A 56026-nucleotide genomic window follows, 5' to 3' on the forward strand; every position below is an offset into this window, starting at 1 on the left:
GCGAAAATGCCCTATGCACGCTTCTTCGGTTTCAGCGTGCTGGGCACCATCCTCTGGGTCGGCGGCCTGGTGACCCTGGGCTACTTCTTCGGCAACGTGCCATTTATCAAGAAAAACCTCTCGCTGCTGGTGGTGTTCATCATCCTGCTGTCGCTGGTGCCGATGATCATTGGCGTGTTCCGCAGCCGCTTTGGTCGCACGTCTTCAGAAGCCAAGTCGCAGTAACCCGCCATGTGGTCCCTCAGTGCCTGGCGGCGCCGGCGCCTGCTGGCCAAGCACCCGATTGCCGATGACACCTGGCAGCGGGTGCGCGACCACCTGACCTTCCTCGACGGCATCAGTGCCGAGCAGGACCAGTGGCTGCGCGAAGCCTGCGTGGTGTTCCTCGCCGAAAAACACCTCACCGCACTGCCCGGCGTCGAGCTGCACCAGGAACAACGCCTGCTGCTCGCCGCCCAGGCGCAATTGCCGTTGATGAACCTGGGCGACCTCGACTGGTACCAGGGTTTCCATGAAATCGTGCTGTACCCCGACGACTTCCTCAGCCCCCAGCGCCATCGCGACAGCAGCGGCATCGAACACGAGTGGGACGGCGAACACAGCGGCGAAGCCTGGCAGCAAGGCCCGGTGATCCTTGCCTGGCCCGGCGTACTGGCCAGCGGTCAGTGGGAAGGCTACAACCTGGTGATCCACGAACTGGCCCACAAGCTCGACATGCTCAACGGCGACGCCAACGGCCTGCCGCCGCTGCACCACGACATGCGCGTGCGGGAGTGGGCCAGCGTGATGCAGGGTGCTTATGACGACCTCAATCGCCAGCTGGACGCCAACCCCGATGCAGAGACGGAGATAGACCCCTACGCGGCGGAAAACCCGGCGGAGTTCTTTGCGGTCACCAGCGAATATTTTTTCAGCGCCCCGGATTTACTCGTCAACAGTTATCCACAGGTGTACGCCCAACTCAGCCGCTTTTACCGCCAGGATCCCTTGGCCCGCCTGACCCGACTGCAAGCGCACGACCCGCGTTATCAGCCACAAGGCGAATGACCGTACGACGTCTGGCGCATGGCATCGCCGTCAGAATATGCCTATAATCGCCGCCACTTTTAGGCCAATCCGGCCATGTCATATGGCCAACTACGGGGGCAACGCCCAATGAGCTACAGCAAGATTCCGGCTGGCAAAGACCTGCCGAACGACATCTACGTCGCCATCGAGATTCCGGCCAACCACGCGCCGATCAAATACGAAATCGACAAAGACAGCGACTGCCTGTTCGTTGACCGTTTCATGGCCACCCCGATGTTCTACCCGGCCAACTACGGTTTTATCCCGAACACCCTGGCCGACGACGGCGACCCCCTCGACGTGCTGGTCGTAACCCCTTACCCGGTTACCCCAGGCTCGGTCATCCGCGCTCGCCCGGTCGGCATCCTGAACATGACCGACGACGGTGGTGGCGATGCCAAAGTGATCGCCGTGCCACACGACAAGCTGTCCCAGCTGTACGTGGACGTGAAGGAATACACCGACCTGCCGCCACTGCTGCTGGAACAGATCAAGCACTTCTTCGAGAACTACAAAGACCTCGAAAAAGGCAAATGGGTGAAGATCGACGGTTGGGGCAACGCAGACGCCGCCCGCGCCGAAATCATGAAGTCGGTCGCTGCCTACAAAGGCTGATACCTGCTACTCATTGCCTCGGCAATTGAAAAAGCCCCGATTATTCGGGGCTTTTTTTGTGGGAAAAATTAAACGACCAGTTCAATTTTTTATAAACTTAGTTTAACCACAGTTCAAATCCGAACTAACAAGCTACAACTAAGCAAAAACCTACAGGCCTAACTCAACGCATGGTTTATTTGATGTGTTTTCTCGGCCAGTAAACTCTGCGTTTATGAATACATCAGGTGATCGCTTAAAAGCGCTATTACGGGAAGTTCATCTTTCCGCCTCCGACTTCGCCAAGAACCGTGGTGTCACGCCTCAACACGTGAACAACTGGTTCAAACGCGGTGTACCCATGGGCCGACTCAACGAGATCGCAGAACTGCTGTGCATCTCCAGCCGTTGGCTACGCACCGGCGAAGGCCCCAAACACCCACCGGCCAACTTCCTGCTGGAAGGCCCCGGCACCAGGAAAGGACTCCCCGCCCGCGAAGAAACTGGCAAATACCTCACAGGCCCCGCCTGCCGCCCGGAAAAAATCGACGTGGAGATCCCCCTCCACCCCACCTTCACCTCAACCGAACGCATCCGCGTTTCCCTGCACACCCTCGAAACCCTCAACGTCAACCCCGACCGCGCGCTGGGCGCCTACATGGTCGACAACAGCATGATCGACATCATCCAACAAGGCGCCACCCTCGCCATCGACAAAGGCCGCACCCAAATCATCGACGGCGAAATCTACGCGGTCGAACACGACGGAATGCTCCGCATCAAATACCTCTACAACCGCCCTGGAGGTGGCTTGCGCATGCGCAGCCACAATGCCGGTGAACATCCGGACGAATACCTGACCCACGAACAACGGTTTGAGCAGAACTTCCAGATCGTGGGGTGGGTGTTCTGGTGGTCTACCCTCAATAACCGCCGCCCACCCGTGCCGCTGGATGAGCATCTTTTGGGCTGGGAAGGCTCTAAATCGGATCCGGAGGTGGGCAACTGAGGTGAATGTGGGTATCATGCGCCGCACATTTGGCAGGGGGTGGCTTTGCGCTATCCACCCTGCTCGGCGATGCGGAGGATTTCCCGCAGATGCCCCTACTATTCAGCCCGACGCAATGTGGGCTGAGCGATTTGAAGGCTGCTGAGGTTTGTCAAAAACAAGCTGAGGCGGTCACAGAGAAGCCGGCCACAAGCCGGCTTTTTAATGCTCACAAAAACCACAAACCAAATTTATCCAACAGCTGTTGGATCATTGAATAGCCAAAGCGGGCAAGACTATCGCCTCGCCTGTCTCTCAGCGGCACTATCTATGCTGCATGCCTCTGGAGCACGATCCGCCACCAACTGCGTCATGTCTACAATAAAGGCAATACGGCCACCCAAGGCGCACCATCGATTCAATGTGCACTGAGAGATCAGCCCTTCTGGCCCTTTAAGCTCCAGCCTCAATCCAATATCAAATGCGGCAAAAACCGGCTCGAATCCTTGGTAATCAAACTATTATCCTCCCGCACCCCAATTCCCGCCGCCTGGTCCCCAATCACCCAAGACCCAATCAACGTGTAGCTGTCCCCAAACCGCGGCAGCGGTGCGAACTCCTGAAGAATAAACGGCGCATCCGTATAAGGACCGTCCTCTTTCACGATCAGCCCATCAGCCGTCTGCAGCTCGATATTCGCCCCTTCCCGCGAGAAGAATGGCTTGCGCACCCATCCCTTCGGCACAGCTTTACCCGGTTCGGTATCCAGGTGGGCCGCGAGCAGATTCGGGTGGCCTTTGTTGAATTCCCACAGCAGCGGCAGGATGCCTTTATTGGAAATGATGGATTTCCACGCTGGCTCGAAAAACTGGGTGTCGCTCTCGGCAATCGCGGCGCCGAAGGGTTCGTGGAAGATGAATTCCCAGGCGTGCAGTTTGAACAGGTGGGGAATCCAGCGGTCCTGGAGATCGACGAAGCGGCCTTCGCGGGTCAGGCCGATGTCTTCGATGTCGATGTGGCGTGATTCGATGCCGACTTTTTCCGCGACGAGGCGCAGGTAGTCGGTGGTGCCTTTGTCTTCGACCGAGTCTTTCATCGAGGCGAAGTAGAACGGCTGGTTGATCTGCAGTTGGGCGAAGGCCTGGTGCAGCTTGGTGTCGATGCTGTTGAACTGGTCGGCATGCTTGGGCAGCAGGCCGCGTTCGATGCATTGCTCGAGCCAGCCCCACTGGAACGCCGCGGCCTCGTAGAGGCTGGTCGGTGTGTCGTAGTTGAGTTCCAGCAGCTTGGCGGGGCCGGTGCCGTTGTAGGAGAAGTCCATGCGCCCGTACAGGTGCGGGTGGCCTTCGAGCCATGAGGTTTTGATCATGTCGAAGAAGGGCGCGGGGATGCTCAGGCGTTCGAACAGTTCTTCGCTCTGGACCACGCGGGCGACGAGGTCCATGCACATGTCATGGATCTCGGTGGTCGGGTCTTCGAGGTCGTGCTCGATTTGCTTGAGCGTGAACTGGTAATAAGCGCGCTCGTCCCAGTAGGGTTCGTTGTCGATGGTATGGAACAGAAAGCCGAGGTTTTCAGCCGTCTGTTTCCAGTCATGACGCTCTGCGCAATGGATTTTCTTCATGGCCCGGTTTCCTTAACTGCTCGACCCGCCGCCGCCCCAGCCGCTGCGTGCGCTGGCCTTGCTGCCGAAGCCGCCACGGGAGGTGGCCGACGCTACGGAGCTCGACTGGCTGGAGGTGCGCAGCGTGTTGGTGTAATTGCTGCTGCCGTACCGGGCTTGATTCGAGCGGCCAAACGTCGCGCCACTGGAGACGCGCTGGTTGAGCGTGGAGTTGCCGTAGTTACCGCGATCATCGCGATAGCGATACACCGGCTCGGAGCGGTAGCTGTTGCGATTACTGCTCAGCATGTTGCCGATCAGCAGACCGGTCAGCAGGCTGCTGGTGGAGAAGCCGGAGCCGCCGCTTGCCTGAGCGTTGCCCGCCTGGGCGTTGGCCGCGTCGACCTGGGATTGTGTCACCTGGCCTTCGGCGGTCAGTTCGAAACCGCCCAGCTTGGGAATGAACTGGCCATTGGAGTCCAGTTGGCACCAGCCGGCGACAAAGTCGGCATCGCAATCGGCCTGGCTGGCGTATACCGGGGCGATGCGGCGATGCTCGGCCATGGCCGTCATGTAGGCATCCGAACAGACGTCCACCGGAAGCTTTTCATCGGCACATTGCTGCACCGACTGGAAGTTGTACTTCTTCTGCAAATCGTAGGTTTTTTCCGTCGGCCCGCAACCGGATATCGCCATGGCGACCGACGCTGCCAGCGAAAGCTGGACGTACTTGCTTCGTTTCATCGGGAGCTCCGTGCGCAATCAGTTCTGGGTAGGTGTCATGCAGGCGGCATTCAACATGCCGACGCTGATGGCCACCGCCGCCACGTAGATGCCCGCTGCAAGCTCGCCTCTCTTGATGCGCTCGGAAGTGCCCTTGAGCACGAGACTGGTGAGCAGAAACGCCAGGAGTTGGACGACGGCTGCGATCACCGCCCAGACGACGAAGTCGAGGATGCTGATCGAGTAGGCAATCACGTTGCTGGCCGGAATGGCGAAACCGACGATGGCGCCGCCCAGGGCGACCGCTGCGGAAACGTTGCCCGCCCGGATCAGCTCGAACTCCTTGTGCGGGGTGACGCGGGTGTAGATGAACTGGAACAGCGCAAACAGTACGGCAGCCCCCAGGATGTAGGTGACAAACCCGAGCACGGCGGCTTTGTTCAGGGAGATGGAGAGAGCTTCTAGCATGGACTTCTTCCTTTTTTAGAGCGCATTCAAGTCGGTTGTGTACAGCGAAATGCCCAGGGAGGTGCTCAGGCTGACAGTGCCTTCGGCGTCTTCTTCGACAGAGAACAGCAGAAACTCGCGGCGATCGGTCAGGCCGGTGTCACGGGCATATAGCATCGAGCGGTGTTCGACGCTGTAGGAGTCCTCGGGGTTTATCACCTGCTCGCTCATGGCCACCAATTCTGTCTGGCCAGCCTCGCTGCCCCACACGCGCGTGTATTCGACGCCGTTGTGGGTGTAGGTCGGCAACCCGATCGGGCTCTGCGGCCCCGCCAGCCGGCGCAATTCAGCTTCGCTGCTGATAGTGACGTAGCTCAGGTAGTTGAACAGGATCACAGACTCGACCTGCCCGGCGATGTCGCCCGTGGTGTGCACCTGCAGCCAGTAATCCTCGTCGTTCATGTAGTAGCGCGACAGCCAGGTCGACTGCCCGAGGTCAACGGTGCCGTTACTCCAGATTTCCTGGGAGCCGGGGATAACCACCGTGGTCTTCCCGTCGAGCAACAACTTCAGGGTCGTGTCGAATATCACGCCTTTGCCCGGCGCCAGGCCAAGCGGCCCGGTGGTCGGCAGCGGTTCGGCAGCGCCTTTCGAGTGTGTATTCGCTTGCGGGGCCTCAAGCCCCATCAACTGTTTAAACCATCCCATTGGAGATTTCCTTGAGGCGGGTGGAGGCAATGTAGAAGAGCTCGCCGCCTTCAACGCGCGTGGCGCTGGGCGGGTTGATCGACGGTTGCGGGGCACCTTTGGCGCGATAGCCGATGAGGGTGGCGTTGTGGCGCTCTTTCATCTGGGTGTACAGATCGCCAAACGTGGCTTCAAACGCCTCGGGCAATCTCATCAGGTATTGGGTGGCGCCCTGCCCCACGCACAGCAGCTCATTAATGACCACCGACGAGCCCGGGTCCTGAGAGGCGCGCACCAGCATTTCGATAGCCATGCTTGAGGTGCATTCCAGGCTGGGGGCGTAGGAACTGGCCAGTGCGGCGATCTCACTTGCATTGAAGTGGGCGACCACGTGCCCGACCGGATTCAATTGATTCACCGCCAGCACGGTGGCCAGCGTCAGATCGTCAGACGGGGTTCGCACCAGCACACGCTCGGCACCGGGCACACCGGCACGCAGCAACAGCGCTGTGGAGGACAAGCTCTCACCACGGATAAAGGCCGCCTTGCCTGGCATCGGGTTTTCTTCGAGGGTGCAATCGCAGATGACGATCAGGTTGTCGTTCGAGGTTTCGTCTTGCAGCAACAACTCGATGACCCGTTCACTGGACGCGCCCTCCCAGCCAATGAGCACGGTATGGCCGATTTTGCCGGTGAAATCGCCTTTGCCCTTCATGCCTTTTCTCCATGCATCGATGACAGTGCTGGTGGTTTTGCCGATCGCCGCCGTCAGCAGCGCAATGCCCCCGAGCATGACCCAGGTCGCCACGAACAAGCGTCCCAAAGAGGTCTGCGGCGATAGATCGCCATAGCCGACGGTCAGCGTGGTGGTGAGATAGAAGTAAACGAACGTGGCGGGCGCGGTGAGGTGTTGTTCGCCCAGAACCACCAGGCCCAGATAAGCCGTGCTCAAGTGTACCGCCAAGGCGATGACCAGGCCTGCCCAGCCGAAGCGGTGAAAGAGGGACGCGGCGTACCTGCGCAACAAAAGAAAAATCGGCATTGCGTCCCTGACTCCCTGGGTGCTCAAGTGCGTTCAGCCGGCATTAAACCTGCTGCGTGGTTGAGAGAGAAGTACCTTGGCGGCAATAAATCCGGCGAAGGCACCAAACAGATGCCCTTCGAAGGAAACGCCTTGGCGAGGCAGGAAGCCAAGGACCAGTCCGCCATACAGTACCGCCACCACACCGGCCGTGATCAGGTTGCTCCAGCTCCTGTGGAACCAGGCGCGAGACAACAGGTAGGCCCACAACCCGAACACCCAGCCGCTGGCCCCGACGTGCACACCCGCAAAACCGAACAGCCAGACCAGCGAACCGCCCAGCAGGATGATGATCGCGCTGACGGTCACAAACCGATTGAGCCCTTCGATCATCACCAGGCTGCCCAGGATCACAAAGGCAATCAGGTTGGCGCTCAGGTGGGCAAACGACCCGTGCAAAAACGGTGAGGTGAGGATGCCGGGCAGGCCCTGCAGCGTTCTCGGGATCAGGCCGAACGTCATCAGGCTGTAACCAGTCGCGGCATTGAGCAGTTGCAGCGCGACCATGAACAGCGCCAGGCCTGCGATTGTCTTGAAACCCTTCAGGGCATCCATCCTGACCTCGAGGTAAAAAAGAAGGGCAGACACTGCCCTTCCTGCGGCGACGTTGCTTACTCGGCCGATTTTTGCTTCAGACGCTCCAGAATCGCATTGGCGCTGCCTTCGTTCGGCGTGATGCCGGCGTCGCGCAGCTTGCGCTCCAGGTCGGTCCCGGTCGATGCATCTGCCAGTTCATCCTGGGCTTGCAGTTCAGCGGCGCGTTGCTGCTGCTTGGCCTGCAAGCGATTCAGCGTACCGACGGCGGTTTCCAGCTTGCCGTTGGCACCGCCGCTGGCGATGGAAGCGCTGACCTGGGCCTTCTGTACGCTGTCGCGCGCCTTGGCCATGTCCACTTGCTGGCGCAGGCTTTTGATCCGGCTTTCGGCCTTGGTGATGTCCTTGCGCATGCCTTCCGCATAGCCACCGAACTCGGTGGCTTGCTTATGCTCGACATCCCGCTCGTTGGTCAGGGTCGAGATGGCTTCGGCGACTTCCAGGGCGAGGTCTTCACGATTGGCCTGCAGGGCAGCCACGGCCTTGGACTCCAGGTCCTTGATCTTGGCGTCGTACTCGTTGACGCGATCAGTCGCCAGTTTGTGCTTGGCCATGATGCTCACCAGCTCACGCTTGGCGTTGGCCAGCGCGGTGTCGGCATCGCGGATTTCCTGATCGAGGATGCGCAGGGCCTGTTGGTCGACGATCGATTCGCCGACTTCGTTGGCACCGCCACGCAGCGCGGTGAACAATTTGCTCCAGATGGACTGAGTCATTGGATACTCCCGAATACTTAATTGAAGAAACGTTCGAAGGCTTCGCTGGCGCGCTGCACGTTGTCGACCAGGGTTTTCACCTCGGTGACGATATTGGTCAGGCTGGAATCGGAGCTCAATGCACCGAACATGTTGTAGACCACTTGCCCGTTAGGCATGGACTCGATGCCGATTGAGGACAGCGGGAACATTTCCCGGCTGCGCAACACCGCGTCATTGAATTTTGCGACATCGTTGATGGACTCGACATCGACCAGCACGGTGTCGACGATGATCTGCTCGCCCACCACCGCGATGTAAATCGGCAGGCCACCGAAGTCGTTCATTTCCAGCTTGATGCTGGACTCGGAGCCTTGAACCAGAGAAAGCGTAATGTCCTTGGACACCACGTCGTCCAGGGCCTGAAGAGCGGTGAAGAGGCGATCGATATTCCAGTTGGTACCTGCGCTCATGAAATTCTCCGACATGAATGAGCCAGCCAGAATCGGCTGGCGAAGCTGTTTCTCCATCTGCTTGAGCAGGCTTCGGTTTTCGGGAAGCACCCAAGTCTCGTGTTTCACATAGCCGGCGGCCGCCAGGCCTGCACGCATCTGCTTCATGTAAAAGCTCGATGGCTTTTTGGCGGACGGCTTCAAGCGCTCTCCCTTGAGGCTTGCTGAATCGGTATCGGGCCCTCTAGGCGGACTCGATGGAGAGCTGCTTTCCATGGTACTGACCTCGCTGTGAAAAACTCACGCGTGAGAAAATCTACAGGCATTTTTTGCCACACTCAATAGCTCACGCGTGAGATTTTTTGACTTATTTTTTCGATCATCAAAAGGACAAATCCTGCTGACAACCCATGAATTGTCTCCTTTTAGTTGACGGTATTACCCATTCCAACCGATTTATCCCCCAGCATCCACCCATTAATCTGTGCCCATGTTGAACGCAACGCCCAACCAACCTGAACAAAAAAGGATTCAACCATGAGCACTCCAACCTACAACCGCTTGAACAAAGACGACGCCGTAGTCCTGCTGGTCGACCACCAGACCGGCCTGATTTCCCTGGTGCAGGACTTCTCGCCCAACGAGTTCAAGAACAACGTGCTGGCCCTGGCCGACCTGGCCAAGTTCTTCAACCTGCCGACCATCCTCACCACCAGCTTCGAACAAGGCCCCAACGGCCCGCTGGTACCGGAGTTGAAAGAGATGTTCCCGGACGCGCCGTACATCGCCCGCCCCGGCCAGATCAATGCCTGGGACAACGAAGACTTCGTCAAGGCAATCAAGGCCACCGGCCGCAAGCAGATCATCATCGCCGGCGTGGTCACGGATGTATGCGTAGCGTTCCCGACCTTGTCGGCGCTGGCGGAAGGGTTTGAGGTGTTTGTGGTGACCGATGCCTCCGGCACGTTCAACACCACGGTGCAGCAGGCGGCGTGGAGCCGGATGACACAGGCCGGTGCACAGTTGATGAATTGGTTTTCGGTAGCCTGTGAGCTGCACCGCGACTGGCGCAACGATATCGAAGGCCTGGGGAATTTGTTGTCCCAGCGCATTCCTAACTATCGCAACTTGATGAATGGGTATGCGGCGCTGACGGCTCACCAGAAGTAAGCCAGCCGAGATTCGCGATAAGCCTGCCCTGAAAAGCAGGCTTTCGTTATTCAACCGAGCGTCCAACTCGAGTGGTTCCTTAAAACCCTGTTACGCAGCGTGGAGCAGGTATCCAAGGCGACAGCGACGCGACACCTGGCGGACCTGATGGAAAAAAACTGCCTGGTCCGTCTCCCCGGAGGCGGCCGCAGCACGCGTTATCAGGTCAATACAGGGGGCGAGTGACACTCCACTCTTTTGCCCGCTCATTTGCCCAGAATCCCCATGTCTGCTAGTGTCGCGCCGGTTTACCGTCTACCGGAATAGCCGCCATGGCCCGCAAAAAAGTTGCACTCGATTTCGAACAATCCCTCGCCGACCTGCAAACATTGGTCGAGCGTCTGGAGAACGGCGAGTTGTCGCTGGAGGACTCGCTGACGGCGTTTGAGCAAGGCATCGGCCTGACCCGTGACTGCCAGAGCGCGTTGGCGCAGGCGGAGCAGAAGGTCCAGGTATTGCTGGAGCGTGACGGAGAGTTGGCCGAAGAACCTTTCGACGCGGAACAGCCGGAATGATCGACGCGTATCAGGCCAGTAGCCAAGCCCGGGTGAATGCGGCGCTGGAGCCCTTGTTTGTTGCGCCAAGCCCGGAAATGAAGCGTCTGTATGAAGCCATGCGCTACAGCGTGATGAATGGCGGCAAGCGCGTGCGCCCGTTGCTGGCGTATGCGGCCTGTGAAGCGCTGGGCGCGCCGGCCGAGCAGGCCAACGGTGCCGCCTGTGCGGTCGAGTTGATTCACGCGTATTCCCTGGTACACGACGATTTGCCGGCGATGGACGATGACGATCTGCGTCGTGGCCAGCCCACCACCCATAAAGCCTTTGATGAAGCCTATGCGATCCTCGCCGGCGATGGCTTGCAGAGCCTGGCGTTCAGCGCGTTGCTGGACCCACGCTTGAGCAGCGTCAACGCCGAGATCCGCCTGCGCATGGTCACCGCACTGGCCCTGGCTGCCGGCCCTGCGGGCATGGTGGGCGGGCAAGCGATCGACATGGGTTCGGTCAGCGTCAAGCTGGATCAAAAAGCCCTTGAGCACATGCACCGCCACAAGACCGGCGCACTGATCGAAGCCGCCGTGCACTTGGGCGCCCTGGCCAGCGGGCGTGCCGAAACCGCGCAATTGGCGGCCCTGCAGACCTATTCCCGGGCCATTGGCCTGGCGTTCCAGGTGCAGGACGACATTCTCGACGTGGAAAGCGATACCGCCACCCTGGGCAAACGCCAGGGCGCCGATATCGCACGGGACAAGCCGACTTATCCTGCGCTGCTCGGGCTGCAAGCCGCCAAGGCCTACGCCGTGGAACTACGCGACCAGGCGCTGGACGCCCTGCGACCTTTCGACGCGGCGGCCGAGCCGCTGCGTGACCTGGCGCGGTATATCGTCGAACGCCGCCACTGATTATGGCGGCCATTGCGGCCGCATATCGGCCAAGTTCGGCGCTCTGCGTGGGCAGTTTGCGATGCTTGAGGTAAACTGCCGCCTCTTCTATACCTATAACGATTCGCCTGATGCCCACGACGTTTCAAGAGATTCCCCGCAAGCGCCCGTCCACGCCCCTGCTCGACCGTGCTGCCACGCCGGACGGCCTGCGTCGTCTGGGTGAAGCCGAGCTGGAAACCCTGGCCGATGAGTTGCGCCTGGAATTGCTCTACACGGTCGGCCAGACCGGTGGGCATTTCGGTGCCGGCCTGGGTGTCATCGAGCTGACCATCGCGTTGCACTACGTGTTCGACACCCCGGATGACCGGCTGGTGTGGGACGTGGGCCATCAGGCGTATCCGCACAAGATCCTCACGGGCCGCCGCGAGCGCATGGGCACGCTGCGCCAGAAGGACGGCGTTGCCGCCTTCCCACGCCGCGCCGAAAGCGAGTACGACACCTTTGGCGTCGGCCACTCCAGCACCTCGATCAGCGCAGCGCTGGGCATGGCGATTGCCGCCCGCCTGCAAGGCAGCGACCGCAAGGCAATCGCCGTGATCGGTGATGGCGCGCTGACTGCCGGCATGGCCTTCGAAGCGCTGAACCATGCGCCGGAAGTGAACGCCAACATGTTGGTGATCCTCAACGACAACGACATGTCGATCTCGCGCAATGTCGGTGGCCTGTCCAATTACCTGGCCAAGATTCTCTCCAGCCGCACCTACGCCAGCATGCGTGAAGGCAGCAAGAAGGTGCTCTCGCGTCTGCCCGGCGCGTGGGAAATTGCCCGGCGCACCGAAGAATATGCCAAGGGCATGCTGGTCCCCGGCACGCTGTTCGAAGAGCTGGGCTGGAACTACATCGGCCCCATCGACGGCCATGACCTGCCCACGCTGATCGCCACGCTGCGCAATATGCGCGACCTCAAGGGCCCGCAGTTCCTGCACATCGTCACCAAGAAAGGCAAAGGCTTCGCCCCGGCGGAAGTCGATCCGATCGGCTACCACGCGATCACCAAGCTCGAGCCGGTGGACGCCCCCGCCGCTGCGCCGAAAAAAGCCAGCGGGCCGAAGTACTCCGGTGTATTCGGCGAATGGCTGTGTGACATGGCCGCCGTCGACCCGCGCCTGGTGGGCATTACCCCGGCGATGAAGGAAGGCTCCGACCTGGTGGCGTTCAGCGAGCGTTTCCCGCTGCGCTATTTCGACGTGGCCATTGCCGAGCAGCACGCGGTGACCTTCGCCGCCGGCATGGCCTGTGAAGGCGCCAAGCCTGTCGTGGCGATCTACTCCACCTTCCTGCAGCGCGGTTATGACCAGTTGGTGCATGACGTCGCGGTGCAGAACCTCGACGTGCTGTTTGCCATCGACCGCGCCGGTCTAGTCGGTGAAGACGGCCCGACTCACGCGGGCAGCTTCGACCTGTCCTACTTGCGTTGCATCCCCGGCATGCTGGTGATGACGCCGAGCGACGAAAACGAACTGCGCAAGATGCTCAGCACCGGCCACCTGTATAACGGCCCGGCCGCCGTACGTTACCCACGGGGCAACGGCCCCAACGCGCTGATCGAGAAGGATCTGGAGCCTATCGAAATCGGCAAGGGCATTGTGCGTCGCCAGGGCAGCAGGACCGCGTTCCTGGTGTTTGGCGTGCAACTGGCCGAAGCCCTCAAGGTGGCTGAGAAGATCGACGCCACCGTGGTCGACATGCGCTTCGTCAAGCCGCTGGATGAAGCCCTGGTGCGCGACATCGCCGACAGTCATGAGCTGCTGGTGACCGTCGAGGAAAACGCCATCATGGGCGGTGCCGGTGCGGCGGTCAGTGAGTTCCTGGCGCGGGAAAACATCCTCAGGTCGGTGCTGCACTTGGGCTTGCCGGATACCTACGTCGAACACGCCAAGCCGGCGCAGATGCTGGCTGAATGCGGGCTGGATGAAGCAGGGATCGAGGCTTCGGTGCGCGAGCGCCTGGCGCTGCTGGCCCTGTAGAAACCGGAACCAAAATGTGGGAGGGGGCTTGCCCCCGATAGCGGTGGATCAGTTACAGCTACTGAGACTGACACACTGCAATCGGGGGCAAGCCCCCTCCCACATTTGATTGTGCCATCTTCAAACGCTATGGACAGCCCATGAAACACCTGTACCTTGCCCTGCCGCTTCTTTTGCCCTCCCCTGAATTGCTCGCCGACACCCGCGACAACGCCCTGAAACTCCCCGACGTCGTCATCAGCGCCAACCGCCAGGTCCAGGCACGCAACGACAGCAGCGCCGCCAACATCGTGTTCACCCGCGACGACATCGACCGCCTGCAACCCACCAGCCTCACCGACCTGCTCAGCCGTGTGCCCGGCGTACAAGTCGCCCCCCTCCGGTGGCCGTGGCAGTTTGCCGGGCATCTACCTGCGGGGCACCAAGTCCGCCCAAAGCCTGGTGTTGGTCGACGGCCAGCGCATCGCCAACACCACCTCCGGCGACAGCGGCCTGCAATACCTCAACGTCGACCAGATTGAGCGGGTGGAAGTGCTGCGCGGCTCGCGCTCGGTGATCTACGGCAGCGACGCGATCGGCGGCGTGATCCAGGTATTCACCCGGCGCAATGCCGCGCAAGGCGTGCAACCGCGGGTGAAACTCGGGTTCGGCAGCCACAACACCTGGGAGCGCAGCCTTGGCCTTTCGGGCGGTGACACACAGACGCGCTTCAATCTGGGCGCGAGCCTGGATGACACGGCCGGCATCAACTCAACCCGCCAGTCGTTCCCCAGCGACGGCGACCATGATGCTTATCGCAACCAGTCCGTGAGCCTGAACCTCAGCCACTCCTTCAGCGATGAACTGGAGGTGGGCTTCAATCTGTTGGATAACCGTGGCAAGTCGGAGTACGACAACAGCTTCGGCCGCTACGCCGCCACCACCGGGCAAACCGTCGGCCAGAAACCCTACACCGACTACGCCGTGAGCAGCGCCAGCGGCTATGTCGACGCCACGCTCAATGAGCACTGGCAATCGCGCCTGGAGCTGGGCCACAGCGAGAATCGCGACACCAAGCGCGACACCCTCAGCGATGATTTCAGCGTATTCAACACCTACCGCGACTCGGTCAACTGGCAGAACGACCTGACCCTGGACGATCAAAACAACCTGATCCTCGGCGGCGACTGGTACGAAGACCGCTTCCACGGCTCCACCACCTTTACCGAAAACAGCCGCTGGAACCGCGCCGCCTTTGTGCAGCATCGCTTTCACAGCGCGTGGTTTTCCACCGAACTGGGCCTGCGTCACGACCAGAACCAGCAGTTCGGCGGGCAGAACAGCTGGAGCGGCACCCTGACCTTGCCGGTCAACCCCGACAATGACCTGCTGCTGAGCTACAGCGAAAGCTTCCGCGCGCCGACCTTCAACGACCTCTATTATCCGGACACGAAGTACAGCAACCCCCACCTGCAGCCCGAAACATCAAAGAGCTACGAACTGCAGTGGCGCAGCCAGTTGAGTGACAGCACGCGCCTGGAAGCTTCGCTGTACCGCACCGATTTGAGCGATGCGATCATTCTCGACCAAACCGGCAAGCCGCAGAATGTGGCGTCGGCACGCATCAACGGTGTTGAGGCGGCGCTCAAGCAGGACCTGTTCGGCTGGCAAGGCAACCTCGGGCTGTCGATCATCGACCCCCGCGACCGCGACAGTGGCCACACCCTGGCCCGCCGGGCGCGGCGGACGTTGAGCCTGGACCTCGACCGGCAATTCGACCAGGTGGGCGTGGGCGCCAGTTGGCAGGCGATCAGCCACAGCTATGACGATGAAGCCAACACCCAGCGCCTGGGCGGCTATGGGTTACTCGGGCTGCGCGGCAGTTGGGCGGTGACACGGGAAGTGGGGCTGTCGCTGAAGGTCGACAACCTGCTGGACAAGTCTTATGCGCGGGCGCGCTACAGCTACAACGATCCGGCATTCGTCAACAATCACGATTACCGTGAAGAAGGCCGGATGTGGATGTTTGGCGTGACCTGGACACCTGAAATCTGATTGTGGCCTGGACCGGCCTCAGCGGCTCGGAGCAATCACCTGACACAGCCGCGCCAGCGCTTCCAGCATCTGCCCGCTGGGCCGTTCCAGGCCTTTATCCGGAACCAGCCGTACCCGCACCGCCATGGTTGGCCAGACCGTCCAGGCTTCCTTCTGAGCCTGATCGCCCACCAGGATCATCTCGGGATTGCGCTGCAATACCGACTCGATGCTGACCTGCGGCGCGGGCAGCTTCAGGTCGTCAAACACATTGCGCGCACCGCACACGCTCAGCGCGTCGCTGATGATCTGGCCGCCGCCCACGGTGTACAGCGGCTGGTTCCACACCTGGTAGAACACCCGCAACGGTTCGGCCCGCTGATAACGCTGACGCAACTGCGCCAGGCGCTGGAGCAGGTGCGCGGCCAATTGCCGGCCGGCGTCGGCACGACCCAATTGCTCCGCGATGGCCTGGACCTGGGTGGTGAGTTGTTCGAGGCTATGGGGTTCGGCGACGTACACCGGGATATTCAGGCGCTGCAGCTGCTCGCGCTGGGCGGGGCCGACGCTGCCGGGCCAGAGCAGGATCAGGTCGGGCTTGAGGCTCAGCAGGCGCTCCATGTCCAACTGCCCATAACGCCCAACCGACGGCACGTCCGCCAGTGCCACCGGCCGGTCGCCGCCATCGAGCACGCCCACCAGCAGGTCGGCAGCACCCAGCTCAGCCACGATTTCAGAAAGTGAAGGCGCCAGACTGACGACACGTTCGACCGCCAGGCCCTGGGCACTGAATGCCAGCAGCAGCATCGCCAGCCAGCGGCGCATCATCCCAACTGACGCGGGATGCGGTAGAGGTAAAACAACACCGTCGTCGACAGCGCCAACAGGAAAAGCGGCACCGCTTCCAGCCCGACGAACACCGCCAGTGCGCCCACCCAGGCCGGCACGGCCGCCACCATCAAGGCCGTGCGCCGACGCGCCGCCAGGGTGATCCAGGCAGCCGGTTCTTCAGCGGTATCGAGGGCTTTGGAGGTGGCGATCAGGGCGTGTTTATAGCCGTTGAAGTAGCGCAGGCTGAGGAACATCGACGCCACGCCGGCGATAAAGAACGGCATGGCCAGCACTGGCAGCAAGGGCTCGGCCTGGCCAAACACCAGGTTGATCACGAACAGCGGGAGCAGCGCCAGGGCCAGATACTGCCACCAGCTGAAGGACAGTCGCCGTTTCACCTGGCCACGGGTCACGCGCGGTCGACCTCGCCTTGATGCTCATTGCCCATCATGTGGTCGAGCTTGCTGGCCTTGGTCGCCAGGTAGAGTTTGTTATGCGGGTTATGCCCGGTGTGCAGCGGTACGCGCTCAGCCACGGCGATGCCCATCTCGGTCAAGGCCTTGACCTTGCGCGGGTTGTTGGTCATCAGGCGCAGGGACTTCACGCCCAGGTGTTCCAGCATCGGCAGGCAGATCGCGTAGTCACGCTGGTCGGCGGCGAAGCCCAGGCGCTCATTGGCCTCGACGGTATCGGCGCCGCCGTCTTGCAGCTCGTAGGCGCGAATCTTGTTCAGCAGGCCAATGCCACGGCCTTCCTGACGCAAGTACAACAGCACACCACGGCCTTCACGGGCGATGGCGCGCATCGCGGCTTCCAATTGCGAGCCGCAGTCACAGCGCTGGCTGAACAGCGCATCGCCGGTCAGGCACTCGGAGTGCACGCGACCGAGAACCGGTGCGCCATCGGCGATATCGCCGAGGCTGAGCACAACGTGCTCGCGCCCGGTGGCTTCTTCGAGAAAGCCGCTCATGGTGAACGTGGCAAAAGGGGTAGGCAGCTTGGAAGCAGCGACGAAAACGACGGGCACCGTGTGCTCCTGATTTCAGATTTCACAGAGGCGGGCATTGTAACAGCAGGTTCCTACAGACGCTTAAGCTGAATTATCGCTGATAAAGATCAATCAGTTTGATTGGCCTTCGTCCCGGTTCTATGCAGGTCAGAACGGATACGGCAGTTTCCAGCGCAGGAAAATCGGCTTCAGTTCGCCGCTTTTCACCAGGACCGCCATGCGCTGGTCAAACACGGTGCGTAATGCCCGCCCACGCTCGGTATCGGCAAACCCCACGTAGAGCGGCAGGTCGATGATGTGGGTGAGCCGGAACTGAGACGGGGCGTCCGCCTGACTGAGAACGTATCGGGCTTCGGTGAGCGCATCAATGTAGAAGTCGGCACGACCATGTTGCAGCATCGGCAAGATGCCATCGCGCCGCTGGATCTGATTGAAACGGCGTACATGGGGCAAATACGCCTCGTACTTGTAGCCCCGTACCCAGGCCAGGCGATAATCCCCCAGCGTCGCGGCGCTCGGTATCGGCGAGGTCGCCAGCCCAAGGGCGTAGATGGGGTCGGAATCGAAGTTCCAGTGCGGGTAGAGCACACCCTTGACTTCATCGCGGTAGGAACCGACCCAGCCATCCACTTCACCGCGCTGGGCCAGGCCGACCGAGCGGGTATAGGGCTCAATGCGGGTTTGCAGGGTGATCCCGACCGGTTCGAAGACGTGCCGCAACACATCCCAGGCCAGGCCGCTGCCGTCGGCATTGGTGTAGTCGTCCCAGGCCTCGCTGGCCAGCATGACCTTGCCGGGCACCACCGGCACCTCCTGCGCCTGGGACCATGCCGGAAGGGCACACAGCAGCATCAGCAGCCAGCGGCGTACATCCATGGCGATGATCTCCTGCAAATCCAGCATCCGGAACGACGTAATAGAGCGTAGTGCAGCACGCGATTCAGGGTGCCGGGCAAAAATGTTGATAGCCACGGATGGCCGGGGTGATGTCTTGCCCGAGAGCGTCAAGCAGCGTTACGCCCTGCCCCGCCTGGACCTGGCCGATAACATGCACCGGCCAACCGTCAGCCAGCAACGGCGCCAACTCGACGGGCGGCAGGGTGAACACCAGCACGTAGTCATCGCCGCCGCTCAATGCGGCGACCCGCGCCTCGTCATCACCGACAAACGCCAGCAACGCGTTGGACAGCGGCAGCTTCTGGCGCTCGATCAACAGGCTGACAGCCGAGGCCTTGGCGATATGCCCGCAATCGGCCAGAAGACCGTCAGAAATATCCATCGCCGATGTGGCCTTGCCCCGTAGAGCCAGGCCCAGGGCCAACTGCGGTTGTGGCGACCAGTAATGGGCCAGCAGCGGGTCGGCAATCGCAGCATCGGCGCTGCGCTGCCCCAATACCAGCGGCAAGGCACCGGCGGCATTACCCAACTCGCCGCCGACACACAAGAGATCGCCCGGCTGTGCGCCGCTGCGGGTCAACGCTTGACCGGCCGGGACACGTCCAAACACGGTCAGGGTCAGGCTCAGCGGACCGCGCGTGGTGTCGCCGCCCACCAGGCCCACACCGCAGTTTTGCGCCATGGCGTTCAACCCCTGGGCATAGCGTTGCAGCCAATCGGCATCGACGGTCGGCGTAGTGAGTGCGAGGGTAAACGCGAGGGGGTGGGCGCCCATGGCGGCCAGGTCGCTGACCGCCACGGCCAGCGAGCGCTGGCCGAGCAGGAACGGGTCACAGGGGTCGGCAAAGTGCACGCCGGCCACCAAGGTATCGGTGGAAATTGCCAGCTGCTCCCCGGCGGGGAGCGCCAGCAGGGCACAGTCGTCGCCGATCCCCAGGGCAATGCCCTCGCCGCCCTGTGCGCACGGCGCGGCGGCGAAGTACTGGTGGATCAGCTCGAACTCGCCCATTCAGGACTCAAGCGCAGGTTAGCGCTTGTACGCCTTCACTTCGGCTTCACGCAGGCGCGGGGCCAGCTTGTCGAGCACGCCGTTGACGAACTTGTGACCGTCGGTCGAACCGTAGACTTTCGCCAGTTCGATGCCTTCGTTGATCACCACGCGGTACGGCACGTCGACGCGCTTGAGCAGCTCCCAGGTGGACAGGCGCAGTACGGCCAGTTCAACCGGATCCAGCTCTTCGAGGGTCAGGTCCAGGCACGGCGTCAATGCCGCATCGATCTCGGCCAGGTTGGCCGGAACGCCGTGCAGGATGTCGTGGAAGTAGCTCTGGTCGGCAAACGTGAAGTCGTTATCGACGCGAAACTGCGCTTCGATCTCGTTCAGCGAGGTGCCAGCCATGTGACGCTGGTACAGCGCCTGGGTGGCAAGCTGGCGGGCAGCACGGCGCTTTTCGCTTTTCGAAGGCTTGCCGGCGTCCGCTGGACGCTCGTCGCGTGGGTTGAAGCAATCGCTCTCGTCGGAAATCACTTGGCCTCCAACTGCGACAGCAGGCTGACCATTTCCAGGGCGGACAGGGCAGCTTCAGCGCCTTTGTTGCCGGCCTTGGTGCCGGAGCGCTCGATGGCTTGCTCGATGGAATCCACGGTCAGTACGCCGAAAGCGACTGGCACGCCGAACTCCATGGACACCTGGGCCAGGCCCTTGGTGCATTCGCCGGCCACGTATTCGAAGTGCGGAGTACCGCCACGAATGACCGCGCCCAGGGCGATGATCGCCGCGTATTCACCCTGCTGAGCAACTTTTTGCGCAACCAGTGGAATTTCGAAGGCGCCAGGGGCGCGGATGATAGTGATGTCGCTCTCGCTCACACCGTGGCGAACCAGGGCATCCACGGCACCGCTTACCAGGCTTTCAACCACGAAGCTGTTGAAGCGGCCAACCACCAGGGCATAGCGGCCTTTGGGGGCGATGAAGGTACCTTCGATGGTCTTCAGGGTCATTCGACAAATCTCTTAAAGAGCCGGGACGCGAAAAGTGCGTCCCTCAGTGATGATTTAACCGCGAACAAGGGGCAAAAAGCGCCGGCCTTTATTCGGAGGGCACGTATTCTACAACTTCCAGATCGAATCCGGATATCGCATTAAATTTCATCGGTGCGCTCATCAGGCGCATTTTGCGCACACCGAGGTCACGCAGGATCTGCGAACCGGCACCGACGATGCTGTAGGTGGTCGGCGTTTTCACCTGGGTCTGCTCGGCGGTTTCGCGAATATGCGCGAGCAGCACGTCGCCATCCACCGGGTTACCCAGCAGCAGCACCACACCGCTGCCGGCCTCGGACACCGCAGCCATCGCGGCGCGCAGGCTCCAGCGGCCCGGTTGCTTGACCATCAGCAGGTCGCGCAGCGGGTCCATGTTGTGCACGCGCACCAGGGTCGGCTCGTCGGCGCAGATGGTGCCCAGGGTCAGGGCCATGTGCACGTCGCCTTCCACCGAATCACGGTAGGTCACCAAATTGAATTGGCCCAGTTCGCTGTCCAGTGGCTGCTCGGCAATCCGCTGAACGGTACGTTCGTGGATCATCCGGTAGTGAATCAGGTCGGCAATGGTGCCGACCTTGATGTTGTGTTCGGCGGCAAAGGCTTCGAGTTCGGCGCGGCGGGCCATGGTGCCGTCGTCGTTCATCACTTCGCAGATCACGCCACAGGGCTCGAAACCGGCCATGCGCGCCAGGTCGCAGGCGGCTTCGGTGTGGCCGGCGCGAGCGAGGGTGCCGCCCGGTTGAGCCATCAACGGGAAGATGTGGCCGGGGCTGACGATGTCTTCGGCCTTGGCGTCCTTGGCGGCAGCGGCTTGCACGGTGCGGGCACGGTCGGCGGCGGAAATGCCGGTGGTGACGCCGGTGGTCGCTTCAATCGATACGGTGAACTTGGTACCAAACCCTGAACCATTGCGCGGCGCCATCAACGGCAGCTTGAGCAGCTCGCAGCGCTCGCGGCTCATGGGCATGCAGATCAAGCCACGGGCGTGCTTGGCCATGAAGTTGATGTGCTCAGGCTTGCAGGCCTCGGCGGCCATGATGATATCGCCTTCGTTTTCGCGGTCTTCGTCATCCATCAGGATGACCATCTTGCCTTGGCGGATGTCTTCAACCAGTTCTTCGATGCTATTGAGCGCCACAGGGCACCCCCTTGGTCAGGATTTCAGGTAGCCGTTAGCGGCCAGAAAACTTTCGGTGATGTTACCGGCGGCAGGCTCTGCGGCCTTATCGCCCATAAGCAGGCGCTCCAGGTAACGGGCAAGCAAGTCGACCTCCAGGTTCACCCGGCGACCAGGCTGGTACGACGCCATGATGGTCTCGCTCAGGGTGTGGGGAATGATGGTCAGTTCGAATTCGGCGCCATTCACGGCGTTCACGGTCAGGCTGGTGCCGTCGACGGTGATCGAGCCTTTGTGGGCAATGTACTTGGCCAGCTCCTTGGGCGCGCGGATGCGGAATTCCACGGCGCGCGCATTTTCGCTGCGGGCCACCACTTCGCCGACGCCGTCGACGTGGCCACTGACCAGGTGGCCGCCCAGGCGAGTGGTCGGGGTCAGGGCTTTTTCCAGGTTGACCGGGCTGCCGGCCTTGAGGTCGTTCATCGCGGTGCAGTCCAGGGTTTCCCGGCTGACGTCGGCGGCAAAGCCGTTGCCCGGCAGTTCGACGACGGTCAGGCACACGCCGCTGACGGCGATGCTGTCCCCCAGCTTGACGTCGCCGAGGTCGAGCTTGCCGGTTTCAACCAGCAGGCGCACGTCGCCGCCCTTGGGGGTCATGGCGCGGATGCTGCCGATGGATTCGATAATGCCGGTGAACATGGCCTTCTCCTGGAAAACGGTGCGGGCACTTGAGCGCCCGGTCAGAATTATACGCTCGCTGCTGGCACAGGGATGGCAGTGACTCGCCAGTCGTCGCCTACAGCGCGCATTTCAGTGATCTTGAGTTGGGGCGCGTCGGCCAGCTTCTCAAGTGGCCAGTCCAGCAAAGGCCGGGCAGCGGAGCCGAGGAACTTGCCGGCGACGAAAATCACGTATTCGTCCACCAGGCCCTGCTGGGCAAACGCGCCCGCCAGGCTTGGGCCGGCTTCCACCAAGACGTCGTTGACACCACGGGCGGCCAGCGCCACCAGCGCCGAGCGCAGGTCGACCTGGCCGTCCACGCCCGGCACCACCAGGCATTCGGGGCCACGGGGGAACTGGTTCTCCGCGGTGACGCAGGTGATGACCAACGCCGGGCCGGCCTTGAAGAACGGTGCGTTGAGCGGCACGCGCAAACGGCCGTCGATCAGCACACGCAGCGGCGGGCGCGACATGGCCAGGGCCGTGGTGGCGTCGTCCAGGCCGAGTTCGGCGGCGCGTACGGTCAGGCGTGCGCCGTCGGCCAATACGGTGTCGGCACCGGTCAGCACCACGCTGGCTTCGGCGCGCAGGCGCTGCACGGCGGCGCGGGCGGCGGGGCCGGTGATCCATTGGCTTTCGCCGCTGGCCATGGCAGTGCGGCCGTCCAAACTCATCGCCAGCTTGACCCGCACAAACGGCAGGCCATGCTCCATACGCTTGAGGAAGCCCTTATTCAGGGCCCTGGCTTCACCTTCCAGCACGCCGCTGCGCACCTCGATTCCGGCCTGGGCCAGGCGCTGCATGCCGCGCCCGGCGACTTCCGGGTTGGGGTCCTGCATCGCTGCGACCACCCGCGCCAGCCCGGCACTCACCAGCGCATCGGCGCACGGCGGGGTGTGGCCGTAGTGGCTGCAGGGCTCGAGGGTTACGTACGCCGTGGCGCCGCGCGCCTTGTCACCGGCAGCCCGCAAGGCATGCACTTCCGCATGGGGCTCGCCGGTGCGCACATGCCAGCCTTCGCCGACAATCTGCCCAGCGCGGACAATCACGCAGCCCACACGCGGGTTGGGGTGGGTGGTGTACAGGCCGTTGCGCGCCAGTTCGAGGGCGCGGGCCATGTAATGAGCGTCCAGCACAGCCTGTTCAGCAGAAAGTGGGTTCATTCTTTGACCGGCTCACGGGCCAGGCGGTCGATCTCTTCGCGGAACTCGTTGAGGTCCTGGAAGCGTCGATACACCGAGGCGAAACGGATATAGGCGACTTCGTCGAGCTTTTGCAGCTCGCCCATCACCAGCTCTCCCACCACCAGGCTCTTGACCTCGCGTTCGCCGGTGGCGCGCAGCTTGTGCTTGATATGCGCCAGCGCCGCCTCCAGCCGCTCGACACTCACCGGGCGTTTTTCCAGGGCGCGCTGCATACCGGCGCGCAGTTTTTCTTCGTCGAAGGGCTGGCGGCTGCCGTCGGACTTGATCAGGCGCGGCAATACCAGTTCGGCGGTTTCGAAGGTGGTGAAACGTTCACCGCAGCCAGAGGCCAGGCATTCGCGCCGGCGACGCACTTGATCGCCCTCGGCGACCAGACGCGAGTCAATGACCTTGGTGTCGTTGGCACCGCAGAAGGGACAGTGCATGGTGGCAGGCAACAAAAAAAGGGAGGGCCATGGTAGCGCATCCCTGTGGCAAGACAAGCCATAGCCTTTACGGTATATAGGCAGGCCTATATGTTTCTTATATTTCAAGCCACGGATTTTGTCCTTTTCTGGAGCCGTACATGCAGTTACGACCACTTGTTTTGCTCACCGTGTTCAGTGTCCTGGTCGCCTGCAGCAGCGAAGCCCCCAAGCCGGCCGCCCCTCAACCGACGCCCGCACAAGAGAAAAAAGTCCCCGGCATTGAAGACCTCGGTCCCCTGCCCGCCTATCAACGCGAAATCAGCGGCAGCCTCACCAACGTACCGGCCGGCGCCGAAGTCGAGATGGCGCTGCTGGTGATCGATGACCGTTCGCGCCCGCAACAACTGTTGGCGAGCAGCGTCTTGACCGGCAACGGCAAGCCCCTGGCCTTCCGCCTGCGCTACAACCCCGAGGCGTTCCCAGCCGGTGCGCGGGTTGAATTGCGTGGCCGTGCCAGCCAATCCGGCCAGTTGATCCTGCACCTGCCTGCCGTGCGCATCACCCAGGCGATCACCCAGACCACCGGCCCTCTGGAACTCGTCAAGGCGCCATGACGCCGCCGCTGGACTTGCAGCGCGCCCTGAGCGCGCTGATCGGCGACGCCCAACTGGTGCCCTGCCCGCTGCCGGGCACCGCGCTTTCATTGTGGCTGCTGGATGCGGACAACATGAACCGCGCCTTCAGCCCCGAGGAAACCCGACGCATCCTGCATGAACCGCCCTACTGGAGTTTTTGCTGGGCCAGCGGCTTGGCGCTGGCGCGGTATCTGGCGGCGAACCCGCAATGGGTGAAAGGCAAGCGCGTGCTGGATTTCGGCGCGGGCTCCGGTGTGGCCGGGATTGCCGCGGTCAAAGCCGGCGCGCTGGAAGTGGTGGCCTGCGACCTGGACCCGCTGGCGTTAGCGTCCTGCCGGGCGAATGCCGAACTCAACGGTGTGGAACTGAGTTACTCGGCGGACTTTTTCGCCGAAGCCGATCGCTTCGACCTGATCCTGGTCGCCGACGTGCTCTACGACCGCGCCAACCTGCCGTTGCTCGACCACTTCCTCAGCCGAGGCCGCGAAGCGCTGGTGGCGGACTCGCGCGTGCGGGACTTCCAGCACCCGGCTTATCAACGGCTGGAGATACTCGATGCACTGACGTTGCCGGACTTGGCCGAGCCTTGGGAGTTTCGCAAGGTGAGCCTGTACCATTCGCGGCGCCAGCCCTTATAGTTGCCCCATTCCCGCTTTATTCGAGACGCCCCATGAGTGAACCCACGCCGTACATCTTCGACGTCACCAGCGCCAATTTCGACCAGGCCGTGATCCAGAACTCCTTCGAAAAACCCGTGCTCGTGGATTTCTGGGCCGAGTGGTGCGCGCCGTGCAAGGCGTTGATGCCGATGCTGGCGCAGATTGCCCAGAGTTATCAGGGTGAGCTGCTGCTGGCCAAGGTCGATTGCGAGGCGGAGCAGGACATCGTCGCGCGCTTTGGCATTCAAAGCCTGCCGACGGTGGTGCTGTTCAAGGATGGCCAGCCGGTGGATGGGTTTGCCGGGGCGCAGCCGGAGTCGGCGGTGCGGGCGCTGCTGGAGCCTCACGTGAAGATGCCACCACCGGCGGCGGCTGACCCACTGGAGCAGGCCCAGGCGCTGTTTGCCGATGGCCGCATCAGCGACGCCGAGGCCGTGCTGGTGGCGCTGCTGGGTGAAGACAACACCAACGCCGCCGCGTTGATTCTGTACGCCCGTTGCCTGGCCGAACGCGGTGAGTTGGGTGAAGCCCAAACCGTGCTCGATGCGGTGAAGAGCGATGACCACAAAGCAGCGCTCGCCGGCGCCAAGGCGCAAATCACCTTCCTGCGCCAGGCCGCCGACCTGCCGGACGCCGCCGAGCTGAAAAGCCGCCTGGCGCAAAACCCGCAGGATGACGAAGCCGCCTATCAACTGGCGATTCAGCAACTGGCGCGCCAGCAGTACGACGCGGCGCTGGAAGGCTTGCTCAAGCTGTTTATCCGCAACCGCAGCTACAGCGAAGGCCTGCCGCACAAGACCTTGCTGCAGGTATTCGAACTGTTGGGCAATGATCACCCGCTGGTGACCGTGTACCGCCGCAAGTTGTTCGCCGCGCTGTACTAATCGCCGATCCAACTGTACAGCGGCGTATCCCCGCCGCTGGCCACCTTGACCTTGGCGCTATGGCGCAGGCGCACCAACAGGCGCTTGCCCGCCGCGGCATCCCCCGCCAAACCTTCCAGTCGATCAAGCAGTTCCAGGCCACTGAGTTGCCCGGCGTTGCGCAACAGGTCCTGGGCGTTCTGCCACAGATCATCGTTCGGCTTGACCGGCGCTGCCGGCGCGGCGGGCGCACTTGCCATGGGCGTTGCCTGCAACTGCGCGCCGAGTCGTGCCCAATCGCCGTCGTCCAGCTCCAGGGTCAAGTCCACCGGCAGGTCGCCGATGGTTCCACGAATTCGCAACATCGTCCTTACTCCTGCATTTTTTCTGACGAGCATGCTCCCATGCGGCTTGCGCAACGCCAAGCGGGCGGGCAAACTCTCGGCACTATTGTTATAAGATCACATAACAAAACTTTCATCTCCTGGAGCTTTCCCATGCGCCGTCTGTTGCTTGCTTTGCCGTTTGCCCTGTTGCCACTCGCCATCGCTCACGCTGCCGACGAGCATGACCACGATCACGAACACGGCAGCCTCGGCGCCCACGAACATGGCGTCGGCCGCCTTAACGCGGTACTCGACGGCCAGGCCCTGGAGCTTGAACTGGACAGCCCGGCGATGAACCTGGTGGGTTTCGAACACCTCGCCACCAGCGCAGCCGACAAAGCCAAGGTCGCCGCTGCACGCAAACAACTGGAGAACCCACTGGCGCTGTTCAACCTGCCCAAGGCCGCGGGTTGCGTGATCAGCTCCCAGGAACTCAACAGCCCGCTGTTCGGCGACAAACCGGAAGCCGACCACGATGACGATGATCATGATGACGACGCCAAAGACGGCGCCCACGAGCATCATCACGATCACAGTGAAATCCACGCCCACTACCAATTCACCTGTGCCACGCCGACCGCCCTGGGCAACCTGGACCTGACCCAGGTGTTCAAGACCTTCCCCGCCACCCAGAAAATTCAGGTACAACTGATCGGCCCGAGCGGCCAGCAAGGTGTTGAAGCGACCGCCACCGCAGCCACCCTGAAGTTCTGAGTGCCCATGACCCACCCATTGATCGAACTGTCTGACCTGGGCTTCAACTGGCCCGGTCACCCACAGTTGCTGGACATCCCCGCGTTCCGCCTGGAAGCGGGGGAAACCCTGTTTCTGAAGGGGCCGAGCGGCAGTGGCAAAACCACCTTGCTCGGCCTGCTCGGCGGTGTGCAGAAGCCCAGCCAGGGCAGCATCCGCCTGCTCGGCCAGGAGCTGACCGAACTCTCGGCCGGCGCCCGGGACCGCTTTCGTGTTGACCACACCGGCTATATCTTCCAGCAGTTCAACCTGCTGCCGTTCCTGTCGGTGCGCGAGAACGTCGAGTTGCCCTGCCACTTTTCCAAGCTGCGCGCGCAACGGGCGATCCAACGCCACGGCAGCGTCGACCAGGCCGCCGCGACCTTGCTGGCGCACCTGGGTTTGAAGGACAAAGACCTGCTGGAGCGCCGTGCCGACTCGTTGTCCATCGGCCAACAGCAACGGGTGGCCGCCGCCCGTGCACTGATCGGCCAACCGGAGTTGGTGATCGCCGACGAGCCCACTTCCGCCCTGGACTACGACGCCCGCGAAGCCTTCATTCGACTGCTGTTCGCCGAATGCCGCGAAGCCGGCGCCAGCCTGTTGTTTGTCAGCCATGACCAGAGCCTGGCGCCGCTGTTCGACCGCAACCTGTCGCTGGCCGAACTCAATCGCGCCGCCACGCCCGCAGAGGTTTGAGATGTATCTGTTTCGTCTAGCCATGGCCAGCCTGGCTAACCGCCGCTTTACCGCGATCCTCACCGCCTTCGCCATCGCCTTGTCGGTGTGCCTGCTGCTGGCGGTGGAACGCGTGCGCGTTGAGGCCCGCAACAGTTTCGCCAGCACCATCAGCGGCACCGACCTGATCGTCGGCGCGCGCTCCGGTTCGGTCAACCTGCTGCTGTACTCGGTGTTCCGCATCGGCAACGCCACCAACAACATTCGGTGGGACAGCTACGAGCACTTCGCCGCCAGCCCCCAGGTGAAATGGGCCATCCCGATTTCCCTCGGCGACTCCCATCGCGGTTACCGGGTGATGGGCACCAACGAGTCGTACTTCGAGCACTACCAGTACGGGCGCAAACAGAACCTGGAACTGGCCAGCGGCCGCGCCTTCGCCACCGACCCGTTCGAAGTGGTGCTCGGCGCCGAAGTCGCCGATGCCCTGCACTACAAGCTCGGCGACAAGCTGGTGCTGGCCCACGGCGTGGCGGTGGTCAGCCTGGTAAAACACGATGACAAACCGTTCACCGTGGTCGGTATTCTCAAGCGCACCGGCACGCCGGTGGACCGCACGCTGCATATCAGCCTCGGCGGCATGGAGGCGATCCATATCGACTGGCACAACGGCGTACCGGCCCAGGGCAAAGGCCGCATCAGTGCCGACCAGGCGCGCAACATGGACCTCACCCCGCAAGCCATCACGGCCTTTATGCTCGGCCTGAACAACAAGATTTCCACCTTCGCCCTGCAGCGGGAGATCAACGAATTCCGTGGCGAACCGATGCTGGCGATCCTGCCCGGCGTGGCGCTGCAAGAGCTGTGGAGCATGATGGGCACCGCCGAAAAAGCCTTGTTCGTGATCTCGCTGTTCGTGGTGCTGACCGGTTTGATCGGCATGCTCACCGCAATCCTCACCAGCCTCAACGAACGCCGCCGCGAAATGGCGATCCTGCGCTCGGTGGGCGCGCGGCCGTGGCATATCGCAACCTTGCTGATTTTCGAAGCCTTCGCCCTGGCCCTGTCCGGGGTGATCGCAGGCGTGGGCTTGCTGTATGTGTGCATCGCCGCATCGCGCGGGTATTTGCAGGCCAATTACGGCCTCGACCTGCCGATGTCGTGGCCCAGCGAATATGAATGGACCCTGCTCGCCGGTATCCTGGCGGCAGCGCTATTGATGGGCAGCGTGCCCGCCTGGCGCGCCTACCGACAATCCCTGGCCGATGGGCTGTCCATACGTTTATGAGGAAGGCTTCGATGCGTCGCGCTCTGTTTGCGTTATTGCTGCTGGTGGCCGTGCCGGCCTGGGCGGAGGACCAGCCCAGGGATTTGTCCTGGCAGGAGATGATCCCGCCGGACGCGCCGCCGGAAATCCCCAACATGAAACCGCTGCACGACCTGTCGAACATGGCCGATGCCTTGTCCGTCGAAGCGGCGCCAGCAGCCAAGCAGGATCTGCCCAATGCGCCGGTGGTGCAGAGTCTCGATGGCCAGCACATCCGCCTGCCCGGGTATATCGTGCCGCTGGAAGTCAGTGAAGAAGGGCGCACCACCGAGTTCCTGCTGGTGCCGTACTTCGGCGCGTGCATCCATGTGCCGCCGCCGCCATCGAATCAGATCGTGCACGTGAAAAGCGAACTCGGCGTGAAGCTCGATGAGCTCTACCAGCCGTACTGGATCGAGGGGGCGATGCAGGTCAAACCGTCCACCAGTGAACTGGCCGACGCCGGCTACCAGATGGATGCCGAGAAAATTTATATCTACGAACTGCCGGAATAACGCTGATCGCCCTTTCATTGAGCTGAGTCAAAAGACCGGACGGAACGATCTTTACCATTGGACGTACAACTTCTAAACGTCCTCTGGAGCTCCCATGAACAAGTCTCTGCTCGGCGCGTCCCTCTTCGCCCTCGCACTCGCCGCCCCTGCCGTCCACGCTCACGAAGCGGGCGACATTCTGATTCGTGCCGGTGCAATCACCGTGAACCCGAAGGCAGACAGCAGCACCGTCAAAGTTGACCAGGGCCCACTGGCCGGCGCCAACCTGGGCGGCAAGGCGACCATGAGCAGCGACACCCAGCTGGGCTTGAACTTCGCCTACATGCTCACCAGCCATGTCGGTATCGAACTGCTGGCGGCCACGCCGTTCGAGCATGACGTGAAGATCAAGGGCACCGCCCTCGGCGCCGCCAACGGCAAGCTCGGTACGCTGAAACACCTGCCGCCGACCCTGAGCGTCGTGTACTACCCGCTGGACAATAAATCCCCGTTCCAGCCGTATGTAGGCGCCGGTATCAACTACACCTGGATCTACGACGAACACGTCGGCAGCCGCGCCTCCGAAGCCGGCTTCAGCAACTTCAAGGCCGAGAACTCCTGGGGTTGGGCTGCGCAGATCGGCGCGGACTACATGATCAACGACAAGTGGATGATCAACGCCCAGGCCCGCTACATCGACATCAGCACCAAGGCCACCGTGGAAAACAACGCCGTGGCGCCTGGCACCCGGGCCAAGGTCAATGTGGACGTGGACCCGATGGTTTACATGGTGGGTATCGGCTACAAGTTCTAAGCAACACTGCATAACCAATGTGGGAGGGGGGTTGCTGTGGTGAGGGACAAGTCCCCATCACCACAGCAACCCCCCTCCCACATTTTGCTTTGTGTCGTGTCAGCTATGGCGGTAGAACCGGTCCAGCAACGCCGGTAACCCCGCTCGCCACGCCCGCGGCTTGATGCCGAAGGTGTGGAGGATTTTCTTGCAGGCCAGCACCGCATGCTGCGGTTCGTCTGCCGCATCCGGCCGTGCCGCGTGGGCCTGGGCGGTGGGCGCTTCAATGGCCAGCGCATGGTAGCTGCGCGCTTCGGTGAGGATCGCCTGGCCCAGCGCCAGCGGCGTGGTCGCCTCATGCCCGGCGTAGTGGTAAGTGCCCCACAGCGGCGCCGCGCAATCGAGTTGCTTGAGCACCGAGATGATCACCCGCGCGGCATCGTCCACCGGCGTCGGGTTGCCGCGACGGTCGTCGGCCATCAGCAATTCATCCGGTTTCTCGGCCCGGGCCAGGAAGCGCCCGAGGGTGCCGTCGACGCTGTCATCCAGCAGCCAGCCAAAACGCAACAGCACATGTTGCGGACACGTCGCGCGCACGCTCTGTTCGATCCGCCATAACGCCTGGCCCCGCAGGCCCAGGGGCACCGGCTCGTCCTTTTCGCTGTAGGCGGTGGCGCGGGAGCCATCGAACACGCGGTAGCTGGACGGTTGCAGCAGGGTAATGTTGTGGTGCTGGCACAGTTCGGCCAGGCGCTCGATGGCGAACTCCTGGGCGGCCAGGCGGGTTTCGCTGACGGCTTCGGCCTGGAACCAGTCGAAATAGTAGGCGAGGTTGATCAACGCATCGGGACGGGTGTCGTCGAGCAATTGGGTGAGGCTTGCGGCATCCCAGCCGTCTTGGGGCGGTTTGGGTGCGAGGAAACCAATGTCTTCCTCTGCACCGAGGCGAATCAGCGCCTGCCCGAGGGCATTCCCGCCGCCCAGTAACATAAGGCGCATTCGCATAGATTGAGCAGGCCCGGTCTGTTTGGAACGATGGTTATGGTCGGCAAGCCCGTGAGGCGTGCCGTAGGTTTATTCCAGAATCGTTGCATTTTGCGGGTTTGTAGCGCAACCGTCACGGATAAAGTGCGGGGTTGCAACTTGTTGGAGCGGGCCGCATAACTTAGGCATGAACCTTCCTGAATCAACCGACACGGTATTGAACGGCTTCCACCCCGCCGTCAGCACCTGGTTCCGCCACACCTTCCCTTCGGTGACCAGCGCCCAGGCCCAGGCGTGGCCGCTGATCCGCCAGCGCCGCTCGACGCTGATCGCAGCGCCCACCGGCTCCGGCAAGACGCTGACGGCGTTCCTCGCGGTGCTCGATGACCTGGTTCACCAGGGCCTGGCCAACGGCGGGCAACTGCCGGACGAGACGCTGGTGGTGTATGTGTCGCCGCTCAAGGCGCTGTCCAACGATATCCAGATCAACCTGCAAACCCCGCAGGCCGGGATCACCGAGCATTTGCAGCGCCTGGGCCTGCCGCCACTGGTGGTCCGCACCGCCGTGCGCACCGGCGATACCCCGCAGAAAGACCGCGCACAGATGCGCAAGCGCCCGCCGCATATCCTGGTGACCACACCGGAATCGCTCTACGTGCTGCTGGGCTCGGACTCCGGCCGGCAGATGCTGGCCAGCGCGCGCACGGTGATCGTCGATGAAATCCACGCCATCGCCGCCAGCAAACGCGGCAGCCACCTGGCCCTGAGCCTGGAGCGCCTGCAAGGCTTGTGCGCCGAGCCGCTGACCCGCATCGGTCTGTCGGCCACGCAAAAACCCATTGAAGCCGTGTCGCGCTTTCTGGTGGGCACTGAGCGAACGTGCGACATCGTCGACATCGGCCATGCCCGCCCCCGCGACCTGGATATCGAAGTGCCGCCGGTGCCGCTGTCGGCGGTGATGGCCAACGATGTCTGGGAGCTGGTCTACGACCGCCTCGCCGCCCTTGCCCGTGAGCACCGCACCACGCTGATCTTCGTCAACACCCGGCGCCTGGCCGAACGCCTGGCTCGGCACCTGAGCGAGCGCCTGGGCAAGAGCGCCGTGGCCGCCCACCACGGCAGCCTGGCCAAGGAAATGCGCCTGGATGCCGAGCAACGGCTCAAGGCCGGCGAGTTGCAAGTGCTGATCGCCACCGCGTCACTGGAGCTGGGGATTGATATCGGCGATGTCGATTTGGTGTGCCAGATCGGTTCGCCGGGCTCCATCAACGGCTTTCTGCAACGGGTGGGCCGCTCCGGGCACCAGGTCGGCGGCACGCCCAAGGGGCGCCTGTTCGCCACCACCCGCGACGATCTGATCGAATGCGCCGCCCTGCTCGATTGTGTGCGGCGGGGAGAACTGGACACCGTGCAGATCCCGGTGGCGCCCCTGGACGTGCTGGCCCAGCAGATCATCGCCGAGGTCAGTGCCCAGGAGTGGCCGGAGCAGGTCCTGCTCGACCTGATCCACCGCGCCGCGCCCTACGCCACCCTGGATGAACGCCACTACCAGGCGCTGTTGCAGATGCTCGCCGACGGCTACAACGGGCGCCAGGGTATCCGCAGCGCGTACCTGCACCGCGATGCCCTGACCCGCACCCTGCGCGGTCGCCGTGGCGCCAGGCTGACCGCCGTGACCAGCGGCGGCACCATCCCCGACAACGCCGACTACAGTGTGTTGCTCGAACCCCAGAGCCTGAACATCGGCAGCGTCAACGAAGACTTCGCGGTGGAAAGCATCGCCGGGGATATCTTCCAGCTCGGTAATACGTCCTACAGGATCCTGCGGGTCGAAGCCGGCAAAGTGCGGGTCGAAGACGCCCATGGCCAGCCGCCGACCATTCCGTTCTGGCTCGGCGAAGCGCCAGGGCGCAGCAATGAGTTATCCGCCGCGGTCGCGCGTTTGCAGGGGCAACTCGACACCCTGCTCAGCGCCAGCCCCGGCGACCTGCAACCGGCGCAAGAGTGGCTCACCGGCACCCTTGGCCTGAACCGCGCCAGCGCCGAACAGATCCTCGACTACCTGGCCCGCGCGCGCCTGGCCCTCGGCGCGTTGCCGTCCCGGGACACGTTGATCATGGAGCGGTTTTTCGACGAATCCGGCGGCACCCAGTTGATCATCCACACGCCGTTCGGCAGCCGCATCAACCGGGCCTGGGGCCTGGCCTTGCGCAAGCGTTTTTGCCGCACCTTCAATTTCGAATTGCAGGCGGCAGCCAGCGAAAATGCGATCGTGCTGTCGCTGTCCACCAGCCACAGTTTCGAGCTGGATGAGGTGTGGCGTTACCTCAACAGCCACAGTGCTGAACACCTGCTGATCCAGGCGGTGCTGGATGCGCCGCTGTTCGGCGTGCGCTGGCGCTGGAACGCCGGCGTGGCCCTGGCGCTGCCGCGCTTTACCGGCGGACGCAAAGTGGCGCCGCAGCTGCAGCGTATGAAGAGCGAAGACCTGATCGCCAGTGTGTTCCCCGACCAGATCGCCTGCCTGGAAAACCTCGCCGGCGAACGCGAAGTGCCCGAGCACCCGCTGGTGGAACAAACCCTCGATGACTGCCTGCACGAAGCCATGGACAGCGACGCCTGGCTTGCCTTGCTGCGGCGCATGGAGCGCGGCGAAGTGCGCTTGATCAGCCGCGACCTGCCGGCGCCCTCGCCCATGGCCGCCGAAATCCTCAGCGCGCGCCCCTACACCTTTCTCGACGATGCACCGCTGGAAGAACGCCGCACCCAGGCCGTGCTCAACCGCCGTTGGAGCGACCCGCAGAGCACCGACGACCTCGGCGCACTGGATGCGGACGCCATCGCTGGCGTGCGCGAAGAGGCCTGGCCGGCGCCCCATGGCGTGGATGAAATGCATGAGGCACTGATGAGCCTGGCGTGCATCACCAGTCACGAAGTCACGGCGCCATGGGCCGAGTGGCTGAACGCCTTGGCCAAGGCTGGCCGCGCCTTTCAATTGTCCAATGGCCTGTGGGTCGCGGTGGAGCGCCTGGGGTGTTTGCAGGCGATCTACCCCAACAATTTGCCGTTGCTCCCCGGCTTCGATGAGCCCTGGACCTTTGACGACGCACTCGTCGAGGTGCTGCGTGCACGCCTGGGTGGCTTCGGCCCGCAGAGCATTATCGAGATCGCCGCGCCACTGGCCCTGCCGCTGGCCGACGTTACCCGGGCGCTGGCCCGCCTGGAGCAGGAAGGCTACGTGCTGCGCGGTCGCTTCAGCCCCGGCGCACTCGAGGAACAATGGTGCGAACGGCATCTGCTCGCCCGCATTCATCGCTACACGGTCAAGCGCCTGCGCCGGGAAATCGAGCCGGTGGCGCTGCAGGATTTCATGCGCTTCCTGTTCGATTGGCAGCATCTGTCCGACAGCACGCGGGGCCAGGGCAACGCGATGCTGCCGCAGATTGTCGGCCAGTTCGAAGGCTACGCCGCCGCCACGTCGGCCTGGGACAGTGACCTGCTCAGTGCGCGGCTCAAGGATTACTCATCGACCTGGCTCGACGAGCTGTGCCGCAGCGGCAAGCTGGTGTGGACGCGCTTGAGCAACAAGTCCGGCGCCATCGCCCTGCGCAGCACACCGGTGGTGCTGTTGCCGCGCAGCCAGGTGGCATTGTGGAGCGGGCTCACCGAACCCACCGACAGCACGACGCTGTCGCCCAAGGCGCAGAAAGTCCACCTGGCCTTGCGCGAACACGGCGCGCTGTTTTTCGATGAGCTGGTGCACGAAGCCCATCTGCTGCGCAGCGAACTGGAAACCGCCTTGCAGGAACTGGTCGGCGCCGGCCTGGTGAATGCCGACAGTTTTGCCGGGTTGCGCGCACTGACCACCCCGGCCAGCAAGCGCCAGGCGCGCAGCAGTCGGCGCGGGCGTGGGGCGTTTATCGGCGGCATGGACGATGCCGGGCGCTGGGCGCTGATTCGCCGCCCCTCGACCGCCGCCGGCCCGCACTCGGCCGAAACCCTGGAACATGTGGCGATGACCTTGCTGCGCCGTTATGGCGTGGTGTTCTGGCGCTTGCTGGAGCGCGAGGCGGATTGGTTGCCGAGTTGGCGCGAACTGCTACGCACATTCCATCGGCTGGAAGCCCGGGGTGAGATTCGCGGTGGGCGGTTTGTCAGCGGGCTGGCGGGTGAGCAGTTTGCGTTGCCGGAGGCGATCCCGTTGCTGCGCGAGGTGCGGCGCCGCCCCCATGACGGGAGTTTGATCGCCGTGTGCGGGGCTGACCCGCTGAACCTGGTGGGCACATTGTTACCGGGCAGCAAGGTGCCGGCGGTGAGTGGGAATCGGGTTGTGTATCGGGATGGGTTGCCGGCGGCGGTGATGGTCGCCGGCAAGCAGCAGGTGTTGCTGGAGGTGGATCAGCAGGCGGTGCAGGAGAAGTTGATCAGGCATTGAATTTGAGGGCCTCATTGAGGCCTGGGCTGCTCCGTCAACACCACCGACGCCGGCACCTCTTCATCCGGCTCATCCACCTGGGATGTACGCTTGGGCAACAAAACCTGCTGTGGATAAGTCTGCGCGAAGTGCACCGCATCACAGTTATCCACAAGCTTTTTCAAACGCTGGTTGAACGCACGGCTCACCGCGTATTGCCCACCCGACACAGTACGAAACTGCGCCGTGAGCACCACGCCATTGAGGTCCATCTTGTCGACGCCAAACACCTCCAGCGGCCCTTGCAGGTTGTACTTGAGGAACACATCGTCGCGGATCGACTGCCCGGCCTCGCGGATCAGCTCCACGGCCTTGTCCACATCGGTGTCGTAGGTGAACTGCACCGAGAAGAACGCATAGGCAAATTGCCGCGACTGGTTGGTGACCGCCTTGATCTGCCCGAACGGCACCGAATGCACGAACCCCTTGCCATCGCGCAGGCGCAGGGTGCGGATGGTCAGACCTTCGACGGTGCCGGCGTGGCCGGAATCAAGCACCACCCAGTCGCCGATGGACAAGGTGTCTTCGATGATGATGAACAGGCCGGTGATCACGTCCTGCACCAATTGCTGGGAGCCGAAACCAATCGCCAGGCCGACCACACCGGCCCCCGCCAGCAACGGCGCGACGTTGATGCCGAGGTTGGCCATGGTGGTGATTGCGCAGATCACCACCAGGATGATTTTGATCGCATTGCGCAGCAGCGGCAGGATGGTCTTCACCCTTGTGCTGGGCTGGCGATTGGAGCGTTTGTTCACCGGCGGTTTCAGCGCTTCCTGGATCGCCGTGTCGAGTACGACCCAGAACAACCAGGTCATCAACAGGATCAGGCCGATGCTGCTGAGGGAGTCGCTGATCGCACGGCCCACCGAGTTGCGCTGGGCAAATTCGAACAGCGATACGCCCCAGATGCGCCCGAGGATTTCGATAAAGGCGATGGCCATGACGATACGCAGGATCGCGTGCAACAGGCTGAGAAAACGCTCCTTGTAGGCACTGCTGCGCTGGATCGCCACTTGGCTGCGGGACTTGAACAGGTGTTGCAGCACCGTGCTCAGGAATACCGTGCCGATCAACAGAATCGTGGTGAACAGCGCGCAGCGCAGGGCTTTCTGGTTGTCGTCGCCGGCGCCGATCAGGTTGATCGCCGAGACCAGCACCATCAACAGGATGGGCCAGTACCAAAGGCCGGAAAATACCCGCAGCGACTGCTGCAACGCCGGGTGTTTCAGGCGCTGGGCCAGCGGTCGATTACGGATCAGGTGGGCCACCGGGCGGCGCAGGCGCACCACCAGCACGCCAAAGATCACCGCCGCGAACAGGCCGGTAAACACCGCGATACTGCTGGTGATATTGCCGCCGAGCTGGCGGGCGATCTGTGGACTGGTCAGGGCGTCGCTGAGGGCCGCGAGGAAGCCGATCAGGAACAGCGGCTTGGGGCAGTAGTCGCGAATGATCTGCACCGCCGGCCGCTTATGGCCGACGTTGAACATCACAATCACGCACAGCAGCATCGACGTGGAGAAGATGCCGCTGCTGGTCGCATAGGCAAAGCACAGCGCCAGGGCGCGACCTATGGACGTGGGCAGGAAGTGACTGACATAGAGCGTCAGCGGCAGGCAGATCAACGCCGGGATCGTGTAGGGCACCACATAACCCAGTACGCCTTGCAGGCGCCCGCGGCGTTCGACGAACGGGCGCCGGTTCAAGCGCCGCACGATAAAGCGCCCCAGCAACGTCAACAGCGCGAAGGCGCCAATCCACACACTGGACAGCAGCAGGAAGTCGCCGGCCACGCTCCACGGCGAACGCTCCGACGTCTGGTCAACCAACCGGCCGACTTCATCCGCCGCGCGATCCGCGCGCAAGCGCCAGGCATCAACAAGGTTCTGATTGAGGTCGAGCTTGTTCTGCACATCATCGATGCTGGAACTGATGGCACCGAGCAATCCACCCTCCACCAGCAACTCCGGCTTTGCCGGCGCCTCGGGCTCCGGCGCGGTGGCCGCGGCGTACAGTGCGCCGCTGCCGCAGAACAGCAGCGCGCCGAGCAGTAATGCAGTCTTTAGATTCAGCAAAACACCGGGCTCCTTCAGAAGGGTCTGTAAGGAACTGACGGATTTGAGCACTGATCGTTCCCCTGCCTATTGCCGGACACCGATCCAAATGGGTTTATGCCGCCTGTAGGACGGCGGAAACTTTCGGCCAAAAATCGCAGTCAGCCATAAACGGGGGTCAGGCCCCTCACTCTTTCACAGGAGCAATCATGGCTGCGATCCCCGACTGGGTGCCCATCACCCCTAGCGTCGCCATCACTCGCTTCACGGTGCTGACGGTCAATATCCACAAGGGCTTCACCGCCTTGAATCGACGTTTCATCCTGCCCGAGCTGCGCGAAGCGGTGCGCAGTGTGGGCGCTGATATGGTGTTCCTGCAGGAAATCCACGGCACCCACGAGCGCCATCCCCAGCGCTACAGCGACTGGCCGAACATGCCGCAGTACGAGTTCCTCGCCGACAGCATCTGGCCGCAGTTCGCCTACGGGCGCAACGCGGTCTACCCCCATGGCGACCATGGCAATGCGTTGCTGTCGAAATTCCAGATCGTGCGCTACGACAACCTCGATATTTCCCAAAGCGGCCATGAAAACCGTGGTCTGTTGCATTGCGTGCTGCGCTTGCCTGGCACCGGACAGGAAGTGCATGCGATCTGCATCCACCTGGGCTTGCGCGAGGTGCATCGCCAGCAGCAATTGCGCTTGCTGGAGCAGCGTATCAGCGAGATCCCGGCGGATGCGCCGTTGGTGGTAGCCGGCGATTTCAATGACTGGCGCCAACGCGCCGACCTCAGCCGAAGCGGCCTGCAGGAAGTCTTCATGCAGGCCCACGGCAAACCCGCACGCACCTTTCCGGCGCGCCTGCCGCTGCTGGCGCTGGACCGCATCTATGTGCGCAATCTAAAGATTCATAACCCCAAGGTGCTGACCACCCGCCCCTGGTCCCATCTGTCAGACCACGTGCCCCTGTCGGTAGAGATTGAACTATGAACATTGCCGTTGAGCACATTGCTACCGACCAGCCGCCGGATGAAGCCAAGGCCCGCGACGTCGATTACGGCTGGCAGCCTGACAACCGGCTCGCGTTGCTGGAGAACGGCGAGGCGTACTTTCCCAGAGTGTTCGAGGCCTTGCGCGGGGCGCAGCGGGAGATCCTGCTGGAGACCTTTATCCTCTTTGAAGACAAGGTCGGCCATGAGCTGCAACGCATCTTGATCGACGCGGCGCAGCGTGGGGTCAAGGTGGTGGTCAGCCTGGATGGCTTTGGCTGCGGCGAACTGAGCCGCGCTTTTCTCGGCGAATTGGCCCAGGCCGGGGTGGCCGTGCAGATGTTTGACCCGGCGTCCAAGACCCTGGGTATTCGCACCAACTGGTTTCGCCGCCTGCACCGCAAGATCGTGGTGGTGGATGCCGCCGTGGCGTTTATCGGCGGGATCAATTTTTCTGCCGATCACCTGGGGGATTTCGGCCCCGAGGCCAAGCAGGATTACGCGGTGCAGGTGATAGGCCCGGCGGTGGCCGACCTGCATCATTTCGCCCTCGCCCAAAGCGGTCGCCAGGTGCGCACGCGGCGCGGTTGGCGACGGCGCCAGCAACGGCCATCGCCTTGGCCGACCGATACAGGCGACGGCCTGGTGCGCCTGATTTACCGCGACAATCTGCAACACCGCGACGACATTGAAGAGGCCTACATCCATGCCTTGAGCAAAGCCCGGGAACGCGCGGTGATTGCCAATGCCTACTTCTTCCCCGGTTACCGCCTGCTGCGCGAGATCCGCAATGCGGCGCGCCGTGGCGTGAAGGTGCAATTGATCATGCAGGGCCAGCCCGATGTGCTGCTGGCCAAGCTGGCCGCGCGCATGCTCTACGACTACTTGCTCAAGGATGGCGTGGTGATTCATGAATATTGCCAGCGCCCGCTGCACGGCAAGGTGGCGCTGGTGGATGACGAGTGGAGCACCGTGGGTTCGAGCAACCTCGACCCGTTGAGCCTGTCGCTGAACCTGGAGGCCAACGTGCTGATTCGTGACCGGGCGTTCAATCAGCAACTGTACGAACGCCTGGACGCACTCGCCAAGGAGCATTGCCAGACCATGCCGGAAAACCGCAAGCCGCGCCTGTGGCTATGGCGACTGACCGTCGGTTTCCTGGTGTTCCATGTGATGCGCCACTTCCCCGCGCTGACCGGCTGGTTGCCGGCGCACAAGCCACGGTTGAAACCCTTCGAGGCTCGCACCCATGACATCTGAAGCCAGCGATTCACGCTTCAAGCGCTGGAAGAAACCGCTGACCGTGGCGTTCTTCCTGTTGCTGATCGTGCTGTTCACCCTGCTCGCAAGGCGTATCGACTGGAGCGAAGTGTTCCAGACCCTGGGCGATTTCAAGCCGCGCACCCTGCTGATCGCGGGCACGCTGACGTTGTGCAGCTTTATCGTCTACGCCTGCTTCGACTTGATCGGCCGCACCTACATTCGCCAACCGCTGCGCTGGAAGCAGATCCTGCCGGTCGGGATCATCAGCTATGCGTTCAATCTGAACCTGAGTGCCTGGGTCGGCGGAATCGCCATGCGCTATCGGCTGTATTCGCGGCTGGGGGTGAGCACTGGCAATATCGCCAAGATTCTCGGGCTGAGCCTGGCCACCAATTGGTTCGGCTATATGGCATTGGCCGGGGTGGTGTTCAGCAGCGGCCTGGTGACCATGCCGCCGGGCTGGAAGCTCAGCAGCGGCGCCCTGCAGGGCGTGGGTGTGCTGTTGGTGCTGGCCAGCCTGGGCTATCTGGCGGCGTGCCAATTCTCGACAAAGCGTGCATGGTCGATTCGCGGCATCGAGATCAACCTGCCGTCGCTGCGCATGGCGTGCCTGCAGTTGGCATTGGGCGCGTTGAACTGGTCGCTGATGGCCGCGGTGATTTTCACCTTGTTGCCCGCCAAGCTGGACTACCCGCTGGTGCTGGGCGTGCTGTTGATCAGCGCGATCGCCGGTGTCATCACCCATATCCCCGCCGGGCTCGGGGTACTGGAAGCGGTGTTTATCGCACTGCTGCAACATGAAGCGTCGCGCGGCAGTTTGCTGGCCGGGCTGATCGCCTATCGGGCCATCTACTTTATCCTGCCGCTGCTGATCGCCCTGGTGATGTACCTAGGTGTCGAGGCCAAAGCCAAGGCGCTACGGGTGAAGAAAACACCGGCATGACCGCGTTACTGGGACTGGATGATGCTCAACCGTTCCCCCACCACCATCTCGGTGATCCAGTCCACCAGGATCGAGGTGTAGGCCTGTTGTGACACTGGATCGCTCAGGGAGTGGTCGGCACCATCGATGATGCGGTGCGTCAGGGAGTGCGTGTGCTGGCACGCCGCGCGGTAGCTCATGATGGTGGCGTGGGGCACATGGTCGTCGGTTTCCGATTCGACAATCAGCACATCACCGGTAAATTGCGCGCAGGCCTGCAGCGCGCGGTTGGTTTCGGCATGCACCAGCGTGCTGCGGTAATCCATCAGGTCGGCCTTATCGAGGTCACGCTTGGGCTTGAGCCATTCCTGGTCGCGGTACAGCGCCGGCACGCGCAGCGCCAGCCAGCGCACCGGGCGCAATGAGGTGAGAATCGCCGCCAGGTAGCCGCCATAGCTGGTGCCCACCACCGCCACCGCCGAGGTGTCGATGGCCGGGTGCGAGAGCAGTCGGTCGTAGGCCGCCAGCAGATCGCGCAGGTTGTCTTCCCGGGTGACGCGGGACAACGGGATACCTGTGCCCGCGTGGCCACGCAGATCGAACGTCAGGCACACGCATCCCAGGCCGGCGATACCTTTGGCGCGCTCCAGGTCGCGCTCCTGGCTACCGCCCCAGCCGTGCACGAATAACACCCCCGGCACCTTCGATTTGGGGCTGAGGAACGTGCCGCTCATCTGTTCGTCGTCGATGTCGATCGCAATGCTTTCGCTTCTAGCCGTCATAAGATTTAACCGTCACGTACTTGAGAAGAAAGTCGCTGTTTTCCGCCGGGCCTCGGTACACCTCGATAGCATCCGCGGGCAGCGCCTGGTCCACGTAGGTTTCTACCGAAGACACCTGAATGGCCTTGAGGCCCGGGTGGTTGATAAAGCTCTGCAGCGCCGCGACTTCCGCGCTGCTGGCGCCACCCATGCGCCAGGATTGTTCAAGCACACCACTGCGCCGCTGGCCGTCGCTGTCCAGACCCTGGGCGATGTCGTAGTTGCGCCGGGACGCGTAGAAACCTGGGTAAGCTTCGTCAGCGGCCGCGTCGAAGACCTGGGCTTGCTCGATGGCTTGGCGCACGTCGCCGGGCAGCTCGAGCTTGAGCAAATCGTCATAACCGCCAGGCACCACCAGCAGGTTGGAGCCACCGTAGACCTCCTCGCCCTGTCCGTCCTGGGTCAGGTATTGCTCGCCGCAGTAGCTGATGACGTGATCGCCGATAAAACTCTGGCCCACACTATGGGTGACCACATCGTGCAGGTCTTGTTCCAGCACCACGCCTTCGCTGAACATCCGGGCCGCTTCGGGGCGCGTCAGCACGGCCTCGAACTCATCCAGACTGTGGATAACTTCCTGGCCGCGCCCGGCGCAGGCATGCACCGGCTTCAGGCGGATCGGCCCACTGTAGAGCAGGCGTTTGGCGGCTTCCCGTGCATCGTTGAGCGCAAATACGCTCAGGCCGTCCAGCACAACGTCGCGCACGCGCTCGCAGAACAAGGGCGACCAGCCTTCGGGAGCTGCGGCGTCCGGGCCCAGCAGGCCGTGACTGATGGCTTTGGTGCCGATGAAATCATGCTCCACATAACCGCCCCACAGGTCTTCGGGACCCTTGATATCAAGGGCCAGCGCCTGTGCAGGGCCAATCAGTGTTTGCGTGGGAAGCAGGTAGCGTTCACGGCCGGCGTGTTTGCGTGGATCGTAATCACCGCCGTACTTGAGCCCAAGGATTTGCGCCAGCCAGCGCGCAAGGGCTCGGTTGGTTTCAACTTCATGCCGGGGAGCGCCCTCTCGCGTGGAGTGAGCAACTACCCATTTCTTGCGTTGAGTCGGGGTCATGCATCCCCCTTGGCCATCCCGCCATGTGTGTGGGTGGAAGGTTGCAGGGATCAGGCCAACGCAGGTTCAAAAGTGATGGCTTTGAAATCAATCGCTTGCGCAAAAAGCGATAGCAGTTGGCCTGTATTATTCTGCACGACACCACCCTGACCGTGGGGCGTTCTGCACGATTCACACGCCAAAACGGCTGCGGTAATCACTGGGTGCCAAACCGGTGATCTTCTTGAAGGTGGCGCGAAACGCACCAGGGTCCTGATACCCCACGGTCCAGGCGATGTGGTCGATGGTGGCGGTGGTGAACTCCAGCATTTGCCGCGCTTTGCCGACGCGCAAATGCTGGCAGTATTCGGTGGGTTTCAATCCCGAGGCACTGCGAAAACGCCGTAGGAACGTGCGCTCTTCCAGCCCCGCCTCTTGCGCCATGGCGGCCACGGACACATCCACCGCGCCACTGGCTTGCAACCAATGCTGGACCTTGAGGATGGCCACATCGCCATGGCTGAGGATCGGCGCAAAGTTGCTGCCGCACTGGCTGGCACTGTCGCTGTGCTCGATCACCAGGAAACGCGCGGTAGCGGCGGCGACGCTGGGGCCCATCAGGCGGTCGACCAGGCGCAGGCCCAGCTCGGACCAGGCCATCAGCCCGGCGGTGGTGATCAGGTCGCCGTCATCGACGATGGGCTTATCCGCTTCCAGGCGCACAGCAGGGTAACGTGCGGCAAAGGACTTGGCGGAAGACCAATGGGTAGTGGCGCTACGCCCATCCAACAACCCACTGCGCACCAGCAGGATCGAACCGATGCACACGCCACCGAGCACGGTGCCCGCAGCGTGTTGCTGACGAATCCACTCGAGCAGTGCAGGCGGCGCCTGGTCTTCGGTGAACTCGCCGATTGAAGGCGGCACCAGCACCGCCATCATCGGTTGCTCAGGCCCTGGGTGGCTGTCGAATACCCGCGTGGGTATACCATCGCCATCCACCTGCCAGTGGCTCACCCGCAGCAACGGCAGCTGTGCGGATTGATGCTCGGCGGCGATCCGGTTGGCGACACCAAACAGATCGGTCAGCCCATGCACCGCTGCCAACTGCGCACCGTGGTAGATCAACACGCCCAGCTCAACAACCGCCATTGTCAGTTTTCCCCCTGTTATTGTCGGTGCAGCCAATCCCCCGCCCCGGCGCCAGCTAACATACTGGCCCCATCAACCCATCACGAGGCAATACCCATGGCCAAGCAAGCGCTCATCCTAATCGATATCCAGAACGACTACTTCCCTCAAGGCAAGTGGCCGCTCGATGGCGTGGAAGCCGCCGCGGACAAGGCTGCGCAGGTGCTCCAGGCGTTTCGCCAGAACGGGGAGGCAGTGATTCATGTGCGCCATGAGTTCACGTCCGAGGATGCACCGTTTTTCACGCCGAACTCTGAGGGCGCCTATTTGCACCCCAAGGTGCTGAACGAGGGCAGCGAGCCGGTGGTGCTTAAACATTTCGTCAATGCGTTCCGCGAAACCCCTCTACGCGCCCTGCTGGAACAGCGCAGCATCACCGAACTGGTGGTGGTCGGCAGCATGAGCCATATGTGCATCGATGCGGTGGTGCGGGCCGCAGCGGACCTGGGCTACAAGGTCACGGTGATTCATGACGCGTGTGCCACCCGCGATCTGGAATTCAACGGGCAGGTGATTCCGGCGGCGCAGGTGCATGGCGCGTATATGGCGTCGTTGGCATTTGGCTACGCGGGCGTAGTGTCGGCGGATGAGTATTTGAAGGCGCAAGCAGCAGCGGCGTAAGCGCTGCTTGCTTCTGTGCCGTCAGCGGGTCGCGATGATAAACAGGCGCGGGAAGGGCAGTAATACAGTGCCATCGCCTAGTGCTGGATAAGCCTGTGTAATCCGCGCCTGGTATTCCTGTAGGAAAGCGGCTTTTTCGCTATCGGTCAGTGGCGCGAGAAAGGGTCGCAAGCCCGAGCCCTTGAACCACTCCACCACAGCGGCATGATCCGCCAGCGGGTGCTGGTACGTGGTGTGCCACACATCCACGGTACTGCAGTGTTGGCTCAGCAACTCGTAGTAGTAGCTCACCGAGTGGCGCTCATTGTGTTGGAACGCGCCGATCTTTGCCGCCCATGGGCCATCTGCCGCCACTTCGCGCGCCAGCCGGTGGGCGGGTTCATTGAGGTTGTCCGGGGTTTGTACGGCGAGCGTGCCGCCAGGCGTCAACTGGTCGACCAGATGCGGATAGAGCGTGGCGTGGTTTGGCAGCCATTGCAGCGAAGCGTTGGCGAGGATCACGTCGAATGTCTGCGACGGACTCCAGGCACCGATGTCCGCCAGCTCAAAGTTCAGCGCGGGCAGGCGCTTGCGGGCGTCGACCAGCATATCCTCGGAACTGTCCAGGCCCGTCACCTGCGCCTGCGGGAAACGCTCGGCCAATACCTGGGTGGAGTTGCCGGGGCCGCAACCCAGGTCCACCGCTGTGTGCACCGCGGTATTCGGAATGGCCGCGACCAGGTCACGTACCGGACGAGTGCGTTGTTGTTCAAACATCGTGTATTGCTTGGCAGACCAGGTCATCGCGGCTCTCCTTGTTCTGTGGAAGTGGGTTACAGCCTAAATCGAGTGGCCCCTGAGGACAAATGTCGGGGCCGGCGATCGTCCATCCCATCATTTAATCCGTTGCGGGTGCAGCTTCATGCATCACGAAATTACAAAAAAGCCCCGAGAGCAGGGCTCACGGGGCTTTTTGGGAAAGCTATACGGATTGCGCCGAGCGATATCCTAGAACGGAATATCGTCATCAAAGCTGTCGAAATCCGGAGCTGGCTGCGGAGCGGCCTGTTGCGGCGCTGGACGCGACTCACGCTGTGGCTGCTGGCTTGGCTGCGGACGCGACTGCTGTGGACGCGGTGCCGAGTTGGACATACCGCCCTGGCCTTGTTGGTCACCCTGTGGACGACCGCCCAGCAGTTGCATGGTGCCTTGCATGTCGACCACGATTTCAGTGGTGTAACGCTTGATGCCGTCTTTTTCCCACTCGCGGGTTTGCAGCTTGCCTTCGATGTAGACCTGCGAACCTTTGCGCAGGTATTCACCGGCGATCTCTGCCACCTTGCCGAACATCGACACACGGTGCCATTCGGTTTTCTCGACCTTCTGGCCGGTCTGCTTGTCGGTCCACTGTTCGCTGGTCGCCAGACTCAGGTTGGTCACGGCGTTACCGTTAGGCAAGTAGCGAACTTCGGGATCCTGGCCGCATGTACCGACCAATATGACTTTGTTAACCCCACGGGCCATAACGTTCTCCTATGCTGGGCGCGCTGTCGGCACTGGGTTGACCAGTTGCTCGAGCGTCGCGCGATCCAATAATTCGGTGTCCAATTTGATGTAAATGGCCGCCTCTTCCGCGACCACGACAGCATCCGTTACCCCTACGACGGCCTTCAGGCGCTCTACCAGGCCGCTTTCACGGATCGCCTCAGGCGATAGCGGCAAACGCAGGCTTGTGACGTAGGGAGGTTCGCGCATGGTAACAGCAAAGGCCAACCAAAGTGCAGCCAGCCCGGCGCATCCAAGGAACACAACCGACAAACCGCCATGCTGGAACATCCAGCCGCCCATGATGCCGCCCAACGCCGAACCCAGGAACTGGCTGGTGGAATACACCCCCATTGCCGTGCCCTTGCCACCGGCCGGTGAAACTTTACTGATCAGCGAAGGCAACGAAGCTTCCAGCAAGTTGAACGCGGTGAAGAACACCACCGTACCGATGACCAGCGCCCGTAGGCTGTCGCCGAACTGCCAGAAGAATAGTTCAGTGAGCATCAATGTCGCGACGGCGCCGAGCAAAACTCGTTTCATTTTGCGTTTCTTCTCGCCATAGATAATGAACGGGATCATGGCGAAGAACGAAATCAGCAGTGCCGTGAGGTAGACCCACCAGTGCTGTTCCTTGGGCAGCCCGGCTTTTTCCACCAGCGCCAGGGGCAAGGCGACGAAGCTGCACATCAGCATTGCGTGTAATACGAAGATACCTAAATCCAGGCGCAACAGGTCCGGGTGCTTGAGCGTCGGCAACAGGGCCTTGCGTGCGACGCCCGACTCACGGTGCTGCAACGTGCCGGTGGAGCGCGGCACCATGACGGCCACGATCACGATCCCGAACAACGCCATGCCGCCGGTGGCAAGGAACAGGCCGTGCAAGCCAAAGGCGCGCGTCAGCAACGGGCCCACGACCATGGCCACGGCGAACGACAGACCGATGGTCATGCCGATCATGGCCATGGCCTTGGTGCGGTGTTGCTCACGGGTCAGGTCGGACAGCAGCGCCATGACCGCAGCGGAAATCGCCCCGGCACCTTGCAGGATGCGTCCGGCGATCACGCCCCAGATCGAATCGGATTGTGCCGCGAGCACGCTGCCGAGGGCGAAGACAATCAGCCCGAGGTAAATCACCGGACGCCGGCCAATCCGGTCGGAAATGATTCCGAACGGAATCTGAAAAATCGCCTGGGTCAGGCCATAGGCGCCAATCGCCAGGCCGATCAGCGCGGGGGTCGCGCCTGCCAGATCCATTCCATAGGTCGCCAGCACCGGCAACACCATGAACATGCCAAGCATACGGAACGCGAACACCAGGGCCAGACCGCTTGCTGCTCGGGTCTCGCCGCTACTCATGCGTTCGCTGTGGGGATCGTGCATGGAAAAACCTCGTGTGAACCGGCGGCGATTCTACCAGTCCCATCGATTGAGAGGGTATATGCGGCGCTTTGCCGCGCAGCTTTCATGTAAGGCTGCACCCGGCACTTTGACAGTGTATATTCATCCAGTCTTTAGCCGTATACTCCTGCATTATTTACGCCCGCCGTGCGAGGCCATCTTGGACAAGATCCTGATTCGTGGGGCTAGAACCCACAACCTGAAGAACATCGACCTGACCCTGCCCCGGGACAAACTGATCGTCATCACCGGCTTGTCCGGCTCCGGCAAATCGTCCCTGGCGTTCGACACGCTGTATGCCGAAGGTCAGCGTCGCTATGTGGAATCGCTGTCGGCCTATGCCCGGCAGTTCCTGTCGATGATGGAAAAGCCGGACGTCGACACCATTGAAGGCCTGTCGCCGGCGATTTCCATTGAGCAGAAGTCGACCTCCCACAACCCGCGTTCCACCGTGGGCACCATCACCGAAATCTACGACTACCTGCGCCTGCTGTACGCGCGGGTAGGCATCCCGCGCTGCCCGGACCACGACATTCCGCTGGAGGCCCAGACCGTCAGCCAGATGGTCGACCTGGTGCTGGCCCAACCGGAAGGTGCCAAGCTGATGCTGCTGGCGCCGGTGATTCGCGAGCGCAAGGGCGAACACCTCTCTGTATTCGAAGAGCTGCGTGCTCAAGGTTTCGTACGTGCGCGTATCAACGGCAAGCTGTATGAGCTGGACGAAGCGCCGAAACTCGACAAGCAGAAGAAGCACTCGATTGATGTCGTGGTCGATCGCTTCAAGGTGCGGTCCGACCTGCAGCAGCGTCTGGCGGAATCGTTCGAGACCGCGTTGAAGCTGGCGGATGGCATTGCCCTGGTGGCGCCGATGGATGACGAGCCGGGTGAAGAGATCATCTTCTCCGCGCGCTTTGCCTGCCCGATCTGTGGCCACGCCATCAGCGAGCTGGAGCCCAAGCTGTTCTCCTTCAACAACCCGGCCGGTGCCTGCCCGACCTGCGATGGCCTGGGCGTGAAGCAATTCTTCGACATCAAGCGCCTGGTCAACGGCGACCTGACATTGGCGGAGGGCGCGATACGCGGCTGGGACAGGCGTAACGTCTACTACTTCCAGATGCTCGGGTCGTTGGCGGCCCATTACAAGTTCAGCCTTGAAGTACCTTTCAACCAACTGCCAGCAGACCAGCAGAAAGTCATCCTTAATGGCAGCGGCTCGCAGAACGTCGACTTCAAGTACTTGAACGACCGTGGCGACATCGTCAAGCGCTCCCACCCGTTCGAAGGCATCGTGCCGAACCTGGAGCGGCGCTACCGCGAGACTGAATCGGCGAGTGTGCGCGAGGAGCTGGCAAAATTCCTCAGCACCCAACCGTGCCCGGATTGCCGGGGCACTCGCCTGCGCCGTGAGGCGCGGCATGTATGGGTGGGTGAGAAGACGTTGCCGGCGGTGACCAACCTGCCGATCGGCGATGCCTGTGAATACTTTGGTGTACTGCAGCTCACCGGACGCCGTGGGGAAATTGCCGACAAGATCCTCAAGGAGATCCGCGAGCGCTTGCAGTTCCTGGTTAACGTTGGCCTGGACTATCTGTCGCTGGATCGCAGCGCGGATACGTTGTCCGGTGGTGAAGCGCAGCGAATTCGCCTGGCCAGCCAGATTGGTGCCGGCCTGGTGGGGGTGTTGTACATCCTCGATGAGCCTTCGATTGGCCTGCACCAGCGGGATAACGATCGCCTGCTGGGCACGCTGAAGCACCTGCGGGATATCGGCAATACGGTGATCGTGGTCGAGCACGATGAAGACGCGATTCGCCTGGCGGACTATGTGGTGGATATTGGCCCAGGCGCCGGCGTACATGGAGGACATATTGTCGCCGAGGGCACGCCTGCCGAGGTAATGGCGCATCCCGACTCGTTGACCGGCAAGTACCTGTCCGGCCGCGTGAAGATCGCAGTGCCAGCCAAGCGTACACCGCGCAACAAGAAGATGGCATTGCACCTCAAGGGCGCGCGTGGCAACAACTTGCGCAATGTTGACCTGGAAATACCACTGGGCCTGCTGACCTGCGTGACCGGTGTTTCCGGCTCAGGCAAGTCGACGCTGATCAACAACACGCTGTTCCCCTTGAGTGCCACCGCCTTGAACGGCGCCACCACCCTGGAAGCCGCCGCGCACGACAGCATCAAGGGCCTGGAACACCTGGACAAGGTGGTCGATATCGACCAAAGCCCGATTGGCCGCACACCGCGCTCCAACCCGGCGACCTACACCGGGCTGTTCACGCCTATTCGTGAGCTGTTTGCTGGCGTGCCGGAATCCCGTTCACGGGGCTACGGGCCAGGCCGCTTCTCGTTCAACGTCAAGGGCGGTCGCTGCGAAGCGTGCCAGGGCGATGGCCTGATCAAGGTGGAAATGCACTTCCTCCCGGACATCTACGTGCCGTGCGATGTGTGCAAGAGCAAGCGCTACAACCGCGAAACCCTGGAGATCAAGTACAAGGGCAAGAGCATCCACGAAACCCTGGAGATGACCATCGAAGAAGCGCGGGTGTTCTTTGATGCGGTTCCGGCGCTTGCGCGCAAGCTGCAGACGCTGATGGATGTGGGCCTGTCATATATCAAGCTGGGGCAGTCGGCGACCACGCTGTCCGGTGGTGAGGCGCAGCGGGTGAAGCTGTCTCGCGAGCTGTCCAAACGCGATACGGGCAAGACCTTGTATATCCTGGACGAACCGACAACCGGCCTGCACTTTGCTGATATTCAGCAATTGCTGGATGTGTTGCACCGCTTGCGTGATCACGGCAACACCGTGGTGGTGATCGAGCACAACCTGGATGTGATCAAGACGGCCGACTGGCTGGTGGATCTAGGGCCGGAAGGCGGATCCAAGGGCGGCCAGATCATTGCGGTGGGTACGCCGGAGCAGGTCTCCGAGATGCCACAATCGCATACGGGTTACTACTTGAAACCATTGCTGGCGCGCGACCGGGCCTGATTTATCAGGCTCAATAAAAAGCCCCTGTCACTGCTGAGGTGACAGGGGCTTTTTTGTAGGAAATCAGAACTGCGATTGCAGGTAGTTTTCCAGGCCAATCAGCTTGATCAAGCCCAACTGCTTTTCCAGCCAGTAGGTGTGATCTTCTTCGGTATCGTTCAACTGCACGCGCAGGATTTCCCGCGTGACGAAGTCGCTGTGCTGTTCGCAGAGCTCGATGCCCTTGCAGAGAGCGGCACGCACCTTGTATTCAAGACGAAGATCGGCTGCAAGCATGTCAGGTACGCTGGTACCCACATCCAGATCGTCGGGACGCATACGTGGCGTACCTTCGAGCATCAGGATACGACGCATCAGTGCATCGGCGTGCTGTGCCTCTTCTTCCATTTCGTGGTTGATACGCTCGTAGAGTTCGGTAAAACCCCAGTCTTCGTACATGCGCGAGTGGATGAAATATTGATCACGAGCTGCCAGTTCGCCCGTCAGCAACGTGTTGAGGTAATCGATTACGTCGGGGTGACCTTGCATCGCCCTACATCTCCCTGCTTGAAAGTCTGTAGTTTGAACCATGCTGACTCGGAGGTCACGGGACTAACGGCAGAAAAGTGAAGATTTCCGCAGAAAAGTAGCTGAAATAACGCAAAAACCGCCCAAATGAGGGCGGTTCTGCTTATCGTTTAGAGTCAGTTAAGCGATACACCCAGTGCCTTTGCGATTGCGTCTCCATAAGCAGGATCTGCCTTATAGAAGTGCTGCAGTTGACGCTGGACCACATCACTGGAGACACCGCTCATTGCGCCGGCGATGTTATTGATGAGCAGTGCTTTCTGCTCATCATTCATCAGGCGGAACAGCGCACCTGCGTGGCTGTAGTAGTCGGTATCTTCACGGTGATCGTAACGATCAGCCGCACCGCTCAAGGGCAATGCAGGCTCGGCGTACTGTGGCGCTTGCTTCGGAGCTTCGGCGTAGCTGTTCGGTTCGTAGTTCGGAGTCGCACCACCATTGCTGCCAAATGCCATCGAGCCATCACGCTGGTAGCTGTTGACCGGGCTGCGCGGAGCATTCACCGGCAATTGCTGGTGGTTGGTACCCACACGGTAGCGGTGAGCATCTGCGTAAGCGAAAACCCGACCTTGGAGCATACGGTCTGGCGACAGGCCAACGCCTGGAACCATGTTGCTTGGGCCAAATGCAGCCTGCTCTACTTCAGCGAAGTAGTTCTGCGGATTGCGGTTAAGTTCCAGCTCACCCACTTCAATCAACGGGAATTCTTTCTGCGACCAGGTTTTGGTCACATCAAACGGATTCTCGTAATGGGCGTTCGCCTGGGCCTCGGTCATGATCTGGATGCAGACCCGCCATTTCGGGAAGTCACCGCGCTCGATCGCACCAAACAGATCACGCTGGGCGTAATCAGGATCAGTACCGGCCAGGCGGGCCGCCTCAGCCGGCGCCAGGTTCTTGATGCCTTGCTTGGTTTTGTAGTGCCACTTCACCCAGTGCCGCTCACCGCGGGCGTTAATCAAGCTGTAGGTGTGGCTGCCAAAGCCATGCATATGACGGTAGCCATCGGGAATACCACGATCCGAAAACAGAATGGTGACCTGGTGCAGCGCTTCTGGAGAGTGCGACCAGAAGTCCCACATCATTTGCGCGCTTTTCAGGTTGCTTTGCGGTAACCGCTTCTGAGTGTGGATGAAATCGGGGAATTTCAGCGGATCGCGTATGAAGAACACCGGTGTGTTGTTACCCACGATGTCCCAATTACCTTCTTCGGTGTAGAACTTCAAGGCAAAACCACGGGGATCGCGCTCGGTGTCTGCGGAACCACGCTCACCGCCCACAGTAGAGAAACGCAGGAACGTTGGAGTTTGCTTACCAACGGACTCGAACAATTTGGCGCTGGTGTAGTGGGTGATGTCCCGGGTGACCGTGAACGTCCCGTAGGCACCCGACCCCTTGGCGTGTACGCGACGCTCAGGGATGTTTTCACGGTTGAAATGGGCAAGTTTCTCGATCAGGTGAAAATCGTCAAGAAGCAGCGGGCCGCGCGGGCCGGCTGAACGGGAATTCTGGTTATCCGCAACGGGAGCGCCGCTGGCGGTGGTAAGGATTTTATTCTGGCTCATGCTCAATTTTCCTCAGGTCGGACTTGGAACTGCCGGCTAATCGGCTTGGAGGGAGTATTGACCATCAACATGACACCTACAAATTCATTAAATCGTAAGCTTCAATAGAAAATAACTAACAATACCCCCGCCCACATAGTGCTGAGCGCTGTCTGAGGAAGCTTGTACACATCGCGCTTTTGTTACGCGCACAAAAAACCGGGCACTAGGCCCGGTTCTTCGTTACAGCTTGTCGTCTTACTCGGCGCTTACAGCTTCGCCGGCAGTAGCACGATCAACCAACTCGACGTACGCCATAGGCGCGTTGTCGCCAGCGCGGAAACCGCACTTGAGGATGCGCAGGTAGCCACCCTCACGGGTAGCGTAACGCTTGCCCAGGTCGTTGAAGAGCTTACCAACGATAGCTTTCGAACGAGTACGGTCGAAAGCCAGACGGCGGTTAGCCAGGCTGTCTGTCTTGGCCAAAGTGATCAGCGGCTCAGCAACGCGACGCAGTTCTTTAGCTTTCGGCAGTGTAGTTTTGATCAGCTCGTGCTCGAACAGCGACACCGCCATGTTTTGAAACATGGCCTTGCGGTGCGAGCTGGTACGGCTCAGGTGACGACCACTTTTACGATGACGCATGGTTCATTCCTTACCAAACTCACGTTCGGTGATTACGACGATCAGGCAGTCGCCTTGTCGTCCTTCTTAAGACTTGCAGGCGGCCAGTTGTCGAGGCGCATGCCGAGGGACAGACCGCGGGAGGCCAGAACGTCCTTGATTTCAGTCAAGGATTTCTTGCCCAGGTTCGGAGTCTTCAACAGTTCTACTTCGGTACGCTGAATCAGGTCGCCGATGTAGTAAATGTTTTCCGCCTTAAGGCAGTTAGCCGAACGTACAGTCAGTTCCAGATCGTCAACCGGGCGAAGCAGGATCGGATCGATCTCGTCTTCCTGCTCGATTACCACTGGTTCGCTGTCACCTTTGAGGTCGACGAACGCAGCCAACTGCTGTTGCAGAATGGTTGCAGCGCGGCGGATAGCCTCTTCAGGATCCAGAGTACCGTTGGTTTCCAGATCAATAACCAGCTTGTCCAGGTTAGTACGCTGCTCGACACGGGCGTTTTCCACCACGTATGCGATACGGCGAACCGGGCTGAACGAAGAGTCAAGCTGCAAGCGACCAATGCTGCGGCTTTCGTCTTCATCGCTCTGACGCGAGTCGGCCGGTTCATAACCACGACCACGAGCTACGGTGAGCTTCATGTTCAGGGCGCCGTTAGACGCCAGGTTAGCGATTACGTGATCGGGGTTAACGATCTCGACATCATGATCCAGCTGAATATCGGCAGCGGTAACCACCCCCGAACCCTTCTTCGACAAGGTCAGCGTAACTTCGTCACGGCCGTGCAGCTTGATAGCCAGACCTTTAAGGTTCAACAGGATTTCAATTACGTCTTCCTGTACACCTTCGATGGCGCTGTACTCGTGGAGCACACCGTCAATCTCGGCCTCGACTACTGCACAGCCGGGCATTGAGGACAACAGGATGCGTCGCAGCGCGTTGCCCAGGGTGTGGCCAAAACCACGCTCGAGAGGCTCGAGAGTGATCTTGGCGCGGGTTGGACTGACAACCTGCACATCAATGTGGCGGGGTGTCAGGAACTCATTTACCGAAATCTGCATGGATGCACCTATTTTCTAGCCCTTACTTGGAGTAGAGCTCGACAATCAGGCTTTCGTTGATGTCGGCGGACAGATCACTGCGAGCAGGAACGTTCTTGAAAACGCCCGACTTCTTCTCAGTGTCTACTTCTACCCATTCTACGCGGCCACGTTGGGCACACAGATCGAGAGCTTGGACAATGCGAAGTTGGTTTTTTGCTTTCTCGCGAACTGCGACCACGTCACCAGCACGAACCTGGTAGGACGGAACGTTTACGGTCTGACCGTTAACGCTGATCGACTTGTGCGATACCAGCTGACGGGATTCGGCACGAGTCGAACCAAAGCCCATACGGTATACAACGTTGTCCAGACGGCATTCGAGCAGTTGCAGCAGGTTTTCACCGGTTGCACCTTTCTTGCCAGCAGCTTCTTTGTAGTAGCCGCTGAACTGACGCTCGAGAACGCCGTAGATACGACGGACCTTCTGCTTTTCACGCAGTTGGGTGCCGTAATCGGACTGGCGACCGCGGCGTTGGCCGTGGATACCAGGTGCTGCTTCAATGTTGCACTTCGATTCGATCGCGCGCACGCCGCTCTTCAGGAAGAGATCGGTGCCTTCGCGACGAGCGAGTTTGCATTTTGGACCAATGTAACGAGCCATTCTTTACAATCTCCTGGATTACACGCGGCGCTTCTTCGGCGGACGGCACCCGTTGTGCGGGATTGGCGTCACGTCGGTGATGCTGGCGATCTTATAGCCACAGCCGTTCAAAGCACGGACAGCAGACTCACGACCTGGACCTGGACCTTTGACGTTAACGTCGAGGTTTTTCAGGCCATATTCCAGCGCAGCTTGACCAGCACGTTCAGCAGCTACTTGAGCAGCAAACGGCGTGGACTTGCGGGAACCGCGGAAACCCGAACCACCGGAGGTAGCCCAAGAAAGCGCGTTACCTTGACGGTCGGTGATGGTCACGATGGTGTTGTTAAAAGATGCATGGATGTGGGCGATGCCATCAACCACTGTCTTTTTAACTTTTTTACGAGGACGAGCAGCAGGTTTTGCCATGATAATTTTCCTGTCGATTCGCTGGGGCGATTACTTGCGGATCGGCTTACGCGGACCTTTACGGGTACGCGCGTTAGTCTTGGTACGCTGACCGCGCACTGGAAGACCACGACGATGACGCAGACCGCGATAGCAACCGAGGTCCATCAAACGCTTGATTTTCATGTTGATTTCGCGACGCAGGTCACCTTCAGTGGTGAACTTCGCCACTTCGCCACGCAGCAATTCAATCTGCTCGTCGCTCAGATCCTTGATCTTAGCGGCTGGGTTTACCCCAGCAACCGCGCAAATTTTCTGCGCAGTAGTGCGACCAACACCATAGATGTAGGTCAGCGAGATAACAGTGTGCTTGTTATCTGGAATGTTAACGCCTGCAATACGGGCCATTCAGTGGGACTCCAATTGACAGCTACCTACGCCCCGGAAGCCAAGAAATAGGGCGCGAGATAATATCGCTGTAATAACAAATAATCAACCCGGCAGCGCACTAGCTGCCGGGCTTCAAGCGGATCACACTCAGCCTTGGCGCTGTTTGTGACGCGGTTCCGCGCTGCAAATT

Annotated in this window: 58 protein-coding genes and 2 pseudogenes (2 of these 60 cut by a window edge); 24 read left to right on the top strand and 36 right to left on the bottom strand. The window is 61.5% G+C overall.

Annotated features, from left to right (window positions below; all coding sequences use genetic code 11):
- The 4 genes from FX984_RS15755 to FX984_RS15770 form a co-directional block, all read left to right on the top strand.
- A protein-coding gene (locus FX984_RS15755; protein WP_027605215.1) for a DedA family protein crosses the window boundary here: on the top strand, positions 1–225 show its 3' portion. Its footprint begins 432 nt before the window's first position; 225 of the gene's 657 nt are visible here — the last part of the coding sequence; its start codon lies off the left edge, out of view; its stop codon occupies positions 223–225.
- Between the two features lie 6 nt (positions 226–231).
- The gene (locus tag FX984_RS15760) at positions 232–1047 is read left to right on the top strand and encodes a M90 family metallopeptidase (protein ID WP_027605214.1); all 816 of its coding nucleotides are present in this window, start codon (positions 232–234) and stop codon (positions 1045–1047) included.
- Positions 1048–1155: 108 nt separating this feature from the next.
- Entirely contained in the window at positions 1156–1683 is a 528-nt protein-coding gene (gene ppa, locus FX984_RS15765; protein WP_003176323.1) for an inorganic diphosphatase, read from the top strand.
- A gap of 214 nt (positions 1684–1897) precedes the next feature.
- Positions 1898–2671: a LexA family transcriptional regulator gene (locus FX984_RS15770; protein ID WP_027605213.1), complete on the top strand. Its 774-nt coding sequence runs from the start codon at positions 1898–1900 to the stop codon at positions 2669–2671.
- A gap of 445 nt (positions 2672–3116) precedes the next feature.
- Here the strand turns inward: FX984_RS15770 and FX984_RS15780 are convergent, their stop codons facing one another.
- From FX984_RS15780 to FX984_RS15815, 8 genes are read right to left on the bottom strand one after another with little or no spacing between them, the layout of a single operon-like run.
- Complete coding sequence (locus tag FX984_RS15780; RefSeq protein WP_146477748.1) at positions 3117–4274, bottom strand: glutathionylspermidine synthase family protein; 1158 nt, start codon at positions 4272–4274, stop codon at positions 3117–3119.
- 12 nt (positions 4275–4286) lie between these two features.
- A complete protein-coding gene (locus FX984_RS15785; protein WP_027605211.1) occupies positions 4287–4997 on the bottom strand; it encodes a DUF1190 domain-containing protein in 711 nt (236 codons plus the stop codon).
- A gap of 18 nt (positions 4998–5015) precedes the next feature.
- Positions 5016–5444, bottom strand: coding sequence for a DUF350 domain-containing protein (locus tag FX984_RS15790; RefSeq protein WP_027605210.1), 429 nt, complete (start codon positions 5442–5444; stop codon positions 5016–5018).
- Positions 5445–5459: 15 nt separating this feature from the next.
- Positions 5460–6131, bottom strand: coding sequence for a DUF2491 family protein (locus tag FX984_RS15795; RefSeq protein WP_108574246.1), 672 nt, complete (start codon positions 6129–6131; stop codon positions 5460–5462).
- On the bottom strand, positions 6118–7152 hold the full coding sequence (locus tag FX984_RS15800) for an ion channel (protein WP_092488452.1): 1035 nt from the start codon (positions 7150–7152) through the stop codon (positions 6118–6120). The genes FX984_RS15795 and FX984_RS15800 overlap by 14 nt, the downstream gene beginning before the upstream one ends.
- 33 nt (positions 7153–7185) lie before the next feature.
- A complete protein-coding gene (locus FX984_RS15805; protein ID WP_027605207.1) occupies positions 7186–7746 on the bottom strand; it encodes a rhomboid family intramembrane serine protease in 561 nt (186 codons plus the stop codon).
- 56 nt (positions 7747–7802) lie between these two features.
- A complete protein-coding gene (locus FX984_RS15810; RefSeq protein ID WP_027605206.1) occupies positions 7803–8501 on the bottom strand; it encodes a PspA/IM30 family protein in 699 nt (232 codons plus the stop codon).
- A gap of 17 nt (positions 8502–8518) precedes the next feature.
- Positions 8519–9100: a YjfI family protein gene (locus tag FX984_RS15815; protein ID WP_027605205.1), complete on the bottom strand. Its 582-nt coding sequence runs from the start codon at positions 9098–9100 to the stop codon at positions 8519–8521.
- Between the two features lie 369 nt (positions 9101–9469).
- Between FX984_RS15815 and ycaC the strand changes: the two genes are divergently transcribed.
- From ycaC to FX984_RS15845, 6 genes and pseudogenes are all read left to right on the top strand, one after another.
- Positions 9470–10102: an isochorismate family cysteine hydrolase YcaC gene (ycaC, locus tag FX984_RS15820; RefSeq protein ID WP_027605204.1), complete on the top strand. Its 633-nt coding sequence runs from the start codon at positions 9470–9472 to the stop codon at positions 10100–10102.
- Between the two features lie 93 nt (positions 10103–10195).
- Positions 10196–10327 (top strand): annotated as a pseudogene (locus FX984_RS32755) (DUF4172 domain-containing protein); the annotation flags it as partial.
- Positions 10328–10413: 86 nt separating this feature from the next.
- Entirely contained in the window at positions 10414–10656 is a 243-nt protein-coding gene (locus FX984_RS15830; protein ID WP_003176346.1) for an exodeoxyribonuclease VII small subunit, read from the top strand.
- Entirely contained in the window at positions 10653–11540 is an 888-nt protein-coding gene (gene ispA, locus FX984_RS15835; protein WP_146477746.1) for a (2E,6E)-farnesyl diphosphate synthase, read from the top strand. Before FX984_RS15830 ends, ispA begins: the two co-directional genes overlap by 4 nt.
- Before the next feature lie 110 nt (positions 11541–11650).
- Positions 11651–13549, top strand: coding sequence for a 1-deoxy-D-xylulose-5-phosphate synthase (dxs, locus tag FX984_RS15840; RefSeq protein ID WP_146477745.1), 1899 nt, complete (start codon positions 11651–11653; stop codon positions 13547–13549).
- 140 nt (positions 13550–13689) lie between these two features.
- Positions 13690–15583: pseudogene (locus FX984_RS15845) on the top strand (TonB-dependent receptor domain-containing protein).
- A gap of 18 nt (positions 15584–15601) precedes the next feature.
- Here FX984_RS15845 and FX984_RS15850 read toward each other — a convergent pair.
- From FX984_RS15850 to nrdR, 11 genes are all read right to left on the bottom strand, one after another.
- Positions 15602–16390 carry a cobalamin-binding protein gene (locus tag FX984_RS15850; RefSeq protein ID WP_146477744.1) on the bottom strand — a complete coding sequence of 263 codons (789 nt, stop codon included), beginning with the start codon at positions 16388–16390 and terminating at the stop codon, positions 15602–15604.
- A complete protein-coding gene (locus tag FX984_RS15855; RefSeq protein ID WP_027605198.1) occupies positions 16387–16806 on the bottom strand; it encodes a hypothetical protein in 420 nt (139 codons plus the stop codon). The genes FX984_RS15850 and FX984_RS15855 overlap by 4 nt, the downstream gene beginning before the upstream one ends.
- The gene (gene ribA, locus FX984_RS15860; protein WP_027605197.1) at positions 16803–17420 is read right to left on the bottom strand and encodes a GTP cyclohydrolase II; all 618 of its coding nucleotides are present in this window, start codon (positions 17418–17420) and stop codon (positions 16803–16805) included. Before ribA ends, FX984_RS15855 begins: the two co-directional genes overlap by 4 nt.
- 129 nt (positions 17421–17549) lie before the next feature.
- Positions 17550–18278, bottom strand: a complete 729-nt coding sequence (locus FX984_RS15865; RefSeq protein ID WP_146477854.1) for a substrate-binding periplasmic protein — start codon at positions 18276–18278, stop codon at positions 17550–17552.
- A 64-nt stretch (positions 18279–18342) separates the two neighbouring features.
- The gene (gene thiL / locus FX984_RS15870; protein WP_027605195.1) at positions 18343–19308 is read right to left on the bottom strand and encodes a thiamine-phosphate kinase; all 966 of its coding nucleotides are present in this window, start codon (positions 19306–19308) and stop codon (positions 18343–18345) included.
- Between the two features lie 18 nt (positions 19309–19326).
- On the bottom strand, positions 19327–19827 hold the full coding sequence (nusB, locus tag FX984_RS15875) for a transcription antitermination factor NusB (protein ID WP_027605194.1): 501 nt from the start codon (positions 19825–19827) through the stop codon (positions 19327–19329).
- Positions 19824–20300: a 6,7-dimethyl-8-ribityllumazine synthase gene (gene ribH, locus FX984_RS15880; RefSeq protein ID WP_003176356.1), complete on the bottom strand. Its 477-nt coding sequence runs from the start codon at positions 20298–20300 to the stop codon at positions 19824–19826. The genes nusB and ribH overlap by 4 nt, the downstream gene beginning before the upstream one ends.
- An 88-nt stretch (positions 20301–20388) precedes the next feature.
- Positions 20389–21480, bottom strand: coding sequence for a bifunctional 3,4-dihydroxy-2-butanone-4-phosphate synthase/GTP cyclohydrolase II (ribBA, locus tag FX984_RS15885; protein ID WP_027605193.1), 1092 nt, complete (start codon positions 21478–21480; stop codon positions 20389–20391).
- Positions 21481–21495: 15 nt separating this feature from the next.
- Positions 21496–22158, bottom strand: coding sequence for a riboflavin synthase (locus tag FX984_RS15890; protein WP_065946586.1), 663 nt, complete (start codon positions 22156–22158; stop codon positions 21496–21498).
- A gap of 47 nt (positions 22159–22205) precedes the next feature.
- Positions 22206–23342 (bottom strand): bifunctional diaminohydroxyphosphoribosylaminopyrimidine deaminase/5-amino-6-(5-phosphoribosylamino)uracil reductase RibD, encoded by a 1137-nt coding sequence (gene ribD, locus FX984_RS15895; protein WP_065942243.1) that lies wholly within the window; start codon positions 23340–23342, stop codon positions 22206–22208.
- Positions 23339–23809, bottom strand: coding sequence for a transcriptional regulator NrdR (gene nrdR, locus FX984_RS15900; RefSeq protein WP_027605190.1), 471 nt, complete (start codon positions 23807–23809; stop codon positions 23339–23341). Before nrdR ends, ribD begins: the two co-directional genes overlap by 4 nt.
- A gap of 140 nt (positions 23810–23949) precedes the next feature.
- Here nrdR and FX984_RS15905 point away from each other — a divergent pair, with 140 nt between their 5' ends.
- From FX984_RS15905 to trxA, 3 genes are read left to right on the top strand one after another with little or no spacing between them, the layout of a single operon-like run.
- Positions 23950–24405 carry a YbaY family lipoprotein gene (locus FX984_RS15905; RefSeq protein ID WP_027605189.1) on the top strand — a complete coding sequence of 152 codons (456 nt, stop codon included), beginning with the start codon at positions 23950–23952 and terminating at the stop codon, positions 24403–24405.
- Positions 24402–25064, top strand: coding sequence for a class I SAM-dependent methyltransferase (locus tag FX984_RS15910; RefSeq protein WP_092358202.1), 663 nt, complete (start codon positions 24402–24404; stop codon positions 25062–25064). The genes FX984_RS15905 and FX984_RS15910 overlap by 4 nt, the downstream gene beginning before the upstream one ends.
- Positions 25065–25096: 32 nt before the next feature.
- Positions 25097–25969, top strand: a complete 873-nt coding sequence (trxA, locus tag FX984_RS15915) for a thioredoxin (protein ID WP_092358200.1) — start codon at positions 25097–25099, stop codon at positions 25967–25969.
- Here the strand turns inward: trxA and FX984_RS15920 are convergent.
- Positions 25966–26313, bottom strand: coding sequence for a hypothetical protein (locus FX984_RS15920; RefSeq protein ID WP_108574238.1), 348 nt, complete (start codon positions 26311–26313; stop codon positions 25966–25968). The two genes, trxA and FX984_RS15920, sit on opposite strands and share 4 nt — an antisense overlap.
- A gap of 132 nt (positions 26314–26445) precedes the next feature.
- Between FX984_RS15920 and FX984_RS15925 the strand changes: the two genes are divergently transcribed.
- The 5 genes from FX984_RS15925 (at position 26446) to FX984_RS15945 (ending at position 30358) form a co-directional block, all read left to right on the top strand.
- A complete protein-coding gene (locus tag FX984_RS15925) occupies positions 26446–27048 on the top strand; it encodes a DUF2796 domain-containing protein (protein ID WP_108574237.1) in 603 nt (200 codons plus the stop codon).
- A gap of 6 nt (positions 27049–27054) precedes the next feature.
- On the top strand, positions 27055–27765 hold the full coding sequence (locus FX984_RS15930) for an ABC transporter ATP-binding protein (RefSeq protein ID WP_027605184.1): 711 nt from the start codon (positions 27055–27057) through the stop codon (positions 27763–27765).
- Position 27766: 1 nt separating this feature from the next.
- A complete protein-coding gene (locus FX984_RS15935) occupies positions 27767–29032 on the top strand; it encodes an ABC transporter permease (RefSeq protein ID WP_027605183.1) in 1266 nt (421 codons plus the stop codon).
- Between the two features lie 11 nt (positions 29033–29043).
- On the top strand, positions 29044–29565 hold the full coding sequence (locus tag FX984_RS15940) for a DUF3299 domain-containing protein (protein ID WP_074847751.1): 522 nt from the start codon (positions 29044–29046) through the stop codon (positions 29563–29565).
- A 94-nt stretch (positions 29566–29659) separates the two neighbouring features.
- Positions 29660–30358: an OmpW/AlkL family protein gene (locus FX984_RS15945; RefSeq protein WP_027605181.1), complete on the top strand. Its 699-nt coding sequence runs from the start codon at positions 29660–29662 to the stop codon at positions 30356–30358.
- Positions 30359–30457: 99 nt separating this feature from the next.
- Here the strand turns inward: FX984_RS15945 and FX984_RS15950 are convergent, their stop codons facing one another.
- A complete protein-coding gene (locus FX984_RS15950) occupies positions 30458–31342 on the bottom strand; it encodes a sugar nucleotide-binding protein (RefSeq protein WP_027605180.1) in 885 nt (294 codons plus the stop codon).
- 166 nt (positions 31343–31508) lie between these two features.
- Here FX984_RS15950 and FX984_RS15955 point away from each other — a divergent pair, with 166 nt between their 5' ends.
- Entirely contained in the window at positions 31509–35756 is a 4248-nt protein-coding gene (locus FX984_RS15955) for a DEAD/DEAH box helicase (protein ID WP_146477742.1), read from the top strand.
- 11 nt (positions 35757–35767) lie between these two features.
- Here the strand turns inward: FX984_RS15955 and FX984_RS15960 are convergent, their stop codons facing one another.
- Entirely contained in the window at positions 35768–37873 is a 2106-nt protein-coding gene (locus tag FX984_RS15960; protein ID WP_027605178.1) for a mechanosensitive ion channel family protein, read from the bottom strand.
- A 188-nt stretch (positions 37874–38061) separates the two neighbouring features.
- Here FX984_RS15960 and FX984_RS15965 point away from each other — a divergent pair, with 188 nt between their 5' ends.
- Genes FX984_RS15965 through FX984_RS15975 form a run of 3 tightly spaced genes read left to right on the top strand, consistent with a single transcriptional unit; the run spans position 38062 to position 41046 of the window.
- Positions 38062–38841 carry an endonuclease/exonuclease/phosphatase family protein gene (locus FX984_RS15965; RefSeq protein WP_092358190.1) on the top strand — a complete coding sequence of 260 codons (780 nt, stop codon included), beginning with the start codon at positions 38062–38064 and terminating at the stop codon, positions 38839–38841.
- A complete protein-coding gene (gene clsB / locus FX984_RS15970; RefSeq protein ID WP_146477740.1) occupies positions 38838–40100 on the top strand; it encodes a cardiolipin synthase ClsB in 1263 nt (420 codons plus the stop codon). The genes FX984_RS15965 and clsB overlap by 4 nt, the downstream gene beginning before the upstream one ends.
- The gene (locus FX984_RS15975; RefSeq protein WP_098480847.1) at positions 40090–41046 is read left to right on the top strand and encodes a lysylphosphatidylglycerol synthase domain-containing protein; all 957 of its coding nucleotides are present in this window, start codon (positions 40090–40092) and stop codon (positions 41044–41046) included. Before clsB ends, FX984_RS15975 begins: the two co-directional genes overlap by 11 nt.
- 5 nt (positions 41047–41051) lie before the next feature.
- On the opposite strand, the gene FX984_RS15980 is transcribed toward FX984_RS15975, so the two are convergent.
- The 3 genes from FX984_RS15980 to FX984_RS15990 all read right to left on the bottom strand — a co-directional run bounded on the left by FX984_RS15980 (position 41052) and on the right by FX984_RS15990 (position 44037).
- Entirely contained in the window at positions 41052–41807 is a 756-nt protein-coding gene (locus tag FX984_RS15980; protein WP_027605173.1) for an alpha/beta hydrolase family protein, read from the bottom strand.
- The gene (locus FX984_RS15985) at positions 41797–42906 is read right to left on the bottom strand and encodes a DUF3182 family protein (RefSeq protein WP_146477738.1); all 1110 of its coding nucleotides are present in this window, start codon (positions 42904–42906) and stop codon (positions 41797–41799) included. Before FX984_RS15985 ends, FX984_RS15980 begins: the two co-directional genes overlap by 11 nt.
- 171 nt (positions 42907–43077) lie before the next feature.
- Positions 43078–44037 carry a GlxA family transcriptional regulator gene (locus tag FX984_RS15990; RefSeq protein WP_146477736.1) on the bottom strand — a complete coding sequence of 320 codons (960 nt, stop codon included), beginning with the start codon at positions 44035–44037 and terminating at the stop codon, positions 43078–43080.
- Between the two features lie 96 nt (positions 44038–44133).
- Between FX984_RS15990 and FX984_RS15995 the strand changes: the two genes are divergently transcribed.
- Positions 44134–44697: a cysteine hydrolase family protein gene (locus FX984_RS15995; RefSeq protein ID WP_027605170.1), complete on the top strand. Its 564-nt coding sequence runs from the start codon at positions 44134–44136 to the stop codon at positions 44695–44697.
- Between the two features lie 21 nt (positions 44698–44718).
- Here the strand turns inward: FX984_RS15995 and tam are convergent, their stop codons facing one another.
- From tam to FX984_RS16010, 3 genes are all read right to left on the bottom strand, one after another.
- Positions 44719–45480, bottom strand: a complete 762-nt coding sequence (gene tam / locus FX984_RS16000; protein WP_115487475.1) for a trans-aconitate 2-methyltransferase — start codon at positions 45478–45480, stop codon at positions 44719–44721.
- Positions 45481–45684: 204 nt separating this feature from the next.
- The gene (locus FX984_RS16005) at positions 45685–46200 is read right to left on the bottom strand and encodes a single-stranded DNA-binding protein (protein ID WP_003232445.1); all 516 of its coding nucleotides are present in this window, start codon (positions 46198–46200) and stop codon (positions 45685–45687) included.
- 9 nt (positions 46201–46209) lie between these two features.
- The gene (locus FX984_RS16010; protein WP_146477734.1) at positions 46210–47604 is read right to left on the bottom strand and encodes an MFS transporter; all 1395 of its coding nucleotides are present in this window, start codon (positions 47602–47604) and stop codon (positions 46210–46212) included.
- A gap of 178 nt (positions 47605–47782) precedes the next feature.
- Between FX984_RS16010 and uvrA the strand changes: the two genes are divergently transcribed.
- Complete coding sequence (gene uvrA / locus FX984_RS16015; RefSeq protein ID WP_027605168.1) at positions 47783–50617, top strand: excinuclease ABC subunit UvrA; 2835 nt, start codon at positions 47783–47785, stop codon at positions 50615–50617.
- Positions 50618–50680: 63 nt separating this feature from the next.
- Here the strand turns inward: uvrA and bfr are convergent, their stop codons facing one another.
- From bfr to rpmJ, 8 genes are all read right to left on the bottom strand, one after another.
- Positions 50681–51145 carry a bacterioferritin gene (gene bfr / locus FX984_RS16020; protein ID WP_017525959.1) on the bottom strand — a complete coding sequence of 155 codons (465 nt, stop codon included), beginning with the start codon at positions 51143–51145 and terminating at the stop codon, positions 50681–50683.
- A 155-nt stretch (positions 51146–51300) separates the two neighbouring features.
- Positions 51301–52749 (bottom strand): catalase, encoded by a 1449-nt coding sequence (locus FX984_RS16025; RefSeq protein WP_146477732.1) that lies wholly within the window; start codon positions 52747–52749, stop codon positions 51301–51303.
- Positions 52750–52986: 237 nt separating this feature from the next.
- On the bottom strand, positions 52987–53373 hold the full coding sequence (rplQ, locus tag FX984_RS16030; RefSeq protein ID WP_003176402.1) for a 50S ribosomal protein L17: 387 nt from the start codon (positions 53371–53373) through the stop codon (positions 52987–52989).
- A gap of 41 nt (positions 53374–53414) precedes the next feature.
- Positions 53415–54416, bottom strand: a complete 1002-nt coding sequence (locus FX984_RS16035; RefSeq protein WP_003176403.1) for a DNA-directed RNA polymerase subunit alpha — start codon at positions 54414–54416, stop codon at positions 53415–53417.
- Positions 54417–54438: 22 nt separating this feature from the next.
- Positions 54439–55059: a 30S ribosomal protein S4 gene (gene rpsD / locus FX984_RS16040; protein ID WP_003176404.1), complete on the bottom strand. Its 621-nt coding sequence runs from the start codon at positions 55057–55059 to the stop codon at positions 54439–54441.
- A gap of 18 nt (positions 55060–55077) precedes the next feature.
- Entirely contained in the window at positions 55078–55467 is a 390-nt protein-coding gene (gene rpsK / locus FX984_RS16045; protein WP_002555466.1) for a 30S ribosomal protein S11, read from the bottom strand.
- Between the two features lie 30 nt (positions 55468–55497).
- Positions 55498–55854 carry a 30S ribosomal protein S13 gene (gene rpsM / locus FX984_RS16050; RefSeq protein ID WP_024077676.1) on the bottom strand — a complete coding sequence of 119 codons (357 nt, stop codon included), beginning with the start codon at positions 55852–55854 and terminating at the stop codon, positions 55498–55500.
- A 129-nt stretch (positions 55855–55983) separates the two neighbouring features.
- Positions 55984–56026 carry the 3' end of a 50S ribosomal protein L36 gene (gene rpmJ / locus FX984_RS16055; RefSeq protein ID WP_002555468.1) on the bottom strand. It continues 74 nt past the right edge of the window, so 43 of the gene's 117 nt are visible here — the last part of the coding sequence; its start codon lies off the right edge, out of view; the stop codon is at positions 55984–55986.

This window comes from Pseudomonas marginalis (assembly GCF_008692035.1).
GTDB lineage: Bacteria > Pseudomonadota > Gammaproteobacteria > Pseudomonadales > Pseudomonadaceae > Aquipseudomonas > Aquipseudomonas marginalis.

Bases quoted from the DNA above. Each gene is read 5' to 3' on its own strand.
- FX984_RS15760 (WP_027605214.1), top strand. From the start codon at position 232: ATGTGGTCCCTCAGTGCCTGGCGGCGCCGGCGCCTGCTGGCCAAGCAC.
- ppa (WP_003176323.1), top strand. From the start codon at position 1,156: ATGAGCTACAGCAAGATTCCGGCTGGCAAAGACCTGCCGAACGACATC.
- FX984_RS15770 (WP_027605213.1), top strand. From the start codon at position 1,898: ATGAATACATCAGGTGATCGCTTAAAAGCGCTATTACGGGAAGTTCAT.
- FX984_RS15780 (WP_146477748.1), bottom strand. From the start codon at position 4,274: ATGAAGAAAATCCATTGCGCAGAGCGTCATGACTGGAAACAGACGGCT.
- FX984_RS15785 (WP_027605211.1), bottom strand. From the start codon at position 4,997: ATGAAACGAAGCAAGTACGTCCAGCTTTCGCTGGCAGCGTCGGTCGCC.
- FX984_RS15790 (WP_027605210.1), bottom strand. From the start codon at position 5,444: ATGCTAGAAGCTCTCTCCATCTCCCTGAACAAAGCCGCCGTGCTCGGG.
- FX984_RS15795 (WP_108574246.1), bottom strand. From the start codon at position 6,131: ATGGGATGGTTTAAACAGTTGATGGGGCTTGAGGCCCCGCAAGCGAAT.
- FX984_RS15800 (WP_092488452.1), bottom strand. From the start codon at position 7,152: ATGCCGATTTTTCTTTTGTTGCGCAGGTACGCCGCGTCCCTCTTTCAC.
- FX984_RS15805 (WP_027605207.1), bottom strand. From the start codon at position 7,746: ATGGATGCCCTGAAGGGTTTCAAGACAATCGCAGGCCTGGCGCTGTTC.
- FX984_RS15810 (WP_027605206.1), bottom strand. From the start codon at position 8,501: ATGACTCAGTCCATCTGGAGCAAATTGTTCACCGCGCTGCGTGGCGGT.
- FX984_RS15815 (WP_027605205.1), bottom strand. From the start codon at position 9,100: ATGAAGCAGATGCGTGCAGGCCTGGCGGCCGCCGGCTATGTGAAACAC.
- ycaC (WP_027605204.1), top strand. From the start codon at position 9,470: ATGAGCACTCCAACCTACAACCGCTTGAACAAAGACGACGCCGTAGTC.
- FX984_RS15830 (WP_003176346.1), top strand. From the start codon at position 10,414: ATGGCCCGCAAAAAAGTTGCACTCGATTTCGAACAATCCCTCGCCGAC.
- ispA (WP_146477746.1), top strand. From the start codon at position 10,653: ATGATCGACGCGTATCAGGCCAGTAGCCAAGCCCGGGTGAATGCGGCG.
- dxs (WP_146477745.1), top strand. From the start codon at position 11,651: ATGCCCACGACGTTTCAAGAGATTCCCCGCAAGCGCCCGTCCACGCCC.
- FX984_RS15850 (WP_146477744.1), bottom strand. From the start codon at position 16,390: ATGATGCGCCGCTGGCTGGCGATGCTGCTGCTGGCATTCAGTGCCCAG.
- FX984_RS15865 (WP_146477854.1), bottom strand. From the start codon at position 18,278: ATGGATGTACGCCGCTGGCTGCTGATGCTGCTGTGTGCCCTTCCGGCA.
- thiL (WP_027605195.1), bottom strand. From the start codon at position 19,308: ATGGGCGAGTTCGAGCTGATCCACCAGTACTTCGCCGCCGCGCCGTGC.
- ribH (WP_003176356.1), bottom strand. From the start codon at position 20,300: ATGACCCTGAAGACCATCGAAGGTACCTTCATCGCCCCCAAAGGCCGC.
- FX984_RS15890 (WP_065946586.1), bottom strand. From the start codon at position 22,158: ATGTTCACCGGCATTATCGAATCCATCGGCAGCATCCGCGCCATGACC.
- ribD (WP_065942243.1), bottom strand. From the start codon at position 23,342: ATGAACCCACTTTCTGCTGAACAGGCTGTGCTGGACGCTCATTACATG.
- nrdR (WP_027605190.1), bottom strand. From the start codon at position 23,809: ATGCACTGTCCCTTCTGCGGTGCCAACGACACCAAGGTCATTGACTCG.
- FX984_RS15905 (WP_027605189.1), top strand. From the start codon at position 23,950: ATGCAGTTACGACCACTTGTTTTGCTCACCGTGTTCAGTGTCCTGGTC.
- FX984_RS15910 (WP_092358202.1), top strand. From the start codon at position 24,402: ATGACGCCGCCGCTGGACTTGCAGCGCGCCCTGAGCGCGCTGATCGGC.
- trxA (WP_092358200.1), top strand. From the start codon at position 25,097: ATGAGTGAACCCACGCCGTACATCTTCGACGTCACCAGCGCCAATTTC.
- FX984_RS15920 (WP_108574238.1), bottom strand. From the start codon at position 26,313: ATGTTGCGAATTCGTGGAACCATCGGCGACCTGCCGGTGGACTTGACC.
- FX984_RS15925 (WP_108574237.1), top strand. From the start codon at position 26,446: ATGCGCCGTCTGTTGCTTGCTTTGCCGTTTGCCCTGTTGCCACTCGCC.
- FX984_RS15930 (WP_027605184.1), top strand. From the start codon at position 27,055: ATGACCCACCCATTGATCGAACTGTCTGACCTGGGCTTCAACTGGCCC.
- FX984_RS15935 (WP_027605183.1), top strand. From the start codon at position 27,767: ATGTATCTGTTTCGTCTAGCCATGGCCAGCCTGGCTAACCGCCGCTTT.
- FX984_RS15940 (WP_074847751.1), top strand. From the start codon at position 29,044: ATGCGTCGCGCTCTGTTTGCGTTATTGCTGCTGGTGGCCGTGCCGGCC.
- FX984_RS15945 (WP_027605181.1), top strand. From the start codon at position 29,660: ATGAACAAGTCTCTGCTCGGCGCGTCCCTCTTCGCCCTCGCACTCGCC.
- FX984_RS15950 (WP_027605180.1), bottom strand. From the start codon at position 31,342: ATGCGAATGCGCCTTATGTTACTGGGCGGCGGGAATGCCCTCGGGCAG.
- FX984_RS15955 (WP_146477742.1), top strand. From the start codon at position 31,509: ATGAACCTTCCTGAATCAACCGACACGGTATTGAACGGCTTCCACCCC.
- FX984_RS15965 (WP_092358190.1), top strand. From the start codon at position 38,062: ATGGCTGCGATCCCCGACTGGGTGCCCATCACCCCTAGCGTCGCCATC.
- clsB (WP_146477740.1), top strand. From the start codon at position 38,838: ATGAACATTGCCGTTGAGCACATTGCTACCGACCAGCCGCCGGATGAA.
- FX984_RS15975 (WP_098480847.1), top strand. From the start codon at position 40,090: ATGACATCTGAAGCCAGCGATTCACGCTTCAAGCGCTGGAAGAAACCG.
- FX984_RS15980 (WP_027605173.1), bottom strand. From the start codon at position 41,807: ATGACGGCTAGAAGCGAAAGCATTGCGATCGACATCGACGACGAACAG.
- FX984_RS15985 (WP_146477738.1), bottom strand. From the start codon at position 42,906: ATGACCCCGACTCAACGCAAGAAATGGGTAGTTGCTCACTCCACGCGA.
- FX984_RS15990 (WP_146477736.1), bottom strand. From the start codon at position 44,037: ATGGCGGTTGTTGAGCTGGGCGTGTTGATCTACCACGGTGCGCAGTTG.
- FX984_RS15995 (WP_027605170.1), top strand. From the start codon at position 44,134: ATGGCCAAGCAAGCGCTCATCCTAATCGATATCCAGAACGACTACTTC.
- tam (WP_115487475.1), bottom strand. From the start codon at position 45,480: ATGACCTGGTCTGCCAAGCAATACACGATGTTTGAACAACAACGCACT.
- FX984_RS16005 (WP_003232445.1), bottom strand. From the start codon at position 46,200: ATGGCCCGTGGGGTTAACAAAGTCATATTGGTCGGTACATGCGGCCAG.
- FX984_RS16010 (WP_146477734.1), bottom strand. From the start codon at position 47,604: ATGCACGATCCCCACAGCGAACGCATGAGTAGCGGCGAGACCCGAGCA.
- bfr (WP_017525959.1), bottom strand. From the start codon at position 51,145: ATGCAAGGTCACCCCGACGTAATCGATTACCTCAACACGTTGCTGACG.
- FX984_RS16025 (WP_146477732.1), bottom strand. From the start codon at position 52,749: ATGAGCCAGAATAAAATCCTTACCACCGCCAGCGGCGCTCCCGTTGCG.
- rplQ (WP_003176402.1), bottom strand. From the start codon at position 53,373: ATGCGTCATCGTAAAAGTGGTCGTCACCTGAGCCGTACCAGCTCGCAC.
- FX984_RS16035 (WP_003176403.1), bottom strand. From the start codon at position 54,416: ATGCAGATTTCGGTAAATGAGTTCCTGACACCCCGCCACATTGATGTG.
- rpsD (WP_003176404.1), bottom strand. From the start codon at position 55,059: ATGGCTCGTTACATTGGTCCAAAATGCAAACTCGCTCGTCGCGAAGGC.
- rpsK (WP_002555466.1), bottom strand. From the start codon at position 55,467: ATGGCAAAACCTGCTGCTCGTCCTCGTAAAAAAGTTAAAAAGACAGTG.
- rpsM (WP_024077676.1), bottom strand. From the start codon at position 55,854: ATGGCCCGTATTGCAGGCGTTAACATTCCAGATAACAAGCACACTGTT.